The organism is Roseovarius sp. B-10 (genome assembly GCF_056859295.1).
Genome location: NZ_JBSXOE010000035.1, coordinates 55,220 through 108,779, shown reverse-complemented (window position 1 = coordinate 108,779; position 53,560 = coordinate 55,220). Strand labels below are relative to the sequence as shown.

Genomic DNA, 53,560 nt, shown 5'->3' with positions numbered 1-53,560 from the left:
GGGCCGCACGGATCTGCGCGACCTGCCGCTCATCACCATCGATCCGTCGGACGCGCGCGACCATGACGACGCCGTCCACGCCCATGCCGATGATGACCCGAAAAACCCCGACGGCCACGTCATCTGGGTCGCCATCGCCGATGTCGCCCACTACGTGCGCCCCGGCTCCGCGCTCGACAACGAGGCGAAAAAACGAGGCAATTCCAGCTACTTCCCCGATCGGGTGGTGCCCATGCTGCCGGACCGCCTCTCCGCGGACCTGTGCAGCCTGCACGAGGGTGTCCCGCGCCCCTGCATCGCCGTGCGGATGCAGATCGACGCAGCAGGCGAAAAGATCGGCCATCGCTTCGTGCGCGGACTGATGTGCTCTGCGGCGTCACTCTCCTATGCCCAAGTGCAGGCGGCGATGGACGGCGCGCCCGATGACAAGACTGAACCCCTGCTGGAGGACGTGATCCGCCCGCTCTACGCCGCCCACGCCGCGCTCGCCAAGGCGCGCCACCGGCGGCAGCCGCTCGACCTCGATCTGCCTGAGCGCAAGGTCGAGCTGAGCGACGAGGGCAAGGTCACTTCGGTGCGTTTCGCCGAACGGCTCGAGGCGCACCGGCTCATTGAGGAGTGCATGGTGCTCGCCAATGTCGCCGCCGCCGAGGCGCTGACCACCCGCAAGAGCCCGCTCTTGTTCCGCGTCCACGAGGAGCCACCGGCTGAAAAGCTCGACACGCTGCGCGAGGTGGCCGAGACTGCGGGGCTGGTGCTGGCCAAGGGGCAGGTGCTGCGTACCGCGCATCTCAACGCGCTCCTGCACGCCGCGCGCGATACGGACCATGCCGAGGTCATCAACATGTCCACCCTGCGCGCCATGACGCAAGCCTATTACGCGCCGCAGAATTTCGGGCATTTCGGGCTATCGCTGCGGGCCTATGCGCATTTTACCTCACCCATCCGGCGCTATGCCGACCTGATCGTGCATCGCGCGCTCATCTCGGCGCATGGCTGGGGCAAGGACGGGCTGAGCGGCCCCGAGATCGAAGGACTCGACGCCACCGCACAGCATATCTCGGATACGGAGCGCCGCTCGATGGTGGCGGAGCGTGACACCAATGATCGCTACCTCGCCGCCTTTCTCTCCGAGCGTTTGGGCGAGGAATTCACTGGCAAGATCAGCGGCATCGCCCGATTCGGCGTGTTCGTGAAGCTGGACGAGACCGGAGCGGACGGGCTCGTCCCGATGCGCGCACTGGGCCGCGAATATTTTCATTTCGACCCCGAGCGCGGCACCCTGATGGGGGCCGATACCGGGCGCATTATCGCACTGGGGCAGCGGGTCACCGTGCGCCTTGCCGAGGCGGCGCCGGTCTCGGGCGGGCTGGCTTTTGATCTCCTCGATATCGAGGGGTCACAGGTGCCCAAGGGTGAGGGCACAGCGCGTGGCAAGCCCCCGCGCCGCAAGATCGGCGCGGCGCGGCGCAAGTCGGCCAAGCTAAAGCGCAAGGCGGAGCGCAAGCGCGGCTGAGATCGGCGGCCACCCGCGCGGCACCGCCGGGATCGCTTTCGGAACGGAAACAATCGCGCTATGATCGACCAATAATCCGGGCAGGCGGAGACAGGCGATGCGGGCAGGACTGGTGTTGGTAACGGGGTTGGCGCTCCTTTTCGGGGGGGCAGTCGCGGCGTCGGTGACGGAATCCCCGCGCCCGCAATTGCGGCCGGGGTCCGGCGCGGTGAGTGCGGCGGTGGTGATCTCGGTGGACGTGCCGGTGCGCAGCCTGCGCCCGCGCGCCCGGCCCGATGTGGCTGACGGTGCCCGCGTCGCACTGGCAAGCGGCAATACGGGCTTTGACCGCTGGATCGCCGGGTTCCGGGCGCGAGCGGCCTCGGCGGGTATCCGTGGCGACGTGTTCGACCGCGCCTTTCAGGGCGTGCGCTATGACCCGGAGGTGGTGGCAAAGGACCGCAACCAATCCGAGTTCAAGCGCGAGATATGGGATTATCTCGACGCGGCGACCTCGCCGAAACGGGTCGAGGACGGGCGGGCCGCGCTGCGCCGCCATCGCCGCGTGCTGAATCGGATTGAGGCGCATTACGGCGTGGAAAAGGAGATTGTCACGGCGGTCTGGGGTATGGAGAGCACCTATGGCACGCGGCTCGGTGATCTGCCGCTGGTGCAATCGCTGGCGACTCTGGCCTATGACGGGCGGCGCGGCGCATTCTTCGAGAAACAGTTGATTGCCGCGATGCAGATCCTGCAATCGGGCGACGTGAACCCGCGCGATATGAAGGGCTCTTGGGCGGGCGCGATGGGGCACACGCAGTTCATCCCGACCTCCTATCTTGCCTATGCGGTAGATTTCACCGGTGACGGTCGGCGCGACGTGTGGTCAGACGATCCCACCGATGCGCTGGCCTCGACGGCGGCGTATCTCAAGCGGTTCGGCTGGCGCAAGGGGATGCCTTGGGGTGTGGAGGTACGCGTGCCGCGCGGGGCGTCCTTTGGCAACACCAGCCGGATGCCTTCGGACTGGGCGTCGCGCGGCGTGGTGGGGACAGACGGGCGCGCGGTGCGCGATTACGGCTCGGCGCGCATCCTGCAACCGGCGGGTCCGGCGGGGGCGTCGTTCATGGTGTTCGCCAATTTCGACGTCATCAAGCGCTACAACAACGCCGATGCCTATGCGCTCGGGGTGGGACATCTTGCCGACCGGATCGCGGGCGGCCCGCCCATCCAGGCGAGTTGGCCGCGCGGCTATGACCCGCTGAGCTTCGACGAGCGCAAGGAAATGCAGCGCCGATTGAAGCGCAAGGGATTCGCGGTGGAGAAGATCGACGGGATCGTGGGGCCCAATACGGTGGCTGCAATCCGGGCGTTCCAGCGATCGGTCGGGGCCGAGGCGGATGGTCTGCCCTCGCAACAGCTTCTCAGTCTTTTGCGACGCTCCTGAGCGCGGCGGTCATTCGAGATCGCGCCAGTCATCCTCGTGATGTGCCGCACCGATGGCAATCCAGCGTACCCGCACGCGGGCGATGCGCGTGTCGCCCCAGGTTCGAAAGACGATGTCGAACCCGCCCGCGGCAATGTTGTCGGCGCTCACCTCCATGCGGGCGTTGGTCCTGCAATCGGTATCCCACAGCGACAGGCCGACGTGGACGCTCGGCGCGGCCCGGAAGGGCGGGTCGAAGACCACCCGCTTGCGCCGTTCGCGCGTGCCCTCGGCGGTCCACATCTCGCCGCCATCCGCGAAATCGGAAAAGAGGGACTCGTCGCCCTGTGCGATCCCTATCGCCTCTCTCAACAAGACCTGCATGGCATTTCCGTCGATTTGATCCAGAAAGGTAACTGGTCCCGCCGAGGGGCGCGCAAGTCAAGCCCTCATCACTCTCGCCCCACGCCGCGGGAGCACCATGCTCCTGTCTTATGTCAGGTCGGGCCTATGTGTCCCGCCCCATTGATGCGCTGCGTCCATGACCGGGCCCAGGGCCTTGCGCGTACCATTTCCCGTGACGGACTTGAACGATCGGGATCAGGCGCGGGCGAAGTCCACGATGGCGGCGGTCAGGCAATCGAGGCTGTCGGTATGTTGTCGGTATTGCGTCGGTAATGCATCGGACATCAGCGAGAGTTCGGTGCAGGCGATCAGCAGGTGGTCGGCTCCTTGCGCGATGAGGGCCTCGGCCTCGGTGCGCAGGCGGGGACGGAGCGCGGAAAGCGCTTCGCCCGCCTTGACCGCGCGGATGACCGACAGGAGGGCCGCGTCGTCCTCGAGAAAGACAGGTGTGAGGCCATGAGCGGCGAAGGGCGCGTCGAACACTCCCGCGAGCCGGGTTGCGGGCGAGGCGAGCATGCCGATGCGCCGCGCGCCCGCCCTTGCCAGATGCGCGGCGGTCAGATCCAGCATGTCGAGAAACGGCAGCGCCGTCGCCTCGCGAACCGCCGGGGCGTAGTGATGCGCGGTGTTGCACGGCATGGCGAGCGCCTGCGCGCCGCCTGCCTCGAGGTCGCGGGCCATGCGCGCGAGGGTGGGGCCGGGGTCTTCTCCGGTGCCCTCGATCAGCGCCTTGATGCGGCTGGGCACCTGCGGGTTCTGGTGCACGAGGAGTGGCACGTGGTCGGAATCGTCGCGCGCGGGCACTGCCGCCATCACCTTTTGCATCAGGAGGATGGTGGCCTCTGGCCCCATCCCCCCGAGAATGCCCACGGTTTTCATCGGTCGCTCTACCCCGTCGAGGTGAGGGCACGGTCCTCCGCGCCCATGCGGATATCGGCGCTGCGCGCGTGCCCCTCCATCCCCTCCGCCCGGCTGAGCCGCGCCGTCACCCCGGCCAGATCGCCGAGCGCCTGGCGTTCGACCCTTTGCCAGGTAACCGTCTTGAGGAACTTGTGCACCGACAGCCCCCCCGTGTAGCGCGCGGCCCCGGAGGTGGGCAAGACATGGTTGGGCCCCGCCGCCTTGTCGCCGAAGGCCACGGTCGTTCGTTCGCCCAGAAACAGCGAGCCATAGGCGGTGAGCCGACCCAACCACCAGTCGAGATCGCGGGCCTGCACATGCAGGTGCTCGGGCGCGCGGTCGTCGGCATGGGCGGCCATTTCCTCGGCGCTGTCGCATAGCACCACCTCGCCCAGGTCGCGCCACGCGGTCGCGGCGGCGGTACGGTTTGGTTCGGGCAGGGCGGCGATGAGCGCGGGCACGCGCGCCATGACCGTCTCGGCCAGCGCGCGCGAGGTGGTCGCGAGCCACACCGGCGAGGTGGCGCCGTGCTCGGCCTGTCCCACGAGGTCGGCGGCGACGGTCTCGGGATCGGTGCTGTCATCGGCGAGCACGAGGCTGTCGGTGGGGCCTGCGAACATGTCGATGCCGACGGGGCCGAAAAGCTGGCGCTTGGCCTCGGCCACGTAGGCGTTGCCGGGACCGACGAGGATATCCGCCGCCGGGGCACCGAACAGGCCGAAGGCCATCGCCGCGACGCCCTGCACCCCACCAAGGCACAGGATGCGCGTGGCCCCGGCCAGATGCATCGTGTGCACCAGCGCATCGGGGATGCCGCCCGGCCCGGAGGGCGGCGAGCAGGCGGTGATGTCGCCCACGCCGGCCTCTCGCGCGGTGGCGATGGACATTAGCGCTGAGGCGATGTGGCTGTAGCGCCCGCCGGGGACGTAACATCCTGCCGCACGCACCGGGATCTGCTTCTGCCCGGCGATCAGGCCGGGGCGCAGCTCGATTTCCATGTCCTGCGCGGTGGCGCGCTGGGCGGCGGCAAAGCGCGAGATGTTATGATGCGCCCAGGCGATATCGTCCTTGAGCGCCTGCGGCACGCGGCCTGAGGCGGCTGCGATCTCGGCCTCGCCGAGCGTCACCGGCCCGTCCCAGCCATCGAGGTCGCGAGCGTATTCCAGCGCCACCTGCGCGCCGCCCGCCCGCAGCCGCGCGAGCATGACCTGCACCGTGTCGGCGATATCGGCAGCGGCCTGTGGCAGCTCTGCGTGGGCGGTCTTGAGGTATGTCAGCGGCATGGTGCGGGTCTCCTTCCCCTCTTGGAATGGGGCGCGGCGCCGTGACGGGCAAGCGATTTGCCGGGGATGTGACGGGGTTTTTCCAGCACGTGAAAGCCGGTTTCGGACTTTCCGAACGGGCGCGCGGATCAGAGCCGCGCGGCGAGACCCCGCGCGCAGCTCTCGATCAGGTCGAGCACACCGTCGAAATCGCGCGTGTAATAGGGGTCGGGGACGTGATCGGCACGCGCCTCGGGCGCGTAATCGGTGAGCAGGGTGACCGGCGTGGCGCAGTGCGCTGGCCGCAGCGCCTCGATCGCGCGGCGATTCTTGTCGTCCATCGCGACGATCAGGTCGAAGCGCTCGAAATCTGCCGCCTCGAATTGCCGCGCGCGCAGGTCCGAGATGTCGAGGCCGCGTGCCTGTGCCGCGTGCTGCATCGGGCCATAGGGCGGCTCGCCCACATGCCAATCGCTCGTGCCCGCGCTGTCGGTTTGGGCGCCCGGCAACAGCGCGCGAACCGCGCCCTCGGCGGCGGGTGAGCGGCAGATATTGCCAAGGCAGACAAAGAGAATCCGGGTGGTCATGGGGCCTCCGATCCGGCAGATATAGACGGGGAGGTCGCGATGGAAAAGATCGTCATTCTCACCGGCGCGGGGATTTCCGCGGAAAGCGGGCTCGCGACCTTTCGCGACGCGGGCGGCCTGTGGGCCAAGCACCGGATCGAGGACGTGGCCACGCCCGAGGCATTTATCCGCGACGCGGGCCGCGTGCACCGTTTCTACAACGCCCGCCGTGCGCAGGCCGCCGGCGTCCGGCCCAATGCCGCGCACGCGGCGCTTGCGCGGCTGCAGGCGTCGCACCCCGGCGAGGTGGTCATCGTCACGCAGAACGTGGACGCCCTTCACGAGGCGGCGGGGAGCCGGGGAGTGATCCACATGCACGGAGAGTTGGGGCGCGCGCTCTGTGCCGCTTGTGGCCACCGGTGGGACGCGCCACCGGAGATGTCACGCGCCGATGCCTGCCCGGCCTGCGGTGCGTGCGCCTGCCGCCCCGACGTGGTCTGGTTCGGCGAGATGCCCTACCGGATGGAGGAGATTCTGGACCATCTGGCCGGTGCCGACCTATTTGCGGCCATCGGCACATCGGGGCAGGTCTGGCCTGCGGCTGGATTTGCGCAGGAGGCGGCAGGCGCGGGCGCGCATTGCGTCGAGATCAATCTGGAGGCGTCTGCGGTGGCAAGCGATTTCCACGAGGCGCGGCAGGGCCGCGCCTCGCGTGTCGTGCCCGAGTGGGTGGCGGGCCTTATCGGAGAGGCGGGCGTTCAGTCGCCGTGACCTTGCCCGGCCTTGCGCGCGAGATCGACCGGCACCTCGATCTCTATCTCGCCGGATTTCTCAAAGACGAGGGTGAGCGAGATGGTCTTGCCCTGCTCGAACGGCTCGGCCAGGCCCATGAGCATGACGTGGTTGCCGCCGCGCTGGAGGAAAATGGTCTCGCCCGCCGGGATGGCAAAGCCCTCCTCGACATGGACCATCTTCATCACGCCGTCTTTTTCGCGATGGGTGTGAAGCTGCGCCAGCTTGGCGGCGGGAGAAGTGACGCCGATCAGCCGATCATCCGCGTCGCCGATATTCTCGATCAGCATGAAGGCCGCACCGGTCCGGGCCATCGGGCTGGCGCTGCGGGCGTAGGGGTCGAGCACGTGGATTTCCTGCGCCATGGCGGGCGCGGCGAGGGTGAGGGCGGCAAGCGCCGTGAAGGCGGTGGATCTGAGGGACATGGCGTCGCTCCTGTGGGTCTGGTTGCGGGAAAGTGTGAACTCAGACCCGGAGCGGCGGCGCGCGCGCCAGCATCGCCGGGCGCGCGGGCGCGGCGGCGTGGCTCGCCTCGGCGAAGGGCGTGCGCGCGGTTGTGCAGGCGGCGCGCGGGGCGGGCAGGGGATCGCGCAGCGGGCTGGCGTGGAAGGCGAGCAGGCAGTCGGGGCAGATATGCGGTGGCGCCACCGGCTGTCCGTCGGCATCGACGGCCAGTCGTTGCATCCCCTCGCCGGTGCAGATCACCATCACCCCCACCGGCCCCGGCGCGCCGCGCGCCACCGCGAGGGTGACGCTGGTCAGCGCCAGAAACAGGCAGAGCCCGAGAGTGGTTATGCCGCGCGAGGCTGTCATCGCCCGAAGGTATAGGCGGGTCCGGGCGCGCGCGGCAAGCGACAAAACGAAACAGCCCCGCCGCGGCGCGACGGGGCTGGTCTGTCGGATCGGGCCGGGCTCAGGCGGTGGCGGCCTGTGCGCGGGCGATCTCTTTCTTGACCTTCAGCGCGGCGGCCGAAAGCTCTTCGTCCTTGGCCTTGGCGAGAAAGGCGTCGAGCCCTCCGCGATGATCGACGCTGCGCAGGGCGTGTGCCGAGATGCGCAGCTTGATGCCGCGGTTCAGCGTCTGCGATTGCAGCGTCACGTCGTTGAGGTTCGGCAGGTACCGGCGCTTGGTCTTGTTGTTGGCGTGGCTCGAGTTGTTGCCGACCATCGGGCCTTTTCCGGTCAGTTCGCAGCGGCGCGACATGGGGTCATCCTCGTCTCTGGGTGAGGGCATCGAGGCCCTGTCTCAATACAAACGGGCACCGCCACAGGCAGCGCCCCGAATTCCGTGAACGGTGCTTAAGCGCAAAGCCACGGGCCGTCAAGAGAGTCGCCGGGGAAAAAGCGGCGTTGCATCATGCGGTGCGCGGCGTAGGATCGGGAGCGAAACAAGGGAGTGGCCAATGGAAATCATCAGGACAGATACACGCGCGAGCCGTCCCGCCGATCCCGAGTATTTCACCGGCACGGTCTGGCACGAGCCGGTGATCGGCGAGGGGGCCGGGACCGATGTCCGCGCGCTGCGCGTCACCTTCGCGCCCGGCGCGCGCACCGCGTGGCACACGCATCCGCGCGGGCAGACGTTGCATGTGCTGTCGGGCGTGGGCCGCGTCGCCACCCGCGGCGGCGCGGTGGAGGTGATCCGCGAAGGCGACACGGTCTGGATTCCACCCGGCGAGGAGCATTGGCACGGTGCGGCACCGGACCGCGTGATGTGTCACCTTGCCATCCAGGAATCGGTGGACGGGCGCACGGCGGACTGGCTCGACCATGTCAGCGATTCGGATTACGCGGGCTGAGGGCGTGGCGGTCGCCGCGTGGCATGGGGACATTGGATGGACGCAGGGTATCGGGCACGGCGTCGGCCGCCTTGAGGGTAACGGTGGAATGAGGGATGGGGCCCAGAGTGACACTGCTGCCTTTGCGATGGAGTGCTGAACCCGTATATTCAGACACTTTACTGTCGCGGAAGGCTATCATGACAGAAGACGACAAGAACGATGATTTGGAACGCTATGTTCGGATTATGAACAAGGGTCATGGCTACGCTGGTGTATTCAATTACGATAACAGCGACGACAAGCGCATTGTGGAAAAAAGGACCATCGAAGAATGGCGTGCGTCTATCGAAGCGGAGTTTGGCATTGAAATGGATACGCCACAGCCCAACCCGAATGATCCGCCTGATTTCTTCGTTTCGATCAGAGGTCAACGGTTCACGGTTGAACTCGTGCAACTCGTTGAGCAAGAACACAAAAGAAGGGCCACAAAGGATGAAATGCCATTCGCGGGGCAGTTGTTCTTGGATATGCAATGGTCGCGAGAACGGTTAATCTCGAAGTTGCACGAGCTGATCTTCAAGAAAGGAGAAAAGTACAAGAAGGCTGAGCTAGAAATTGATGTACTACTCATTCACACAGCTGAGACTTGGCTAACTTCGACCGAAGCGCGATCGTGGCTCGAAGATGTAAGCATCAAGACCCACCCCAGCATCCGCACTGTTTCCCTTCTCTTTGACTATGAGCCTGGCAGGCGCGTAGATCATTGGCCATTACTTCCTGTCTACGGTGAGCTAGCTTAGCAGCCCAACGGCGGCTGAGTCCGCATACCCGCCCCTCAGACCTTCGTCCGAGCTACCGAGGGCCCAGAGGCAACTACCCCGCCGCCATCTCCAGAAACCGGTCGATCTCGTCCTCGCCCACCGACCAGTCGCAGACGAATCGGGCCATCAGCGGCTCTTCGTCCGGGCCTGCGTCCAGCGGCCCCTCGTAGAGCGCGTAGGCCGCGCCCGCCGCCCTGAGCCGCCGGTGGGTGGCCCGCGGCAGCCGGGCGAAGATCATGTTGACCTCGCGGTTGTGCACCATCTCGGCCCCCGGCACGGTCCGCAGGCCCTCGGCCAGCCTGGCGGCGTGGGCATTGGCGATCTGCGCTGCGTCGCGCCAAGCATCCGCCGTGACATAGCCCAGCATCTGCGCCGAGAGATACCGGTGCTTGGAGAAGAGATGCGCCGAGCGCTTGCGCCGCAGCTCGAATTCCCAGGCGTTCTCGGGGTTGAAGAAGATCACCGCCTCGACGCCGAGACATCCGTTCTTGGTGCCGCCGAAGCTGACGGCGTCGATGCCCGCACGCCACGTCATCTCGGCAGGGGTGCAGCCGAGCGCCGCCGCCGCGTTGGCAAAGCGCGCGCCGTCCATGTAGGTGGGCAGGCCGTGATCGCGCGCCACGCCGCAGAGCGCGGCGATTTCCTCGCAGGTATAGATGCGGCCGCGTTCGGTGGCCTGCGTCAGCGACACCGGTCCGTGCTGCGGGTTGTGGACGTCGCCCGCGAGCCAGCCGCCGATGGCGCGCTCCAGTTCATCCGGCGTCATCTTGTCGCCCGTGCCCACGAGGCTGAGCTTGGCGCCGCCGGTAAAGAACTCGGGTGCGTTGCATTCGTCGGTGTGGACATGCGCGAGCGGCGTGCAGAACACGGTCTGCCACGGCTCCGACAGGGTGGCGAGCGCCAGCGCGTTGGCCGCCGTGCCGGTGGCCACGAGGTAGACGCTCGCCTGCGGGGCTTCGAACAGGTCGCGCAGCCGGTCGCGGACCTCTTCCATCAGCGCCTCGGCGCCGTAGGAGGGGGCGTGCCCCGCGTTGGCGGCGATCATCGCCTCCATCACCTGTGGCAGGGCGGGACCGGCATTGTCGGAGGCGAAGTGCATCAGGTGGGCTCCTCTATGATGTGATCTTCCCACTCCTCTTCCGGCACGTCGAATTCCGGCAAGGTCCTGTGCTGAACCGAGACGCCCGCCGCGTGCACGCTCTCGGGCGTGCCCGAGATGAGCGGGTGCCAGTCGAAGAGCGGCCTGCCCTCGTGGAGCAGCTTGTACGCACAGGTTTCGGGCAGCCAGTAGGCATGGCGCTCGATCGTGTGGGGCTTGAGCGAGATACATTCCGGCACGAATTGATGCCGGATCGGATATTGCGCGCAGCGGCAGGTGGTGTCGTCGAAGAGCCGGCAGGCGACGCGGGTCAGCGCCACCTCGCCGGTCTCGTCATCCTCCAGCTTGTTGAGGCAGCACTTGCCACAGCCGTCGCAGAGCGCCTCCCATTCCGCCTGCGTCATGCGGTCGAGGGGTGTTGTCTCCCAGAAGCGGGGGCGCAGGCCGCTGCGGTCGATGGGATCGTCGGCGTCACTCATGTCGCGGCCAGGATGTCGCGGGCGCGGGCACAATCGGCATCCATCTGCGCGATGAAGGCGTCGAGGCCGTCGAATGTCTCTTCGGGGCGGAGGTAGTCGACGAGGCCGACCGAGAGATGCGCGCCGTAGAGGTCGCCGGAGAAATCGAACAGGAAGGTTTCGAGATTGGGCACCCGGCCCTGAAACATGGGCCGCAGCCCGAGCGAGGCGGCACCGTGATACTGCCCCGCATGCGGGCCGTCGAGGACGTCCACGAGCACTGCGTAGATGCCGAAGCGCGGCGGGTGCAGCCCGGCGATGGACATGTTGGCCGTCGGGTATCCAAGCGTGCGTCCGCGCTGCTCGCCGCCCACCACCGGCCCTTCGATCCGGTGCCAGTGGCCCAGCATTTCCGCGGCATCGCGCGGGCGGCCTTCCGAGAGTGCCTGCCGGATCGCGGTCGACGATACTTGTCCGTCCGAGCCTTCGAGCAGGTCGGCGATGGTCACGCCGAAGCCCATTTCCGCACCGAAAGCCTGCAGGTCGGCGGCGTCGCCCGCGCGCCCCTTGCCGAAGCAGAAATCCGCGCCGACCACCACGTGGCGCAGTCCCAGCCCACCGGCCAGCACCTCGCTGGCAAAGGCGCGCGGGCTGAGCCCCGCGAGGGCCGCGTTGAAGGGCAGTTCGTACAGCCGCTCGACCCCGATTTTTTCCAGCCTGTGGGTACGCGCCTCGGCGCTCATCAGCCGGAAGGGGGGGGCGTCGGGGGCAAAGAATTCGCGCGGGTGCGGCTCGAAGGTCAACACGCCCAGAGGTGCACCGATCCGCGCGCCTGCGTCGCGGGCGATGTCGATCACGTGGCGATGACCGATGTGGACGCCGTCGAAATTGCCGATGGCGACGGACGCGCCCCGGTCGGCCTCGGTGGCAAAGCTATGGTCGCGCACGATCCGCATGGCGCAGGCGTAGCGCCGGATCAGGGACGGCGCAAGCCGCTTTGGCGGCGCCTGCACGTCGCCACCATCGCCCCGATCCAGATCAGTGAGAGCAGTATTGCCGCCCCGCCCGCCTGCAACACCAGCGCCGCCTGCATCGGTGCGAGCGGCACGAGCCCCGCAAGCGGCGCGGGCAGTGCGCCGGTGGCCAGCACCCAGCCTACCGTTGCCGCGAACCACGCCGCCAGCGCAGCACCTGTGCCCCGCATCAGTGCCGCCAGGCCGCCACGCCGCGCCCGCCAGCCGCGCGCCAGCGCCGTGAAAGGCCGCCCCAGGTCGCGCCCGATGGCCAGAAGTGCGGGTACGAGGATCAACACCAGCACCATGCCGAAGCCGAGGCCATAGACCAGGGTGATGACCGTCGGCTTGAGAAACTGCGCCTGTGTCGAGCGCTCGAACAGCAGCGGCGCGAGCCCCATTACCGTGGTGAGCGTGGTCAGCACCACGGCGCGCAGCCGGTCCGCCGTGCCCTCGATGATGGCGGGGATCAGCCCGCGCCCCCGCGCGTGCCCGTCGATCGCGGTCACCAGCACGATGGAGTCGTTGATGATGATGCCGGTCATGCCCAGAAGCCCCACCACCGAGAACATCGACAGCGGCACGTCCCAATGTGCATGCCCCCAGATCGCGCCGACAAGGCCGAAGGGGATCACGGCCATCACCGCAAGCGGCCGCGCCCAGCTTGCAAACACCAGCGCCAGCACGAGGTAGATGCCCAGCAGCGTCAGCATCAGCCCCAGCCGCGCATCGGCGAGGAAATCGTCCTCCTGCTCGGCTAGACCGCCCATGCGGTATTCCACCCGGTGCTCGCCCGCGATGCGCGGCAGGATCTCGGTCTCCAGAGCGCGGGTGATTTCGGCGGCGCGGGCGGGGTCGTCGCCGGAGATGTCGCCCGTAACCGTCACCAGCCGCAGCCCGTTCTCGCGCCGCACGGTGGCAAAGCCGGTGCGCGTGGTGACTGTGACGATATCGGCCACCGGCACGTATTGGCCGGTGGCGCTGCGCACCATCGTGGTGTCGAGGAAGTCCGCCGACATGTCCGCCTCGGGCAGTTCCACCCGCACCGTGGCAGAGCGCGGCCCGTCGGGATATGTCGCCGCCTCGATGCCGCTCACCCTGTTGCGCAGCGTGCGCCCCAGCGCGTCGATGTCGAAACCCAGCGCCTGCCCGTGGGGCGTCAGTTCCAGCACCAGTTCGGCCTTGTCCCAGGCCAGCGTGTCCTCCAGCGCCGAGACCTCGGGCTCTTGTGCCAGGCGCGTCTTGAGCGCCTCGGCGGCGACCTTGAGCGTTTCTGCCGTGGCCCCGTAGAGGGCGATGTCGATGGCGTCCCCGCCGGGGCCCGAGCGCGACCCGCGAAAGCTCAGCGCCTCGGTCATCGGCAGGCGCGGCGCGCGTTCCTGCAGGTCCGCAAGGAAAGCGAAGCTGGAATAGGGGCGCAGGTCGGCGTCGATCAATTCGATGGAAATGCCGCCCTTGAGGTCGTCCTCGCGCGTCTCGGACCCGGCCATGCCGCGCCCGGCATGGTCGCCCACCTGCGCGAGCACATGCTGCACGGGGTTCTGCCCGTGGCGCGCGGCGTATTCTTTGCCCAGATCCTCCACCGCCTGTTGCAGCGCGCGCATTTGCGCCAGTGCGTCGGCGCGCGTGGCACCCGGCGCCATCGCGAAATTGCCTGTAACGCTGCCGCGCTCGGGCGCGTTGAAGAACCGCCACGTCACGTCGCCGCGCACCACGCTCGCGACCTGCACGGCCAGCAGCAGCACCGCCGCCGCCAGCACCGCGTAGCGCGCCCGGATCACCAGCCCCACGAGTGGCCGGAAGGCACGGTCGCGAAAGGCCGTGAAGCCGCGGTTCGTCACCCGGCTCGGAATGTCGTACCACCGCTCGCGTGCCGAACGCGCCAGCGCGTGGGCCATGTGGTTGGGCAGGATCAGGAAACATTCCAGCAGGCTCGCCGTCAGCACGGCGATGACGGTGAAGGGGATGTCGTAGATGAGGTTGCCGAACCGCCCGCCTATGATCGCGAGCCCGAAGAACGCGATCAGTGTCGTTAGCGTCGCGGAAAAGACCGGCAGCGCCATGCGCCCGGCGGCGCGTTCGGCGGCGATGGGGGGCGGTTCGCCATAGCGGCGGTGGCGGGCGTCGGCGTGCTCGCCCACCACGATGGCGTCGTCCACCACGATCCCCAGCGTGATGATGATCGCGAAAAGCGAGATCATGTTGAGCGTGAGCCCCGCGGCATACATCAGCGCCAGCGCCGCCAGCATCGCCACCGGGATACCCGCCGCCACCCAGAAGGCCGTGCGCGCGTTGAGGAAAAGGAACAGCAGCCCTACCACCAGCGCCAGCCCGGTGGCTGCATTGTCGAGAAGCATCGTCAGGCGGCTTGAAATGGCCTCGGACCGGGTACGCACGAGCTCGATCGCTACGCCCTCGGGCAGGCGGCGCAGCATCTCGCCCGCAATCTGTTCCACCTTTGCCTGCACGTCGAGCGCGTCGCCCTCGGCGGGGCGGTCCACCCGGACGGTGACGGCGGGGGCGTCGCCCACGTAATAGGCCAGCCCGCGGTCGCTGCCGCCCGCGCGCACCGTCGCCACGTCGCCGATCGTCAGCGCCGTGCCGTCGGGCCGCAGACGCAGCGGGATGGCGGCGATCTCGGTAGGGCTGCGTCGCTCGGTGCCGGTGCGCAGCCGCGCGTTGGCCCCGGTCACGTCGCCCGCCGGGGCGGCATCGACGCGCGCGGCGATGGCGGCGGCGATCCCGGCCATGCTCAGGTCATGGGCGACGAGCGCGTGCGCGGGCACCTCGACCCGCGTTTCGGGCACCGCCACCCCCGAAACGGTCGCCCGTGTTACCCCGGCGGCGAACAGCCGGGCGACGAATTCGTCGGCGATACGGGCCAGTTGCTCCGCCCCGACCGGCCCGGTGATGACCACGTCGGTCACGCGGTCGCGCCACGCGCCACGGCGGACCACCGGTTCCTCGGCATCCTCGGGCAGGTCGGTTATCTGTCCCAGCGCGGACTCGACCTCGTTGGCGGCGCGCCCCATGTCCCAGCCGGGCTCGAATTCGAGGGTCATCGCGGCGCTGCCCTCGCGGCTCGTGGCGCGCGCCTCGGTTACCCCCTCGACCGCCAGCAGCGCGGGTTCGACAAGCTGCACGATCCCTGCGTCCACGTCCTCGGCGCTCGCCCCCTCCCAGGCGACCGTAACGGAGACATTGTCCACCACCACGTCGGGAAAGAACTGCGCACGCATGTTCGGCGCGGCCATCAGCCCGAGCGCCACCATCAGGATCAGCAACAGGTTGGCCGCCGTTCGGTGCCGGGTGAAGAAAGGGATGATTCCGCCCACGGGGGTTATCCGCCGACTCTGGCTTCGATCCGAGCCACGGTGCGCGCGGGCACGCGCGGTCGGGCGAGATCGGCCAGCAGGCGGCGGCGTTCGTGTTCGGGGAGCGCGGTGTCGGCCTCGACCTGAGCGCGCAGCCGCGCGCGCCGCTCGGAACTCAGAGACACGGTGTCCGCCTCTTCCCTGCCGATGCGCCGCACCTTGAGGCCGGGGCCGAGCGCCGGGCTGCGCTCGGTCACGATCTCGCGCCCGGCCACGCCGGGGGCCGAGAGCAGCACGTCGTTGACCTGCCGCCGCAACAGCGTGACCGGCAGCACCTCGAGCCGATCCCCGTCGCCCACCGCGAGTACCGTGCCATCCCCGCCCAGCGCCGATGCCGGTAGCCGCACGACCCCGTCGAGGGGCAGTTCCTCGACGCTGACGTGCACGAAGTCTCCGGGTTTGAGCGCTGGTGCGCCGCCCAGCGCGGCAAAGATCATGCGACCGCTTTCGCCTTCGGCGACGGCGGCGGCCTCGCGCGCGATATGGCCTGTCGCGCGGACCGAAGTGTCGCCGCTGTCGAGCGTGGCGGTAACGGGCAGGGGCATCAGTGCGCCATCCGCGTCCAGAAGCCGTGTGTATTGCGCCGTCGAGACGCGAAATGCCGCCTCGAGCGCGCGCCCGTCAACCAGCCGAGCCATTTGTTCGCCCACCGCGACGATCCCGCCCTCGACCGCGCTCACCTCGTTCAGCCGTCCAGAGAACCCGGCGGTGATCCGCGTCTCGGCCAGCCGCCGTCCGGCCTCTGTCAGCGCCAGTTCGGCGCGTGAGACCGATGTCGCGGCCTGATCGACGCGCGCCTCGGCGACGGCCAGTGCCTGACGGCTCGCGAGTATCGCCTGCCGCGCCTGCATGACGTTGTATTCGGCGCTCTCGATCGCGGTGAGGGTGCCTACGCCGCGCGATTCGAGGTCGCGTTGCCGCGCCAGCGCGCGGGACTGAAGTGCCGTCTGATCCTCGCGCGCCGCGAGATCGTCCCGCGCGAGGATCAGCGCGCGATCGGCCTCACGCGCCTCGGCGCGGGCATCGGCGAGGTCGATCCGCGCGCGTTCGCGGGCGTCCTCTGCCTGCGCCGGGTCGATCCGCACGAGGAACTGCCCCGCCTCGACGGTGCCACCCTCGACGAAACCCTCGGCAAGCTCGACAATTTCACCGGCGACCTGCGCCCGGATATCGAGGGTGCGGCGGCTCTCGATCCGGCCGAACGCCGCGAGCTGTGGTGTGACGGTTTCGGATTCGGGCGTGACGGTGCGCACCGCGAACACGCGCTCCCGCCTCTCGGGGGCTTTCGTTTCATGCGCCATTCGCGCCTCGACGGCGTCCCGGATCACTTGCCCGGCATAGCCAAGCAGTCCCGCCGTCAGTGACAGGATGAAGAGGCCCAGTAATCCCTGGCGCAGAAACCGCATGGCGCGCACCCTCGTGCAACCGGTCCGGCTGGCGTGCGGACAGTGTTGAATCTAGCCATTGCCGGGCAAATGCCAAGCCGTGAGGCCCTTTACACGCGCGCCGTGCTCATTTCCGGCGCTGATGTTCGTCGAGCCGCGGCATGATTTCCACGAAATTACAGGGCAGGTGCCGGTAATCGAACTGGTGGCACAGGATTTCGTCCCAGGCGTCGCGACAGGCACCGGGGCTGCCGGGCAGGGCAAAGAGGTAGGTCCCGCCCGCGACGCCGCCGGTGGCGCGGCTCTGCACGGCGGAGGTGCCGATCTTTTGCATCGAAACAATGGTAAAAACCGTGCCGAATGCGTCGATCTCTTTTTCGTAGACGTCGCGATGCGCCTCGACGGTGACATCGCGACCGGTGAGCCCGGTGCCGCCGGTGGAAATGACCACGTCGATATCGGCGCTGGCGATCCATTCGCGCAATTGCTCGACGATCTGGTCGCGTTCGTCGCGCACCACCATGCGATCGGCCAGCGCGTGGCCCGCCGCCTCGATCCGCTCGGCCAGCACGTCGCCCGAGCGGTCCTGCGTCAGGTCGCGCGTGTCCGACACTGTCAGCAGCGCGATGCGCACCGGGATGAACTCCTTGGTTTCGTCGAGACGCGGCATAGGGCGTCAGCTCCTTTGCATGAGGGCGAGGCGGGCAGCGAGGGCGGTAAAGATCCCTGCCGAGACGAGCCCGACCCCGCGCGCGAGCCGGGGCGAAGTCGCGAGACGGCGGCCGAGCCCCCCGGCGAAGACCCCGACCGCGCCGTTGATAATGAGGCCGCCCAGCGCCAGAACGAGGCCGTAGACGAGGAATTGCGGCAGGATCGCGTGGGCCGGGTCCACGAATTGCGGGATAAAGGCAAGCACGAAGAGGATCACCTTGGGATTGAGAAGGTTGACGACCATTCCCTCGCGAAAGGCGCGGGCTGCGCCCATCGCACGGGCTTGTGCCCGAACCGGCCCTTGCCGCAGCGCGCCCCAGGCCAGCCATAGCAGGTAGCCCACGCCCAACCATCGGATCACGTCGAGCGCCAGCGGAAACGCTGCGATGGCGGCGGCAAGGCCCAGCCCGGCAAGCGTGACATGCACCATGCCGCCCGCCGAAATGCCCGCGCTCGCGGCGATGGCCGGGCGCGGGCCCGCCCGCAGGCCGAGCCCGAGGCAGAACATCATGTCCGCCCCCGGCGTGAGGTTGAGCGCCAGCGCGGCGGGGATGAAGGCCAGCAGCGTGAGCGGCTCGACGATCATGCGCTGCCCCCCTCCAGCCGCGCCTTGAGTGCCAGAAGATCGGCCCATGCCTCGCGCTTGGCCGACGGGTTGCGCAACAGGTATGCGGGATGGAACATCGGCAGGGCGGGCTTGCCGTATGCTTGCGCCCACTGCCCCCGCAGGCGCGTGATGCCCCGCCGCCCCAGACCCGCGTCGCAGCTAACGTTGCCCATCAGCACCACGAGATCGGGCGCGACCAGCGCCACGTGCCGCGCCATGAATGGGCGCAGCATGGCGATTTCCTCGGCGCTGGGGTCACGGTTCTGCGGCGGACGCCAGGGCGAGATATTGGTGATGTAGAGCGCGGTCTCGGGGTTCGCGTCGCCGCGTGACAGCCCGATCGCGGCGAACATCCGGTCGAGAAGCTGGCCGGCGCGACCCACGAAGGGGCGACCCTGCAGGTCCTCGTCGCGCCCCGGTGCCTCGCCGATGATCATCACCCGCGCCGCCGGGTCGCCATCCGCAAAGACGAGATTGCGCGCGCCGCGCTTCAGGTTGCAATGCGGGTAGGTGCCGAGTGCCGCGCGCAGCGCGTCGAGCGTGGTGGCGGTGGCGGCTGCGGCCTGCGCGTCGGCCACGGGATCGCCGTCCGCGGGCGGGGTCGTCGCGGGTGCCGCGATTTCATGAGTGGTGGCGGGTTGTGCCGGGGGCCTTGCCGCCGGTTGGGCCGTCTTGTCCGGCAGGTCGTAGCGATTGACCGGCGCATCCCCGATCGCCTCGGTCGCGCCAAGTTCGATCTGCCAGGCGAGGCTTGCGAGGGCAGTCTCGGATGTGAGGGGCGATTCCATGCTGACACGCTATCGCGCGGCATCGGCAGGGGAAAGAGGGCAGGCCGTCGCGCCGCGATCGTGTGAAGAGAGTATTCATGGAAAGATGAAGCCCGGTGCCGCGGCTTGCCCCTGCGACATCGCCTTTCTATAAGCGGGGGAAACCGCATCGGAGGCGGCATGACCTACCCGCACGCGCATCTTCTCGGGATCGAACCGCTCAGCCCCGGCGATATCACCGGAATCCTCGACCTGGCCGAGGAATACGTGGCGCTCAATCGCAGCGAGGCCAAGCACCGTGACGTGCTGAGCGGGCTGACGCAGATCAACATGTTCTTTGAGGCATCGACCCGCACGCAGGCGAGCTTTGAGCTGGCTGGCAAGCGGCTTGGGGCGGACGTGATGAACATGGCGATGCAGGCCTCTAGCCTCAAGAAGGGAGAGACGCTGATCGACACCGCGCTCACCCTCAACGCCATGCATCCCGACCTTCTGGTGGTGCGCCATCCGCATTCCGGCGCGGTGGACCTGCTTGCGCAGAAGGTGCGCTGTGCCGTGCTCAACGCCGGCGACGGTCGGCACGAGCATCCGACGCAGGCGCTGCTGGACGCGCTCACCATCCGCCGCGCCAAGGGGCGGCTGCACCGGCTCAACATCGCCATTTGCGGAGACATCGCGCACAGCCGCGTGGCGCGCTCCAACATCCTGCTGCTGGGCAAGATGGAGAACCGCGTGCGCCTCGTCGGCCCGCCGACGCTCATGCCCGCGGGCATCGCCGAGTTCGGGGTCGAGGTGTTCGACGACATGAAGGCGGGGCTGGAGGGCGTGGACGTGGTGATGATGCTGCGGTTGCAGCGCGAGCGGATGGATGGCGGATTTATCCCCAGCGAGCGCGAGTATTACCACCGCTTCGGCCTCGACGCCGAGAAGCTGGCCTATGCCAAACCGGACGCCATCGTGATGCACCCCGGGCCGATGAACCGGGGGGTCGAGATCGACGGCGAGATCGCCGACGACATCAACCGCTCGGTGATACAGGACCAGGTGGAGATGGGTGTGGCGGTGCGCATGGCGGCGATGGAGCTGCTGGCGCAGGGCCTGCGGGCGCGCCGCGCGGCATGAGCACCGTGCTCCATGTCCCCGCGTACGAGGCGCATGTGGTGCGCGTCTTTTCCGTGCTGGAGGACGCGGGCGCGCCGCTCGATGACGCGGCGGTGATGGACGCGCTGGGGGCCGATGGCGCGTTGAACGGCCAAGAGATCGAGCTGTTCGATCTTGGCGATCTCGGTGCCATGCCGCTGTCCGAATATCTGGTCGAGGGCCATGGGATTGCGAAGGCGGACATCGCGGAAATGCGCCCGCAGATCGACGGGCTGACGGGCCGGGTGCTGATCCTGCCGTCGCGCGCCTTTGGCGGTCGCGCGACGGTGCTGCGCCCCGGGCGCGGTCTGCGCCTCGTGTCCCGATTCGAGGAGGATGTGCCAGAGGTGCGTTTCGAGCGGCTGCCCGCGGGCGGTGCGGCGGGCAGCCTGGCCCCGTCTGCGGGCCCCGGCCATTCGCGCCGCGCGGCACGGCTTGCGGCGGTGGTGTTCTTTGCTGGGCTGGCGGTGCTCGTGGCGCTGGTGATCTGGCTGGTGGTAACGCCATGAGCGAGGGGCCGATCCATTCCATGACCCCCACCACCGCACTCGCCGAGGGCGAGCGCGTGATCGAGAGCTTTCACCCCGACCGCGCGACCTATTGGCGCGATCACGCGTGGCTCGCGGCGGGAGCGATGGCGCTCGGGATGGCGGTGCTCTGGGCCGCTGGCAATCCCCATGTCTGGACCGGTGCGGTGGGCGGGCTTGCGGCGGTGGCCGTGCGCGCTTTTTACGTGGCCTCCGACGAGCTGCAGGCGCGCTGGGACTTGACCGACCGGCGGCTTCTCGGGCCGCTCACGCGGGCGGTGCGGCTGGCGGAGATCCGGACGGTGCGGGGGCTGGGCAGCGCGGTGCAGGTGGTGACGGCCTCGGGCGACAAGCACCTGATCAAATACCAGGCGGACCGTGGGGCGACCGAGGCCCGTATCCGCGCCGCCGCCGGCCTGAGGGAGGGTTGAGCGATGCAGGAGCCGAAAGACCCGCGCATGTCCGGCAAGATCGCGATGGTGGCGCTGGCGGTGATCGCGGCGCTGACGGTGGTAATGGTATGGGTGGCGGGATGAGCGAAACAAGAGGCAAGGACGGGACGGCATGACCACCACACTCTTTACAAACGCCCGCCTGATCGACCCCGAGGCGGGGACGGACGGCCCCGGCTGGCTGCTGATCGACGGCGGTGTGATCGCCGGGCGCGGCAGCGGCGAGGACAGGCCGCAGGCCGAGGCGGTGGTCGATTGCGGCGGGCAGTGTCTCGCCCCCGGGATCGTCGATATCGGTGTGAAGGTCTGCGAGCCGGGCGAGCGGCACAAGGAAAGCTATCGCTCCGCCGGGCTGTCGGCGGCCGCGGGGGGGGTCACCACCATGGCCACGCGGCCCGACACGCTGCCTGCCATCGACAGCCCCGAGGTGCTGGAATTCGTGGAGCGCCGCGCCAACGAGGCGGCGCCCGTGAACGTGCTGCCGATGGCCGCGCTGACCAAGGGGCGCGAGGGGCGCGAGATGGTCGAGATCGGGTTCCTGATGGATGCGGGGGCCGTGGCCTTTACCGATTGCGACCACGTGGTGCGCGACACCAAGGTGCTGGCCCGGGCGCTGAGCTATGCGCGCAGCCTGGGTGCGCTGGTGATCGGCCATCCGCAGGATCCCGGGCTGAGCGCGGGGGCGGCGGCCACGAGTGGAAAATTCGCCTCGCTGCGAGGCCTGCCTGCCGTCTCGCCGATGGCCGAGCGGATGGGGCTCGATCGCGACATTGCCCTGCTGGAAATGACGCAGGCGCGCTATCACGCTGACCAGATCACCACCGCCCGCGCGTTACCTGCCCTGCACCGGGCAAAGCGTAACGGTCTGGATATCACGGCGGGCACGAGCATCCATCACCTGACGCTCAACGAGCTCGACGTGTCGGACTATCGCACCTTCTTCAAGGTCAAGCCGCCGCTCCGGTCCGAGGAGGACCGGCAGGCGGTGACGGAGGCGGTGCGCGAAGGGCTGATCGATATCATCAGCTCAATGCACACCCCGCAGGACGAGGAGAGCAAGCGCCAACCATTCGAGGCGGCGGCGAGCGGGGCGGTCGCGCTGGAGACCCTGCTCCCGGCGGCGCTGAGGCTCTACCATGCCGAGGCGCTTGACCTGCCGACGCTGTTTCGTGCGCTGTCGCTAAACCCGGCGAAGCGGCTGGGGCTATCTGCCGGGCGGCTTGTGCAGGGGGCGCCTGCGGACCTCGTACTGTTCGACCCTGGCAAGCCGTTCATCCTCGATCGGTTCGCGCTGCGTTCGAAATCCAAGAATACGCCGTTTGACGGGGCGCGGCTTCAGGGTAGGGTGAGCGCCACCTATGTCGCCGGTTGCTGTGTTTACGAGGCTTCCTGATGCCCCCTGTCGAGAGCGCCGCCAGCATCCTGATCCTGTGGGCCGTGGCGGGCTACCTGCTGGGCTCTATCCCGTTCGGCATGGTGCTGGCGCGGGTGATGGGGCTGGGCAACCTGCGCGAGATCGGGTCGGGCAATATCGGGGCTACCAACGTGCTGCGCACGGGCAACAAGGTGGCCGCCGCGCTCACGCTGCTGCTGGACGGCGGCAAGGGGGCGCTGGCGGTGCTGCTGGCGCGGGCGATTGCGGGCGAGGGCGCGGCGCAGCTCGCGGGGCTAGCGGCCTTTGCCGGGCATTGTTACCCGGTCTGGCTGGGCTTTCGCGGGGGCAAGGGTGTGGCCACGTTCCTTGGCCTGCTGCTGGCGCTCGCGTGGCCCGTGGGGATCGCGGCGTGCCTGACATGGCTGGCCACGGCGGTGGTGGCGCGCATCTCGTCGTTGGCGGCGCTGGTGGCGGCGGTGCTGGCTCCGGTCTGGGCGCTGGTGTTGGGCCACGGCGCGGCGGTGGCGCTGGCGACCTGCCTCGCAGCGCTGATCCTGTGGCGGCACCGCGGCAACATCGCGCGGCTGCGCACCGGAACCGAGCCGCGCATCGGTCAAAAGGACAAGTGACAAAGGCAAGGAGTTTCGGACCATGGATTTCATGACGGCGGTCAGGACGGTTCTCACCGATAATTACGCCAATTTCAGCGGACGCGCTGCACGCTCCGAATTCTGGTGGTTCGCGCTTTTCGTCCTGGTGGTGAGCCTCGTGCTGCAATTGATCCTCGGCGATATCGTCAGCGCGATCTTTTCGCTGGCCGTGCTCTTGCCAAGCATCGCCGTTGCCGTGCGCCGCCTGCATGATGTGGACCGCTCGGGCTGGTGGTATCTGCTGGTTCTGATCCCGGTGATCGGGGGGCTGATCCTGATCTTTGCGTTCTTCATCCATCGCGGTACGGCGGGTGACAACCGCTTCGGCCCCGATCCGCTGGCCAATCAGGGCTGACCCGGGGCAGGGGACGCTGCCCCCGTCGCGCATCCGCGCGGCTCCCGCACAGGTATCTGGACCAGGAAGAAACCGGGGCGCGCGGGTGGTTGACAGCGCGCGCGCTGGGTATATAAGCGCGGCTTCATTGGTGTTGGTGGCCCTCGCAAGGGGATGCCTGTCGGGAGCAATCCAGAGGACAACGCCCTTCGACATTAAAAGAAGGAGATCAGCCGTGACCAAACGCACGTCTGCCAAGTACAAAATCGACCGCCGCATGGGCGAGAACATCTGGGGCCGCCCCAAGTCGCCGGTCAACCGCCGCGAATACGGCCCCGGTCAGCACGGTCAGCGCCGCAAGCAGAAGATCTCCGACTTCGGCCTGCAACTGCGCGCCAAGCAGAAGCTCAAGGGCTATTACGGCGATCTCACCGAGAAGCAGTTCCGCCGCATCTATGCCGAGGCAGAGCGTGTCCGGGGCGATACCGGCGAGCTGCTCATCGGCCTGCTGGAGCGCCGCCTCGACGCGGTGGTCTACCGCGCCAAGTTCGTGCCCACCGTCTTTGCCGCGCGGCAATTCGTCAATCACGGCCACGTGCTGGTGAACGGCAAGCGCGTCAACATCCCCTCCTACCGCGTGAAGGAAGGCGACGTGATCGAGGTGCGCGAGAAGTCCAAGCAGCTTGTCTCCGTGCTCGAGGCCGTGCAACTGGCTGAGCGTGACGTGCCCGATTACATCGAGGCCGACCATTCCAAGATGACCGCGACCTTTGTGCGCACGCCGGCGCTGGGCGATGTGCCCTACCCGGTGATGATGGAGCCCAACCTCGTCATCGAATACTACGCGCAGAACTAAGCGTTCTGACCAGATGCGAAGAGGCCGCGACGGGGAACCGCCGCGGCCTTTTTCTTTTGTTGCTGGTCAAGCCGGGGCACCAAAGCTAGAACCACCTGCGAGACACGAGGGATGAAATGACCAGGATCACGCCGCAGCCGGGCATCATGGAAATCGCGCTCTACAAGAGTGGCGAGGCAGTGATCGAGGGCAAATCCGAGATATTGAAACTCTCGGCCAATGAGAGCCCTTATGGCCCGTCGGACAAGGCCAAGATGGCCTTTGCCCGCTCTGCCGCGACGCTGCACCGCTATCCCGGCACCGACCATGCCGAGTTGCGCGCCGCGATTGCCGAGGTGCACGGTCTGGACCCCGAGCGGGTGATCTGTGGCGTGGGTTCGGATGAGGTGTTGCAATTCGTGGCGCAGGCCTATGCCGGAGCGGGCGACGAGGTGATCCACACCGAGCATGGCTTTGCCATGTATCCCATTCTGGCGCATGCAGTTGGCGCCACGCCGGTCTGTGTGGCCGAGCGGGAGCGCGTGGTGGATGTGGACGCGATCCTGAATGCCTGCACGGCGCGGACGCGGATCGTCTTTATCGCAAATCCCGGCAATCCGACCGGCACCATCCTGCCCGAGGCAGAGTTGGTGCGGTTGGCGGACGGTATACCCGAAGGCGCTATTCTGGTGCTGGACGGCGCCTATACCGAGTTTGCCGCAGGCTATGACGGCGGTGTCGCGCTGGTCGAGGCGCGCGACAATGTCGTCATGACGCGCACCTTTTCCAAGGCTTATGGCCTGGGCGGGCTGCGGATCGGCTGGGGCTATGCGCAAACCGCGATGATCGAGGTGCTGAACCGTATTCGCCAGCCCTTCAACCTCTCGCCCACGCAACTCGTCACCGCCGAGGCGGCGGTGCGGGATCGGGAGTGGCTGACACGCGTGGTCACTGACACGGTGCGCAATCGCGCATGGTTGACCGAGGCGCTGCGCGAGAGCGGCGTGACGGTGGACGAGAGCCACGCCAATTTCGTGCTGGCGCGGTTCGCGTCAGAGGACGAGGCGGCGGCCTGTGATGCCGCGTTGCGTGCCGATGGGATCATTGTGCGCCGGGTGGGCGGCTACGGTTTTCCCCAAGGGTTGCGCATCACCGTGGGCGACGAGGCCGCCTGCCGCCGCGTGGCCCATGCCGTTGGGCAGTTCCGGGCGGGCGCGAGATGAGCGTGATCTACGATCGCGTGGCGCTCATCGGGCTAGGGCTCATCGCCTCGTCGATGTTTCATGCCATCCGTCGCGGCGGGCTCGCGCGGGAGGTGACAGGCCATGCACGCAGCCCCGAGACCCGCGCCATCGCGCGCGAGATTGGCCTGTGCGACCGCGTCTGCGAGACCGCCGCCGAGGCCGCCGACGGGGCCGACCTGGTGGTGCTCTGCATCCCGGTGGGGGCTATGGGGGCCGTGGCCGAGGAGATCGCCCCCGTGCTCAAGCCCGGCGCGACGCTGAGCGACGTGGGATCGGTCAAGAAAGCGGTGATCGAGGCGGTCGCGCCGCACCTGCCCGAAGGGGTGCACTTCGTCCCCGCCCACCCCTTGGCGGGTACCGAGCATTCCGGCCCCCGTTCGGGCTTTGCCGAGTTGTTCGACAACCGCTGGTGCCTGATCGTACCGCAGCCGGGCAGTGACCGCGCGGCGGTGGAGCGGCTGGAGCGGTTCTGGCAGGCGCTGGGCAGCCATACCGACGAGATGGATGCCGAGCATCACGATCTCGTCCTAGCCGTTACCTCCCATGCGCCGCATCTCATCGCCTACACGATGGTGGGCGTGGCCGACGACCTGCGCCGCGTCACCGACAGCGAGGTCATCAAGTATTCCGCCGCCGGTTTCCGCGATTTCACCCGCATCGCGGCGTCTGACCCGACGATGTGGCGCGACGTGTTTCTCAACAATCGCGAGGCGACGCTGGAAATCCTCGGGCGTTTCACCGAGGAGCTGTTTGCGCTTCAGCGCGCCATCCGCACCGGTGACGGCGATCACCTGCACGCTTATTTCACCCGCACCCGCGCTATCCGCCGCGGCATCATCGAAGCGGGGCAGGACGTTGACGCGCCTGATTTTGGACGGGGGAAGAAGGTATGAGCCGCGCGGTCTTCCTCGCCGTATTGTGCCTGAGCGTGCTGGCGACGGGGTGCGGGCGCGGGGATGAAGCGGTGACGCGAGGCGGCGGGCTTTGTGGCGATCCGGGGCTGGTGGGCACGGTCTCGGGCGCCCTGCCCGGTCGGATCGCGGGCTGCGGGGTGAAGCGTGCCGTGCGACTCGAATCAGTGCATGGTGTGCGCCTGAGCCAGTCTGCCGCGCTTGATTGTCGTACCGCGCGGACGCTCGGGGCATGGGTCGATCAGAGCGCCAGGCCCGAGGTTGGTCGCATGGGCGGGGGCCTCACCGGTCTGCGTGTTGCGGCGCATTATGCTTGCCGGACCCGCAATAGCCAAAGCGGTGCAGAGATTTCCGAGCATGGCAAGGGCCGCGCCATTGACATTGCCGCGCTGCAATTGCGCGACGGTTCCGAGATTTCGGTGCGCGACGATTGGGGACAGGGGCGAAAGGGCCGGGTGCTGCGCCGCGTCCATCGGCAGGCCTGCGGCCCGTTCGGCACGGTGCTGGGTCCGGAATCTGACCAGTTCCACCAAGACCACTTTCATTTCGACACGGCTCGGCATCGTGGTGGACCCTATTGCCGCTGAAATTCCGCTGACTCGTGCTGCGACGAATCCGCCCGGGGTCGGTGCTGTCGACCGCGAAACCGCGCATTTTCATAGGTCTGGACCGGCGATATCCCGCACGGGGCCCGGACAGGTCCGGATCGGCCCTTGTAATCTTATGGCAAGGGCGTAGCTTTGTTGTAGCAGAAACGGAGGTCGACCATGCCCAAGCTCATCAAGCTCTACATCACGCAGGTCGCCATCGGCTTCGGCATCGCGGGCGTGTTCGTCGCGCTCCTGCTGTGGTTCGATATCGCCAACCTGTGGCACCTTGTCACCCATAGCAGCGACGGGCCGCTTGCGGTCCTGATCCTCTGGCTGGCAAATGGCATCGTCTTTGCCGGGGTGCAATTCGCCATCGCGGTGATGCGAATGAAGGATGACGATGACGACGATCACCACGGCGGGCTGCGGCAGCATGTCATGCGCCGCGACTATGCCACGATCCCCGCCCGCGTCGATGATACGCGCCGGACGTTTCGACCAAGGGGTTGAGCCGCGCCAGCCGGAGCACTGACCAAAGGCCCCCACGGGGGCCTTTTCGCGTTTATTGGGTTTCACGCCTGCGAATCGGGAAAAGGAGAGAGAGGTGTGACGGGCCCGCACGCAGCCGTGTGGTTCTCTCATTCCCGAGGACCTGTGTATACAGGTGGGCGCCGGGTAACCGGACCACGATCCGGACAGAGCCAGCTCCCTCGGAATTGCTTAAGGCCACCGGAATGCAACCGCTCACGAGAAGGGCAGCACCCGCCACACCCCACAGCTAAGCGCTTGTACGCCCCGCGGCAAGGGGTTGCGTGCGTTCCTTATTTGTTCAAAATGTCGATATGGCATTCCCGCATGATCCGTCCCTGCGTCCCGGACAGGCGCTCGCTCGTGGCGTTTGCCGCCACCTGGCCAGCCATGATTTCGCCGTCCTGACGGAATTCGTGCCCGAGCGCGGCAAGCGCGTGGACGTCATGGCGCTGGGCCCGAAGGGCGATATCTGGGTGATCGAGTGCAAATCGGGCCGCGCCGATTTCGCCTCGGACGCCAAGTGGACAGGCTATCTCGACTGGTGTGACCGTTATTTCTGGGCGGTGGATGCGGGGTTTCCCACGGAACTGCTGCCCGACGATACCGGCCTCATCATCGCCGACGGCTACGATGCCGATATCATCCGCATGGCCCCGGAGACGCGGCTTGCGGCCGCGCGACGCGCTGCACTCATCCGCCGCATCGCCCGCGACGCCGCGCGCCGCCTGCACCGGCTCACCGATCCGCCGCTATGATCCACGCACCCGGGCGGCGGCTGCAGCGGCGCGGATTTCCTCGGCGATTTCCTCGGCCTCGTCGGGGTCGAAATCCATCGGAACCTCGATGCCCTGCGACTCGATGAACAGCCGTACCATGCCGTTATCCGTCGGCCCGATCTGGAGATTGGCCTCGATCTCGCGTTCGTCGTTGATGCCCATGACCGCCTCCTGAAACTTGCGATCTGCTACGCTGTTCCCGCTTGATTGGCAAGTCTGCGCGCGCTTTGATGGCCAGCATGACCGAGGCCGCAATCCGCCCCTTCCGTCCCGACGACGCGCCTTGGCTGGTCGAGCGTCATGCTGCGCTCTACGCGCGCGACGAGGGCTTTGACGAGACATTTGGCGCGCTGGTCGCGGAGATTCTCGACGCGTTTATCGCCGATCACGACCCGAGCTGCGAGGCGGGCTGGATCGCTCATGTCGGGGATCGGCGGCTTGGTTCGATCTTCTGCGTGCGCCAGTCCGAGGGACTCGCCAAGCTGCGGCTGTTCCTCCTGGTGCCCGAGGCTCGCGGGCAGGGGCTCGGGCAGCGGCTTCTGGATACCTGCACCGGCTTTGCCCGCGCGCGCGGGTATACCGGCATGGCGCTCTGGACGCATGAGAGCCACCGCGCCGCCTGCGCGCTCTACGCCCGCAACGGGTGGCGCCTCATTGCCTCGAAACCGGTGCGCTCCTTTGGCTGCGACCTTGTCGAACAAAGCTGGGAAATCGCTTTTCGTTAGGCTTGCAATCGGCAGGCGGCAAAGGTAAATCCCCCGTCAGTGCCGCCTTAGCTCAGTTGGTTAGAGCGCTGGATTGTGGATCCAGAGGTCCCCTGTTCAAGCCAGGGAGGCGGTACCACCGCGGTCATTCTCCCGTCACCAGCCGATAGACCTGCTACACCCGCCATTTCGCGCGCGGCCCGGGTCGGGGCCACCCCGGAGCCGCATATGCCAGCCATGAGCGTGCGGCTTTGACATAAGGTGCCATCCCGTTTCGTCCACTGGCAGGTCTACGCGCGCATCGCCCCGCAGGGCCACACTCTTGAAGATCGCGGCCGTCCGCGATCTGGTTTCGGAGCAGTCCTGCGCCGCGGCGGTGAGCGGCGGCAGGGTGAAAAGCAGCGCCGCGCTGCGGTTAATCATCGGTTTGGGGCACCGGCTGTGCCGGGGCGCTCACCGGGCGGTCGGGGTCGGGCACGTATTCGGTGGGCCCGGGCTTGTTCATGTTGGCGAACACGATGACGCCCACGGTGAGGACGAACAGCGTCAACGCAAGCAGTGCAGGCATCCGTGCGAGCCATCGCTGCCAGCGTATGGTGAGCTTGCTGCCCATCCACCACACCACGACCGCGACCGCGCCCGCGGCAACCTGGTACTGAAAGAACATGGTCAGGCGATTGAGCCCGCGGGTGAAGCCGTCGCCCGTGGGCCCGGTGTGGTAAGGCACGAGGAACGATGCCGCATAGAGCGCCGCCCACACGCCGCACAGGATGAAAATGCCGCTCAGCCGCGCCATGCGTCCACACCTTTCAAGCCGCTTGTTCCTCCGGACCCGCAGATGCATCCCGGCACTGACCCGCTTGGCACAGACACGAGACAGGGGTGAAGCCCCCGTTTTCATGAGAAACCAAGTTGGCTTTCCCGGAACGATGAACAGGTCTTGCAACCCTACGAAAGGTAGGCGATCTGCAAAGCGCGGCAGGCCAATCCCCCGTGCCTTTACCTGGCGCTGTTGCCGGAATGTGACAAGAAGACCCTAGTCGCGGATATCCACCTCCTGCCGCAGCGCGCCGTTCTCTCGATCATAAATCAGGATGCGCCCGTCATCGGTCACCACCGCGTACCAGCCCTCACCTTGCGTGAAGGCGGTGGTGCGCGCGCCCTCGGGCAGGGTGATGGCCTCGGGCAGCGGGGGCAGGGCGGGCCGTTCGGGTTCGGACCAGAAGCGGGTGACAAGCAGCCCGACGATCACTAGAAGCCCGAGGATCATCGTGGCGGTCAGAACCGTGACCAGCCGCGCGAGGAATTTCAGCGTGGCCGGGCTTACCGGCTGAGGGCTTTCGGACATGGCGCAGGACCTGCTCGGCTTTGTCATCGGGGCGGCACCGCCCCCCCGCCTTGATAAGGCGCTGGCGCGCGATGTGCCAGAGGCGGCGGCGCTTTCGCGCACGCGGCTCATGCGGCTGATCGAAGAGGGCGCGGTGCGCGTCAACGGTGACGTGGTCCACGACGCCAAGGCGCGCGTGGCCGAAGGTGACCGCATCGACATCGCCTTGCCCGAGCCGCGCGAGAGTCACATGGAGGCAGAGGCGATCGCGCTCGACATCGCGTTCGAGGATGACGACCTCATCGTGATCGACAAGCCTGCGGGGCTTGTCGTCCACCCGGCCCCTGGCACGCCATCGGGCACGCTGGTCAACGCGCTCCTGCACCATTGCGGCGACCGGCTCTCGGGGGTCGGCGGCGCCCGTCGCCCGGGCATCGTGCACCGCATCGACAAGGACACCAGCGGTCTTCTGGTTGTGGCCAAGACCGACGCCGCCCATCAGGGGCTTGCTGCACAGTTTGCCGCCCACTCGGTCGAGCGCGCCTATCTCGCCATGGTTCACGGTGTCCCCGGTCCGGGTGACCCGCGTCTCGCGGGGTTGGCAGGCGTGCGATTCGAGGCCGATGGCACGCTTGTCATCCGCACCCAGCTTGCCCGCCATCGCACTGACCGGCAGCGGCAGGCGGTGGTGACCAGCGGCGGGCGCCATGCGGTCACGCGCGTGCGGCTGCGCGAGTCGTTCGGCCGGCCACCGGCGGCGTCACTGGTGGAATGCCGGCTGGAGACCGGGCGTACACACCAGATCCGCGTGCACATGGCCCATGTCGGCCTCGGGTTGATCGGCGATCCGGTCTATGGCGGCGCGCGTCGCCTTTCCGTGCGCGCCCTGCCCGAGGGCGCCGCCGAGGCGGCGCGCCACTTCTCCCGGCAGGCCCTGCACGCGGCCAGCCTTGGCTTTCTCCACCCCCTCAGCGGTGCGGCCCTGCGCTTCTCTTCGCCGCTGCCCGACGACATGGCGGCGCTTCTGGACAGCTTGCGCGGAACGGACGATAGCAGGACAGAATGACGTGATCTGTCGACATATTCGCCGGATTTCGCCGGAAAACCCCGGCTGATGCGTTAAGATGAAGTGTGTATCAACTTGATCTCGCGGGCCGATAGCCTAGATCAATGTTAACACCTTATACATGAGGAGGGACACCCGCATGGGCAATTACGCAAATCTCCCGGCCCCGACCCCGGAAGGCGGGCTCAATCGCTATATGCAGGAGATTCGCAAGTTCCCGCTGCTTGAGCCGGAAGAGGAATACATGCTGGCCAAGCGCTGGGTCGAGGAACAGGACACCGAGGCCGCACATCGCATGGTCACCAGTCACCTGCGGCTGGCGGCCAAGATCGCGATGGGCTATCGCGGCTACGGCCTGCCACAGGCGGAGGTGATATCGGAGGCCAATGTCGGTCTCATGCAGGCGGTCAAGCGCTTTGACCCCGAGAAGGGCTTTCGTCTCGCCACCTACGCGATGTGGTGGATCCGTGCCTCGATCCAGGAATACATCCTGCGGTCGTGGAGCCTGGTGAAACTCGGCACTACCTCGGCACAGAAGAAACTGTTCTTCAACCTGCGCAAGGCGAAGGCGCGTATTGGCGCGCTGGAAGAGGGCGATCTGCGCCCCGACACCGTCAAGAAGATCGCCCACGATCTCGGTGTGACCGAGGACGAGGTGATCTCGATGAACCGCCGCATGGCCGGGTCAGACGCCTCGCTCAACGCCACCGTCGGTTCCGAGGGCGAGGGCACGATGCAATGGCAGGACTGGCTTGAGGACGAAGATGCTGACCAGGCCGGCGCCTACGAGGAACAGGATGAATTGCAGGCCCGACGAGAGCTGCTCGCACGGGCGATGGACGTCCTCAACGAGCGCGAGCGCGACATTCTCACGCAACGCCGCCTCAACGAGGAAACGATCACGCTGGAGGATCTCAGCGCGCAATATGATGTCAGCCGCGAGCGGATTCGCCAGATCGAGGTGCGTGCCTTCGAGAAGCTGCAAAAGCGGATGCGCAGCCTCGCGCAGGAAAAGGGTATGTTGACCCCGGCCTGATCCTCTTGGCGCGGGGCGCAACATCACCTATGTGTCGTCTTTGGACGAGGGCGAGTGATGATTGCGATGCGTCGGACGGCAACGACCTATTTTGATCGGTTGGCCCGTATCGCGCTTGCCGGTGTGGTCTTGGTGTTGCTGGCCGCCTGCGCGCCCCGCGTCACCGCAGAACGCGCGGCCCCGCACCCGCAGGCCCGGATCCAGCCGGTCTTCGTGGCGACGGGCCGCGATCTCGACCGGACCGGACCGGTCTTCGGGCAGGAACGGCCCGAGACAATCCGCTATTTCCGCGTCGATATCTCGATCCCGCCGACCCATGAGACCGGCCGCATCGAATGGCCGGAGGGGCCACCCGATGCGGCCACCGACTTCGTCGTCACCGGGACGCAGGTGCATGACGGGCCGCGCACGCTCATCCGCGACATGCGCGCGCGCACAGAGGGGCGCGAGACGCTGCTCTTCGTGCATGGCTACAACAACACCCTGTCCGAGGCGATGTACCGGCTGGCGCAGATCCAGTCGGATTTCAACGTGCCGATGCCGGGGCTGCTGTTTGCCTGGCCCTCGGCGGGCGATCCGCGCGGCTATGTCTACGACCGCGACAGCGTGCTCTATGCGCGCGACGATCTCGAGACGCTGCTGCATGATCTGACGGCGCGCCCGGGCGAGAAGGTCTTTATCCTTGCCCATTCCATGGGCTCGCAACTGGTGATGGAGGCACTGCGCCAGATCGCCCTGCGTGGCGACCGGCAGGTGTTGAGCCGGATCAGCGGCGTGGTGTTGATGTCGCCCGATATCGACCCCGATGTCTTTGACCGGCAGGCGGCGGCGATCAGGCAGCTTCCGCAGCCGTTTCTCATCTTCATCACCAAGGCGGACCGGGTGCTCACGCTCTCGGGTCTCGTCACCGGGCGCAAGCCGCGCCTCGGGGTGATCGACGCCGCCGAAAAGGTGCAGCGCGGCGATGTGCAGGTCGTGGATGTCACCGAACTCTCGGATGGCGAGGGCTATAACCATTTCGTGCCGGTCACGTCGCCCGCCGCGATTCGCATGCTCAACGGCATCATCGCGCAGGCGAGGGGCGTGAACAGCGCGTTCCTGCGCGACATGGCGCTGCCTCTGCCCGCCGCCAAATATGTGGAACCCTGAGTGCGATTTGACCCCGACGGCAGGACGGGCCTAAACTGGATACTGCAAGCAAGGAGACGGCCATGGCCGGCGGATGGGCGCGCGATGGCGCGGTAAGTGAACAGATCGAAGCCTCGATTTCAGATGAGCTGGCGCGGCTCAAGGCCCGGGCGCAGCCGCAGGGCGAGAGCCGGACCCATTGTGCGGATTGCGACGAGCCGATCCCCGAGGCCCGCCGCACCGCCATCCCGGGCGTCAAGCTGTGCATCGACTGCGCCTCCGATCTGCAGGCGCAGAACCAGCCCCGCGGCGGCATCAATCGGCGCGGGTCGAAGGACAGCCAGTTGAAGTGAGATTGGCCGCGTCGAGGTAGGCGCGAACCGCCGTTTGCACATGGCGGAACCGGTCACCGCCCAGATGCTTTCCGCCATACCAGCGGGTCACGATGACGAGGTGGCCGCGGATTTCATCGCGCTCTAGCATGCGCAGGATCACGTTGCCCGCGCCGCTTTCGCCATCGTCATTCTTGACCGGGCCGGAGCCGAGCAGAAGGCCCCATGTATTATGCGTTGCCTTGGCGAATTTCTTTTGTTTCTTCAGGGTTTTGAGGAGGATTTTGGCCTCTTCCTCCGACGCGCAGGGCGCGCCGGAGACGGCATATTTGGAACCGCGATCAGTAAGGATATTGTCCAGCGTCAGCATTGCGGCGTTGTGCGGGGTTTCTGCGGCTTTCACAATCCCCGCGACGGGTATGCATGTCAGCCCTCCATCGACTCCAACTCGTCGATCATGCCCTCGATCATCGACAGGCCCTTGTTCCAGAACGCCGGGTCCGAGGCATCGAGGCCGAAGGGCGCGAGCAGGTCCTTGTGGTGTTTCGAGCCGCCTGCGCGCAGCATCTCGAAATACCTGTCCTCGAACCCGGCGGGATCTTCCTCGTAGACGGCGTAGAGCGCGTTCACCAGCCCGTCGCCGAAGGCATAGGCATAGACGTAGAAGGGCGAGTGCACGAAATGCGGGATATAGGCCCAGAACGTCTCGTATCCGTCCATGAAATCGAAGGCCGGCCCGAGGCTCTCTGCCTGCACGCTCATCCACAGCGCGCCGATGTCGTCGGGTGTAAGCTCGCCCTCGCGGCGCGCGGCGTGCAGCTTGCACTCGAAATCGTAGAACGCGATCTGGCGTACCAAGGTGTTGATCATGTCCTCGACCTTACCCGCGAGCAGCACCTTGCGCTCGGCGTCGGTCTGCGCCCCGTCGAGCATCCGGCGGAAGGTCAGCATCTCGCCGAAGACGCTGGCCGTCTCGGCAAGCGTCAGCGGAGTCGAGGCCAGAAGCTCGCCCTGTTCCGCGGCGAGCCGCTGATGCACGCCGTGGCCCAGCTCATGGGCGAGGGTCATCACGTCGCGCGGCTTGCCGAGGTAGTTGAGCATCACGTAGGGGTGCGCGTCGGTCACGGTGGGGTGGGCGAAGGCGCCCGGCGCCTTGCCGGGCTTCACGCCCGCGTCGATCCAGCCCTTCTCGAAGAACGGCTCTGCCAGTTCGGCCATGCGCGGATCGAACCCTGCATAGGCCGCCGTCACCGTCTCGCGCGCCTCGTCCCACGGGATGGTGCGCGGCGCTTCGAGCGGCAGCGGCGCGTTGCGGTCCCAGACCTGCATCCGATCGAGCCCCAGCCACTTGCGCTTGAGCTCGTAATAGCGGTGGGACAGGCGCGGGTAGGCGCCCACCACCGCGGCGCGCAGCGCCTCGACCACCTCCGGCTCCACATCGTTCGAGAGGTGCCGCCCGGTCTGTGCCGTGGGCATCCCGCGCCAGCGGTCGAGCACCTCCTTTTCCTTGGTGGTGGTGTTGTGGACGCGGGCGAAGGTGCGCAGGTTCTCGCCCAGCACGCGCGCCAGTTCACGCGCCGCCGCCTCGCGTTTTGCGCGGTCGTGATCGGTAAGCAGGGTGAGCGTGGCCTCGATCCCCATTTCCTCGCCCTCGACGGTGAAGGTGAGCCCCGCGATGGTCTCGTCAAAGAGCCGCTCCCACGCGTCGCCCACCACGCCCAGGTCGTGGAGGAATTTCTCCAGCTCGTCGGAAAGCTGGTAGGGCTTCATCGCGCGGATGCGGCGCAGCACCGGCGCGTAGCGTGCAAGCTCGGCGTTCTTGTCATACATCGCCTTCAGCGCGTCCTCGTCGAGCCGGTTGAGCTCGAGCGAGAAGAACACCAGCGGCGTGGTGAAGCGGGTGATCTTTTCCTGGCAGTCGGAGAGGAATTTCGCCCGCGCGGAATCGGTCGTCTGCTGGTAGTAGCGCAGCCCGGCGAAGGACATGACGCGCCCCGCTACCCGGCTGATCGCCTCGTCGCGGCGGATGCACTCGAGCAGGCCGTCAGCATCGAGGTTGGCCAGCTTGCCCTCGTAGTCGGCGGCGAAGCTTGCGCATTCTGTCTCTAGCCAGTCGAGATCGCGGGCCAGTTCGGGCGCGTCCGCGCCGCTATAGAGATCGCTCAGGTCCCATTCCGGCAGGCGGCCCAGATCCTTGCCCCCGGCGGTGGTGTTGGCATCGTGGACGGGAAAGGGAAGCGTGCGCATGGGGGAAACCTCGACTGTTGATGGAACCCAGACATATGCGGGGCCTCGGTGCGGCTCAACCCCGCTTCGCGCGCTCAGCCGTACTGCACCAGCCGGCGCCGCATCACCCGCGCGGCCAGATCGGTGGCGAGACAGGCCCCGTGCCCGCCGCGCAATAGAGACCTTGAGCCGTGACACGCAAGACCATGCCGCGAAGATAGGCCGTGTCATGCCCTTGCACAGCCCCGCCCGCCGTCTATTCTGCACGCGACTGCGCAACAGGAGGGATGACATGCGGTTTGCACGCTTTGGGGATCGGGGTCAGGAGCGCCCCGCCGTGCTCGATGCCGAGGGACGGCTGAGGGACCTGTCGGGCGTGGTGCCCGATCTCGCGGGCGAGGTGCTCGGGTCGCTGCCGCGGCTCAACCCCGAGGCGCTGCCGCTTGTGCCGGGCGCGCCCCGACTGGGGCCGCCGGTGAGTGGCATCGGCAAGATCGTGGGCATCGGGCTAAATTACAGCGACCACGCCGCAGAGCTCGGTGCCGAGCCGCCGGCCGAGCCGGTGGTGTTCCTCAAGGCGCTGACCGCACTTGGCGGCCCCTACGACCCGGTGGTGATGCCACGCGGCTCGGCCAAGACCGATTGGGAGGTGGAACTCGGCATCGTCATCGGCCGGCGGGCGAAATACGTGGATCAGGCCCGGGCGCTCGGGCATGTCGCGGGCTACACCATCGTCAATGACGTGTCAGAACGCGCGCTGCAACTCGAGGGGTCGGGGCAGTGGACCAAGGGTAAGAGCTGCGACACGTTCGCGCCAGTCGGGCCGTGGCTCGTCACCCCCGACGAACTGGACGATGTGCAGGGGCTCGATCTTGCCACCGAGGTGAATGGCGAGCGGATGCAGACCGGCAACACGTCGCGGATGATCTTCGGCGTGGCCGAGATCGTGTCCTACCTCAGCGCGATCATGACGCTCGAGCCCGGTGACGTGATCGCCACCGGCACGCCGCCGGGCGTGGGTGTGGGCCACAAGCCGCCGCGCTTCCTGTCCGCGGGCGACGAGATGGTGCTGCGCATCACAGGACTGGGCGAGCAGCGGGTAACGGTGCAGGCCGAGGGGTAGCGGGCAGGATACATGGCGGACATGAGGGCGCTTGTGGGCGAAGTTGGCCTTGAGCGGGCCCTCACAGCTTGGTGCCAATGCGCGGCTCCTCGACCGTTGTATGGAATGACAGGAACAGGCCCCGCGCGCTTTTCTCGCAGACGGTGGTGCCTTCTGCGCCTCACGCCGCCGCTGCGCCGTTCCCTGGCCTGTCGTAAAAGTCGCAGATCATCTCGAACAGCCGCGCCTGCACGGCGGGCGTGTCCATCAGCGTTTCGTGCCGCCCGCCCGGAACAATCTCCAGTCGCCCGCCGGGCCAGCGCGCCATGCGGTCGTGGATACGGCCCACATCCACGATTTCCTCGTCGCTGCCCACAATCGTCAGGCAGGGCAGCGCGGGCGAGGGACGCGCCGCCAGCGTCCGCATTTCACGCAGCGCCTCGTGCAGCCAGCGCAGGCTCGGGCCGCCGATACCCAGCTCGGGGTGCGCCTCGATCTGCCGGGCCATGTAATCCCACATTTCGCGGTCATTGGTGAGCTTGTTGGTCTCGAACGGCTCGCTCAACACGTAATGCTCGCCCGCGGTGCTTGGCGCGTAGACATGGCCAAGACCAAGCCGCCGCAACCCCCAGGCCAGCGACCACGCGAAGGGGCGCAGCGCAGAACCCATGTGAATCCCCCACATCGGTCCGGAAAAGACAACGCTCCGCACGTCCAGCCCATCCATCACCGCGCGCAGCCCGATGCACCCACCCATCGAATGCGCCAGCAGGTGCCAGGGGCGCGGCAGGTCGAGCGCGCGCGCCGCCCCGACCATCGCCTCCACGTCTTGCTGGTAGTCCGAGAAATGCAGCACGTGTCCGGCCATCGCATCGCCAGTGAGCCGGTCCGCCAGTCCCTGCCCGCGCCAGTCCACCGCCAGCGTGGCTAATCCTCGTGATGCGAAGTGCTGCGCCGCGCGCCCGTATTTCTCGACATATTCGGTGCGCCCCGGAAACAGCAAAACCGTCCCCGCCGCCGCCTCGCGGTGCCACAGCCCCACGCGGATGCGCACGCCATCCCGCGCCTGAAGCCACCACGCGGCCCCGTTATCGGGGCCGTCGGCAACCTGCGCGAAGAGCGGCGCTACCTCCATCAGGCGAGGACGCTGCCGAGCTTCATCGCCATGCCCATGTCGCCATCCACCGAAAGCCGCCCGGACATGAACGCGGCGGTGGGATCGAGATCGCCTGCGAGGATCGATTCGAACGTGTCGGCGTCGGCGCTGAGCGTCACGTCGGTGTCCTCATCGGCGGCGCGCGCGCCATCGCTGTCCATCACGATGCTGCCCTCGCCCTCGATCACGAACTTGGCCGATCCGTCGAACCCGTCGCTGCCCATCTTCTCGTTAAGAGCCTTGACCGCGGCTTCAATCACGTCGCTCATCTGGTTCATCCTTTCACGATTGCGATGACGGGGCTTTCGCTCCCGGCATTCCGCGCTACACTGACCCCGTTATGAGAGACAGGCTTCGATATCTCAACCATACCGTTGCGGCACTGCTTGCGCTGGTCATGTTTTCCATACCCGCGACGGCCGCCGAGACCCGCCTCGACACGCTGTTTTCGCAGCTTGAGGGTGCCGCGCCCGAAGAGGCGCGCCGCATCGCCTCCGAGATCGAGCTGGAATGGGCTAAATCAGGTTCGCCCGCGATGGACCTGCTCTTGCGGCGCGGCAAGGACGCGCTCGAGGCCGACGACATGGAAATGGCAGTCGAGCATTTGAGCGCCGCGATCGACCACGCGCCGGGCTTTGCGGAGGCATGGCACTTGCGCTCGGTCGCGTTCTTTCGGCAGGAGCACTATGGTCTGGCCCTCAACGATCTCGCGCAGGTGCTCGCGCTCGAGCCGCGCCACTTCAACGCGCTCTTCGGCATGGGCCGGGTGTTCGAGGAGACCGGGCGTGCGGCGCTCGCGCACGAAGCTTTCGAGCGGTCGCAGGCTATACATCCGCATCACGAGGCCGTAAGCGAGGCGCTGGAAAGGGTGTCGCGCGAAATGGGTGGCACCGACCTCTGAACGGCAATCCAGGGCGAGAGAACGGGGGGCGCATGTCCGAGCAGTCGAGAACCGTCGCGGTTCTGGGCCCCACCAATACCGGAAAGACCCATTACGCGATCGAGCGGATGCTGGGCTACCGCACCGGCATCATCGGCCTGCCGCTGCGCCTGCTGGCGCGCGAGGTCTATGACCGGATCGTGGCGGTGCGCGGCCCGTCTGTGGTGGCGCTCGTCACCGGCGAGGAGCGCATCGTTCCGCCGCGGGCGCAATACTGGGTTTGCACGGTCGAGGCGATGCCCGAAGGGATGGGGACCGATTTCGTCGCTGTGGACGAGATCCAGCTGTGCGCCGATCCCGAGCGCGGCCACGTCTTTACCGACCGGCTGCTCAGGATGCGTGGCCTGCGTGAGACGCAGTTCCTAGGCAGCCACACCATGCGCCACGTCATTGCCGAGCTTGTGCCGGGGGTGGAGTTTCTCAGCCGCGCGCGTATGTCGCAGCTTGTCTATACCGGGCCGCGCAAGGTCTCGCGCCTGCCAGCGCGCAGCGCCATCGTCGGGTTCTCGGTGGAAAACGTCTATGCCATCGCCGAGTTGATCCGGCGGCAGAAGGGCGGTGCGGCGGTGGTGATGGGCGCGCTCAGCCCCCGCACCCGCAATGCGCAGGTCGAACTCTACCAGAACGGCGACGTGGATTACCTCGTGGCCACCGACGCCATCGGCATGGGGCTCAACCTCGATATTGACCACGTCGCCTTTTCCGCGCTGTCAAAATTCGACGGGCGGCGGATGCGCGCGTTGTTCCCTCACGAGCTTGGCCAGATCGCCGGACGTGCGGGACGGGGGATGCTCGACGGCAGCTTCGGTGTCACCGGCGAAGCGCCCGACCTAGAGCCGGCGCTTGCGGAGGCGATCACCGATCACCGCTTCGCCCCGGTGCGCCGTCTCGAATGGCGCAACGCGCGGTTGGCTTTTGGCTCACCCGAGGTTCTTATCGACTCGCTCGAGGCGCGCCCGGAACACACCCTGCTTTCTCGCGGGCGCGAGGCAGATGATCTTGCCGCCCTCCGCTCGCTTTCGGAGGTGCCGGACGTGCGTGCCCGCGCCAGCGATGCGCCCGCCGTGCGGCTGTTGTGGGATGTCTGTCGCATCCCCGACTTTCGCGGCATCAGTGCCACCGAGCACGCCAGCCTGCTGGAGCGCATATTTTGCGACCTGCACGAGCTTGGCCGCGTGCCCGACGACTGGCTGGCCACGCAGATCCGGCGAATCGACCGCACCGATGGCGATATCGACACGCTGTCAAAGCGGCTCGCGCATATCCGTACTTGGACCTATGTGGCGCAGCGCAAGGGCTGGGTTGATGACGAAACCCATTGGCGCGAGGCGACACGCGCGGTAGAAGACCGCCTGTCAGACGCGCTTCACGGCGCGCTGACCCAGAGATTCGTGGACCGGCGCACATCCGTTTTGATGCGGCGGCTCAAGCAGAAGGAGGCCATGGTGGCCGAAGTGAACGATCAGGGCGCGGTCAGCGTCGAGGGCGAATTCGTAGGGCGGCTCGAAGGGTTCCGCTTCATCCGCGACAAGGCTGCTGCCGGGCAGGAAGCGCGCACGCTGCAACAGGCGAGCCTCGCTGCGCTCGCCCCCCATTTCCACCTCAAGGCGGACCAGTTCTACAACGCGCCCGATACCATGATCGATTTCACCGAGCAGGGCGGGCTGATGTGGGGAAACGAGGCGGTTGGCAAGCTCACTGTCGGCTCCGATCCGCTCAGGCCGCAGGCTGTGGCGTTCGTCGATGACGAGGCGGGTGCAGAGGTTGCGGCCAAGGTGCAGCGCCGCTTGCAACATTTCATCGACCGCAAGGTCGCCACCCTGTTCGAGCCGCTGATGGCCATGAGTCGCGACGAGGCTCTCACGGGCCTTTCGCGCGGCTTCGGCTTCCGGCTGGTCGAGGCGATGGGCGTGCTTCCGCGCGGCGATGTGGCCGAGGAGGTCAAGGCGCTCGACCAGGAGGCGCGCGGGCTCTTGCGCAAGCACGGGGTGCGCTTCGGCCAGTTCACCGTGTTCCTGCCCGCGCTGCTAAAGCCCGCACCAACGCGGCTGCGGCTGGTGCTGTGGTCGCTCAGCAATGGGCTCGACACCTTCCCCGAGGCGCCGCCGCCGGGGCTGGTGACGGTGCCTGCCGATACGACCGCGCCGCAGGGCTATTTCGCGATGGCGGGCTACCGCGCCGCGGGCGAACGGGCGATTCGCATCGACATGCTGGAGCGGCTCGCCGACATGCTGCGCAGCGCCGATGGGCGCGCCGGGTTCGAGGCAACGGCGGATATGCTGTCCATCACCGGCATGACGCTGGAGCAATTCGCCGGGCTGATGCAGGGGCTGGGCTACCGCGCGGAGCGCGGCGAGCGCGAAAAGGTCAAGCCGGTGGATCAGGCCATGGCCGAGGCCCCCGCCGATGCCGCAATCGCCGCCGAAGAGACCCCGGCAGAGTCCGTCGCCGATGCCGTCGAGCAGATCGCGGATGAGGGCGAGGCTCCCGTTGCCGCCGAACCGCCGCAGCCTGAGCCCGAAGGCCCCCCCGAGATCGCGGAGACGCCCGAGGAAGAGGTCGTCCCGGGCGAAACGCCCGAGGTGGCAGAGCCGGAGATCGAGGTCTATTACACTTTCACCTGGGCCCCGCGCGGCAATCGCCCTGCAAAGGGCGCGCGTAGCAAGCCGCAGGGTAAACCCAAGGGCAAGGGTGGTCCCAAGGGAAAACCGCGCGACGAGCGCGCAAAGTCCTTCAGCGCCAAGCCCGAAAAGAAGGATCGAATCGACCCCGACAACCCCTTTGCCGCGGCTCTGATGGGGCTCAAGGACAAGAGCTGAGCGTGGCCCCAAGCGCCGACCGGTCCCGCCTCGACAAGTGGCTCTGGCATGCGCGTTTTTTCAAGACGCGCGGGCTTGCCGCCGGGCAGGTCTCTGGCGGGCATGTCCGTGTCAACGGCACCCGCGCCGCCAAGCCTGCACAGCAGGTGGGCCCCGGCGATGTGCTCACCTTTGCGCAGGGCACGCAGGTGCGCGTGGTGCGCATCATCGCGTCCGGCACGCGCCGCGGCCCCGCCGCCGAGGCGCGCACGCTCTACGAGGACATCACCCCACCCGCGCCGAAGGACGCTGACCCTCCCAACCCGCGCTACGAGGGAAAGGGACGCCCCACCAAGCGCGACCGCCGCAAACTCTTCCCAGATGGGTCCGGCCCGCTTGAATGATCCCGCGCTCTGGACTAGGTCACACCCGAAACGCCGCACACCCGGCAAGAACGTGAGACACCCATGACCTATATCGTCACCGACAACTGCATCGCCTGCAAATACACGGACTGTGTCGAGGTCTGCCCCGTGGACTGTTTCTATGAGGGCGAGAACATGCTGGTGATCCATCCCGATGAATGCATCGACTGCGGTGTGTGCGAGCCCGAGTGCCCCGCCGACGCGATCCGCCCCGATACCGAGCCGGAAATGGAGCCGTGGGTCGAGTTCAACCGCAAGTATTCCGAGCAATGGCCGGTCATTGTCACCAAGAAAGACCCGCTGCCCGAGGCCGAGGAGCGCGACGGTGAGACCGGCAAGTTGGACAAGTATTTCTCCGAAAGCCCGGGTGAGGGCGGCTGAACGGGGCGATTCGCAACGCCATGCGCGGCGGTGCCCTCCGTACTGTCGCGTCATGTTCACCAAGCGTTTGACGAATAACGTCAAAACCACGCCAATCGGCGCACGCTCTTTCATGAGAGCGGTTTTTGTGTTATGTTCTGAGTTCGTAAAACAAGATGTGCTTGAAACCGGCTCCACCTCACCTGCTGCCGGGGTGGAAAATCTATGACAAAGGACACATAAACCCGATCCTGGAAGGGTCGCGGCTTGTGCCCTTTTCTGTGTCGGACGGCGCGCTGCAAGGAAAGAACCGTATGTCGAAAGCCAGGAAGACCGAGTTTCGCCCCGATGACTACGTCGTATACCCCGCGCACGGCGTGGGCCAGATCATCTCGATCGAGGAACAGGACGTTGCGGGCCTCACGCTCGAGCTGTTCGTGATTTCCTTCGAGAAGGACAAGATGACGCTGCGTGTGCCCACCAACAAGGCCACCGAGATCGGGATGCGCAGCCTGTCGAGCCCCGATGTCATCTCCAAGGCGATGACCACGCTCAAGGGCAAGGCGCGGGTCAAGCGGGCGATGTGGTCGCGCCGCGCGCAGGAGTATGAGCAGAAGATCAATTCCGGCGATCTCATCGCCATTGCCGAGGTCGTGCGCGACCTGCACCGCAGCGACGATCAGCGCGAGCAGAGCTATTCCGAGCGCCAGCTCTACGAGGCTGCGCTCGAGCGGCTGACCCGCGAGGTCGCGGCGGCGTCCGGCGGCGACGAGGTGCAGGCCGCTCGCCAGGTGGACGAGGTGCTCATCTCGCGCGCCGCCTGAGTGGCATCGCATCAGGTAATTGGCCGCGTCCGTGAGGGCGCGGCCTTTTTCATGGTGGGGTGCGCAATCTTAGGGTAGCAGGCACATGAGCGCGGCGATCTCGGCAATCTGTTGCGCCGCGCCAAGGATGTCGCCGGTCTGCCCGCCGATCCTTGCCCGTGCCAGCCGCGCCACCACCAGCGCCGCCAGCGCAGCCGCCGCCACCGCCGCGACACCCGCCATGCCCTCGAAAGCCACCGCCGTCACGCTCGCCATCGCCGCCGCCAGCAGCACCGTGGTCCGGGACGGGCGGCCCTGCGCCTGCGCCAGTCCGTCCGCGCGGGCGTGGGGCAGGGTGGCCATCACTCCAGCCATCGCCGCGCGCGACACCATCGCAGCGACGATCAGCGCTGCGGTCGCCGCTAGTGCCCCGCCGGCGAAGATTAGCGCCAGTGTCACGGCCCGCAGGCCGAGGCTCAGCACCAGGGCGATCACCCCGTAGCTGCCGATCCGGCTGTCGCGCATGATCTCCAGCCGCCTCTGCTGTGTCCAGCCACCCCAGAGCCCGTCGGCGGTATCGGCAAGCCCGTCCTCGTGCAGCCCGCCGCTCAGCATGACCAGTGCCCCGAGTGCCGCCAGCGCTGCCACCGGCGCGGGCAGGCCCAGTGCCAGCGCCGCGCCCCCTGCGAGCGCTGAAAGCCCGCCCAGCACCGCCCCGGCCAGCGGCCACGCCCACGCTGCGCGCGAGCCGCGAGATGTGTCGCCTGCCGGCACCGGCAGCCGCGTGAGCAGCCCGACGGAGAGTGCGAGATCGGACGGGTGGAGGAGCATACTCTCGCGGTCGGTCTCTGACATGGTCGCGGCCTTTTCGGGCTGTGGTCGGGGCGCCTTTCGCGATACAGAAGGGCGCGATCACTTGCAACGAGGCCGCCATGTCCGCCCCCTTCGCCACGCTCTCAGACCTTGCCGCCCTGCTACGCGATCTGCCCGGTCCCGACGCGGAGGCCATCGTCGCGGCGCGGGCGCGCGACGCGACGCTCACCAAGCCCCCCGGCGCCCTTGGACGACTCGAGGAGTTGGCGGCGTGGTATTGCGGCTGGCGGGGCGATCCGCGTGCGCGGGTGCAGCGCCCGCAGGTGGTGGTCTTTGCCGGCAATCACGGGGTGGTGGCGCAGGGCGTCTCGGCCTTTCCGGCCGAGGTGACCGCGCAGATGGTCGCCAATTTCGAGGCGGGCGGCGCGGCGGTGAACCAGTTGGCCGGGGTGGTCGGTGCGCGGCTCGACGTGCGCGCGCTCGATCTTGACCGGCCCACCGGCGATATCGCGACCGGACCGGCCATGTCCGAGGCCGAGTGCGTCGCGGCGCTGGCGGTGGGCTGGGACGCTGTCGATCCGCTGACCGACCTGTTTGTCGCGGGCGAGATGGGCATCGGCAACACCACCCCCGCCGCCGCCATCGCGCTGGCGCTTTATGGCGGCACGGCGGCGGATTGGACGGGGCGCGGTACCGGGCTCGACGATGCGGGGCTCGCGCATAAGGCGCGCGTGGTCGCGCGTGCAGTGGCGGCCAACCCGATGCGCGGCGGGCTCGCCGTGCTGGCCGCGCTCGGGGGGCGGGAACTGGCGGCGATGGCCGGGGCGATCGCGCGGGCACGGACGCTGCGTATCCCGGTGCTGCTCGACGGTTTCATCTGCACCGCCGCCGCCGCCTGCCTCGAGACCGAGGCGCGCGGCGCGCTCGACCACGCGCTCGCCGCCCATGTCAGCGCCGAGCCGGGCCACGCGCTATTGCTCGACCGCCTGGGCAAGGCACCGCTGCTGTCGCTGGGCCTGCGGCTGGGCGAGGGCTCGGGAGCGGTGCTGGGCATGGGCGTGGTACAGGCGGCGCTGGCCTGCCATTCCGACATGGCGAGTTTCGCCGAGGCCGGGATTGACGGCGCACCTGACCCCGACGCTTGAGCGAGCGGGACCGGGCGGGTGACCTGTGAGTGAAGGCGCCCGTGATGCCTCAGCTCCCGCCGTCCCCCTCGATCAGCGCCGCGATAATCGCCTTGGCGCTCTTCGAATCCCAATGGGCGTCGCCTTGCAGGCGGGCGATCTCACGGCCCTGCGGATCCAGGATCACCGTGATGGGCAGGCCGAAGATGCCCATTTGACGCGCAAGCGCGCTCTTGGGGTCGCGGTGGAGGGGGAGGTTGTCCACCCCGATCTCGTCGAAGAACGCCTTCATCGCCGGGGGTGGGTTGCGTCCCGTCGCGATGGTGACGACCTCGAAGTCGTCGCTGCCCATCTCGGCCTGCAAGTTCGACAGCATCGGCATTTCCACCCGGCAGGGTGCGCACCACGTGGCCCAGAAATTGACCACGACATGGCGGCCCTGGTAATCGGCGAGCGTGGCCGAGGAGCCGTCTTCGCGCTCGAATTCGACTTGCGGGGCGGGTTTGGGGGCAGAATGGAGCATGAGTTTCTTCATGTCCCCCTCGCGCAGCGCCTCGAGTGCTGCGGTATCGGCCATCGCGGCATTTGCACCGAGCGCGAGGCCCATATAAAGGACGATCCCGAGAAGACGTTTCATAATTCCCTCCAAAGGGCCGAAAAAAATGACCGACACGACCTCGAACCAGATGTGGGGCGGCCGCTTTGCCGACGGGCCGGACGCGATCATGGAGGCAATTAATGCCTCGATCTCGTTCGACAAGCGGCTCGCGGCGCAGGACATCGCCGGATCGCGTGCCCATGCCGCCATGCTGGCCGCCACGGGTATCGTCAGTGATAGGGATGCAAGCGCGATGAGGGAAGGGCTCCTCACGGTCTTGTCAGAGATCGAGGCCGGGGATTTCACCTTCTCCACCGCGCTGGAGGATATCCACATGAACGTGGAGGCGCGACTCAAGGACCTGGTTGGCCCTGCCGCCGGGCGGCTGCACACGGGGCGCAGCCGCAACGATCAGGTGGCGACCGATTTCCGCCTCTGGGTGCGCGATCAGCTCGACGCCGCCGATGGCGCGCTGGTCCGGCTCATGCGCGCGCTGGTCGCACAGGCCGAGGCGGGGGCTGACTGGGTGATGCCGGGGTTTACCCATCTGCAAACCGCGCAGCCGGTGACATGGGGCCATCACATGATGGCCTATGTCGAGATGTTCGGGCGTGACCTGGGTCGCGTGCGGGATGCCCGTGCGCGGATGAACGAATGCCCCTTGGGCGCGGCGGCGCTGGCGGGGACGTCCTTTCCGATCGACCGGCAGATGACGGCAAAAGAGCTGGGCTTCGACCGTCCCTGCGCCAACTCGCTCGACGCTGTGAGCGATCGGGATTTCGCGCTGGAGTTCCTGGGCGTGGCAAGCATCTGCGCCATGCACCTGAGCCGCTTTGCCGAGGAACTGGTGATCTGGTCAAGCGCGCAGTTCCGGTTTGTCGCGCTCAGCGACCGGTTCTCGACCGGCTCCTCGATCATGCCGCAGAAGAAAAACCCCGACGCCGCTGAATTGCTCCGCGCCAAGGTGGGGCGGATTTTCGGCGCCAACGTGGCGTTGATGATGGTGATGAAGGGGCTGCCCTTGGCCTATTCCAAGGACATGCAGGAGGACAAGGAACAGGTGTTCGACGCCGCCGACAACCTGATGCTGGCGCTCGCGGCGATGGAGGGGATGGTGCGCGACATGGCGGCGCAGAAGGATAACCTGGAGGCCGCTGCCGGGTCGGGCTTTTCTACCGCCACGGACCTCGCCGACTGGCTGGTGCGGGTGCTGGACATGCCGTTCCGCGAGGCGCATCACGTGACGGGAAGCCTTGTCGCCCGCGCCGAGGCGAAGGGATGCGACCTGCCCGATCTCAGTCTAGAAGAGATGCAGGCGGTGCATGGCGAAATCACCGCGTCGGTCTATGATGTCCTTGGCGTGCACAACTCGGTGGCGTCAAGGACGAGCTATGGCGGCACCGCCCCCGACCAGGTGCGCGCGCAGGTGGCACGGTGGAAGGAGCGTTTGGCATGAGGCGGATCGTGGCGTTTCTGATGGCTTTTTCCATCCTGGGGGCCTGCGGCGCAGAGGGGCCGCCGGTGCGCCCGACGCTCAGTACGACGGTCAGCGCGGGTTCGGGCGGAGTGTACGGCGGCGTGCGCACCGGGCTGCGCGTGGGCGGCGTCGACCTGGGTGTCGGGGTTGGGCTGTGAGATGGCTGTGGCTCGCGCTGGCGCTGTGGGGCGCGGTGCACCCGATGTCGTGGTTCCTGGTGTGGTTCAACGCCAATGGCTACGACCTGATGGCGATGGTGGACGCCTGGTACGCCAACGCGGCGACGAGCGGGTTGGTCTGGGATCTGACCATCGCCGCCGTGGCGTTGACCATCTGGGCCGTGGTCGAGAGCGTAGCCGAGCGGCGCTGGCTTGGACTTCTGGCGATCCCGGCCACTTTCGGGATCGGGGTGAGTTGCGGACTGCCGCTCTACCTCTTCCTGCGCAGCCAGCGACAGGCGTGAGGATTCTGGATATTTCTGGCAAGATGAAGCGGGGCTAGGTGTGGATCATTTTCTCTACCGTGGCGGCGTGCTTCACGCCGAGGACGTGCCGCTGCCGGAGATCGCCGAGGCGGTGGGAACGCCGTTCTATTGCTATTCCACCGCGACGCTCACCCGGCATTTCCGTCTGTTCGACGAGGCGCTCGACGGGGTGGATCATCTCGTGTGCTATGCCATGAAGGCGGCGAGCAATCAGGCGATCCTCAAGACGCTTGCGGGCCTCGGTGCGGGGATGGATGTGGTCTCTGGCGGGGAGTACGCGCGCGCCCGCGCGGCGGGCGTGCCGGGCGAGCGGATCGTGTTTTCCGGTGTCGGCAAGACGCGGGACGAGATGCGCCTGGCGCTGGAAGGCGGCGTCCGGCAGGTCAATGTCGAGAGCGAGCCGGAGTTGCACGCGCTGAGCGAGGTGGCGACGGGCCTCGGGCTGAGCGTGCCGATTGCGGTGCGCGTGAACCCGGACGTGGACGCCAAGACACACGCCAAGATCGCCACCGGCAAGAGTGAGAACAAGTTTGGCATTCCGATTGCCCGCGCCCGCGAAGTTTATGCCGAGGCCGCAGCCCTGCCGGGAATCGAGGTGGTGGGGATCGACGTGCACATCGGCAGCCAACTCACCGATCTGGAGCCGTTCCGGCTGGCCTATCGCAAGGTCGCGGAACTGACGGATGTCTTGCGCGCTGATGGCCACGACATCCGCCGGCTCGACCTGGGCGGCGGTCTTGGCATCCCCTACACTCGCTCTAACGAGGCGCCGCCCCTGCCGGTGGAATACGGGGCGATGATCCGCGAGGAGCTGGGCCATCTTGGCTGCGAGATCGAGATCGAACCGGGGCGGCTCATCGTCGGCAACGCGGGGATATTGGTGAGCCGGGTCATCTACCTGAAATCCGGCGAGGGGCGCGATTTCCTCATCCTCGACGCGGCGATGAATGATCTCATTCGCCCTGCCATGTATGATGCGCATCACGATATCGTGCCTGTGATCGAGCCCGCGCCGGGCGTAGGACAAGCGCCTTATGACGTGGTCGGGCCGGTCTGCGAGTCGGGCGATACCTTCGCGCGGGGCCGGATGCTGCCGCCGCTGACCGAGGGCGATCTCGTGGCGTTCCGCAGCGCGGGGGCATATGGCGCGGTCATGTCCAGCGAATACAACACGCGGCCGCTCATCCCGGAAATTCTGGTCAATGAGCGTGACTTTGCCGTGATCCGTGCGCGGCCGACCTTTGACGAAATGATAAATCGCGATACCATCCCCGAATGGCTCTGACGCGGCGGTCGCGCCGGGCCTGAAAGGAACGGTTTCGCGGATGTCCCGACCGAGCGATCCTCTGGCAACGGCGATGGCGCGGCTGCGTCTGCCGCTCGGCCTCACTTGGGCCGGGTTGCTGGCCGAACGGGTTGCGCGGGCCTTCTGGCCGCTGCTGAGCCTGTTGGCCGTGGTGGCGGGCGGGGTGTTCCTCGGTCTGTACGAGCATGCGTCTCCCATCGTATTTCAGGTCGGTGCCGCGACGTTCGCGCTCGCCGCGCTGGCGCTCGGGCTTCGCGGGTTCGTACGGCTGCGCTGGCCGCGACGGGCCGAGGCGGTGGCCCGGCTCGACGCATCGCTCGATGGGCGACCCCTGGCCGCGCTCGGGGATGCGCAGGCGATCGGCAGCGACGATGCCGCCTCTGCCGCCCTGTGGCGGGCACACCAGGCGCGCATGGCCACGCGCGCGGCAGGTGCGCGGCACGTCCCGCCCGATCTGCGGCTGGCGCGGTTCGATCCCTATGGCCTGCGTCATATTGCGCTGCTGGTGCTGGTGATCGGCCTTGTCTTCGGCTCGGTCTGGCGCGCGGGTACGGTGGCGCAACTGGGCCCCGCTGGCGGGAGCGGCGCGGCGCTGGCGCAGGGACCGGCGTGGGAGGGCTGGATCGAGCCGCCGCGCCATACTGGCATGCCGAGCCTCTATCTTGCCGATCAGAAGGACGTGATCCATGCGCCGGTGGGCAGCGAGGTAACGCTGCGGTTCTACGGCGCGGAGGGTGCGCTCAGCCTGCACGAGACCGCCTCTGGCGGGGACGAGGATACGGGGCCGAAGACGGGCTCCGAGCAGAGCTTCGAGATCGCGCAGGACGGTGTCCTGCGCATCGACGGCCCGGGCGGGCGCGGCTGGCAGGTGGAGGCCGTCGCCGACGCCGCACCACAGGTGGCGGTGCTCGACTCGGAGGCGCGGACGAGCTTTGAAGGGCAGATGAGCCAGCCTTTCGAGGCGCGCGACGATTACGGTGTGACCGGTGGCCAAGCGGTGATCGCGCTCGACATGGAGCGCGTCGCGCGCCGTCACGGCCTTGCCGTCGAGCCCGAGCCGCGCGCGCCCATCCGGCTCGACTTGCCGCTGCCGATGATGGGCGACGGGGCCGAGTTTACCGAGACCCTGATCGCCAACCTTTCCCAGCATCCCTGGGCGCATCTGCCGGTGACGTTGCGGATGACGGTGACGGATGCGATCGGGCAGGAAGGGCAGTCCGACCCGACGGAGATGACTCTCCCGGCGCGGCGCTTCTTTGATCCGCTCGCGGCCGCGGTGATCGAGCAGCGGCGCGATCTGCTGTGGAGCCGGGACAACGCCACGCGGGTGGCGCAAGTGCTGCGCGCGATTTCCTACGAGCCGACCGACGGGCTCTTCCGATCGAGCGGAACCTACCTGCAACTGCGCGTGATCCTGCGGCGGCTCGAGGCGATGGCGGCGGCGGGCGGACCGGACACGGCCGGGCGCGACGAGATTGCGCAGGCGCTATGGGATCTCGGGGTGCTGATCGAGGATGGCGATGTCGGCGACGCGCTCGAGCGGATGCGCGCGGCGCAGGAGCGGCTGAGCGAGGCGATGAAGAACGGCGCGAGCGAGGACGAGATCGCCCGCCTCATGCAGGAATTGCGCGACGCCACCCAGGATTACCTGCGCCAGAAGATGCAGCAGGCCCAGCGCGAGGACGAGAACGGCGGCGATCAGCAGAGCGCCGAGAACTCCATGCGCATGTCCCAGCAGGATTTGCAGGACATGATGGATCGCATTCAGGAGCTGATGGAGCAGGGCCGCTTTGCCGAGGCGCGGCAGGCGCTGGAGGAATTCCAGCGCATGATGGAGAACATGCAGGTCACGCAGGGGCGGCAGGGCGGCTCGGAGGGCCAACAGGCGATGGAAGGGCTTTCCGAGACGCTGCGCGAACAGCAGGGCCTTTCGGATCAGGCGTTCCGCGACCTGCAGGAACAGTTCAACCCCGACGCGCGAAGCGGCCAGTCGCAGCAGAACGAGGGCCGCTCGGGCGGCGAGGGCCGCGGGCAGAGCCATGACGGCCAGCAGGGTCAGGGCGACGGCGGCGCGCGCTCGGGCGGCGAGGGCGCGGATGGGCGTGAGCAGGCCGGAGAGGGCGAGGGCGGATCGCTCGCTGACCGGCAGGAAGCATTGCGCCGGGAGCTTGAACGGCAGCGCGGTGGGCTTCCGCAACTCGGCGGCGAAGCGGGTGATGCGGCGCGCGAGTCGCTTGAGCGTGCGGAGCGGTCGATGGAAGGGGCCGAAGAGGCACTACGCAACAACGACCTCGCCGGTGCGCTCGAGGACCAGGCGGACGCGATGGAGGCGCTGCGCGAGGGAATGCGCAGCATGGGTGAGGCGATGGCACGCAACACGAACCCCGGCGGCCCGAGCGACGGACGTGGCGACCCCGGTCGCGCGCAGGCCGACCCGCTCGGGCGCGAGGCCGGTCAGGGTCGCCACGCGGGCACCCAGGACAGCCTGCTGCAGGGCGAGGACGTCTACCGCCGCGCGCGCGACCTGCTCGACGAGATTCGCCGCCGCTCGGGCGAAGGCGAGCGCCCGGATATCGAGCTCGATTACCTGCGCCGTCTTCTCGATCGGTTCTGAGCGGCGTCAGAGACGTGCCAGAAGGTCGGCGACCGTCGCCGACAGCATAGCGCGCACCCCATCTACCACCTGCACGTATTGCGCAAGCGGGGCCTCGGCAGCGGGCCAGAGCCCGGCGATCCGCGGGGCCATCAGGTAGACCACCAGCGCCGCGACGCAGCCCACCACCGCCAGTCGGAACCCGGTGCGAAATCCGCCACCACGGCGGGCGGGCGGCGAGTCTTCCGACGTGGCCGGCGAGAGCGAGGCCGCGGAGTCCCCCGAGGCGCTCAGCGAGGAATTGATCTCGTCGATATCGGGAAAGAGGTTGCGGCGCGAACCAGGATCGAGGCCGTCATCCTCGTCGTCGTCAAACACGTCGCCGCTATCGTCATCGTCTGTGTCGGGGTCGCCGCGCGGCGGCGTTTCGGTATCTGCGGGCCGCCCCCCACGCAGCCGCTGCATCCGGTCGCGCGCCTGGCGTGCGCGTTTCGCGCGATCGGGTTCGGGCTCGCCAAGGCCGAGGTCGGGTTGCGTCTCGATCCGGTCATCGGCTTCGGCGGCGCGGGCGGCGCGCTCGCGGTCTGCCTCCTCGCGCAGGATATCGGCCACCGACGGATCAATCCGCCGTCCCGACGCCGCGCCTTGCTCCGGCTCGGGGCGTGCCTCCGGCTCGGCCGTTGGCTCGGATCCGGGCTCCTCGGGCTCGGTCGGTTCGTGATCGGGATGGTTCTGGAACCACGTTGTGCCGCAATTGGAGCATTGCACATCGCGTCCCGAAACCGGGATCACCGCGTCCGGCACCTCATACTGCGCCCCGCAGTTCGGACATGTCAGCCTCATGGTTTCACCCGCTGCCTGCTGCTTGCCGCCGTTATCCGGCTTTTGCGACCGTGGCGCGAGCATAGGCACTAATCCACGAAGCGAAAAGAGCAAAGCGAATCATGCGGGCAGTGATTGCACATGTGTGACCTCTGGGGCATGAAGGGGGCTGCGGAAGAAAAGGGCGCAAGCGGTGATCGAGCTCGAGGGCGTGGGGTATTCCTATGGCGGGGGGGAGTTGCTGAGCGACGTGTCGCTCTCGCTCGCGCCCGGGTCGTTTCACTTTCTCACCGGGCCCTCGGGCTCGGGCAAGACGACACTGCTCAAGCTGTGCTACGGCGCGCTCGCGCCCACGGCGGGGCAGGTGCGCCTGTTCGGGCAGGACCGGCGCGAGATGAGCCGCGACGATATCGCGATGGCGCGGCGGCGCATCGGCGTGGTCCACCAGGATTGCCAGTTTCTCGACCATCTCGACGTGGCGGCTAATATCGCCCTGCCGCTCTCGGTGTCGGCGCGCGATCTGCTGGCCGAGGAAGCCAACCTGCGTGAACTGATCGGCTGGGTGGGCTTGCGCGCTCGGGCGCACGCGCGACCGCCCGAGCTCTCGGGCGGCGAGCGGCAACGCGCCGCGCTGGCGCGTGCGGTCATCATGTCGCCCGACGCGGTGCTGGCCGACGAGCCCACAGGGAATATCGACTGGGAGATGTCTGAGC

The 53,560-nt window shown here is 67.6% G+C and carries 61 protein-coding genes and 1 tRNA gene (2 of these 62 cut by a window edge); 37 read left to right on the top strand and 25 right to left on the bottom strand.

What is annotated here, in order from left to right; all coding sequences use genetic code 11:
* Positions 1-1,516, top strand: partial view of a ribonuclease R gene (gene rnr, locus AC13D8_RS12655; protein WP_482969135.1) — the 3' portion only. Its footprint begins 740 nt before the window's first position; only the last 1,516 of its 2,256 coding nucleotides appear in the window; its start codon lies off the left edge, out of view; it ends in the stop codon at positions 1,514-1,516.
* 97 nt (positions 1,517-1,613) lie between these two features.
* Positions 1,614-2,942 carry a lytic murein transglycosylase gene (locus AC13D8_RS12650; protein ID WP_482969134.1) on the top strand — a complete coding sequence of 443 codons (1,329 nt, stop codon included), beginning with the start codon at positions 1,614-1,616 and terminating at the stop codon, positions 2,940-2,942.
* A 9-nt stretch (positions 2,943-2,951) separates the two neighbouring features.
* Here the strand turns inward: AC13D8_RS12650 and AC13D8_RS12645 are convergent, their stop codons facing one another.
* The 4 genes from AC13D8_RS12645 to AC13D8_RS12630 all read right to left on the bottom strand — a co-directional run bounded on the left by AC13D8_RS12645 (position 2,952) and on the right by AC13D8_RS12630 (position 6,075).
* Positions 2,952-3,305 carry an H-type lectin domain-containing protein gene (locus AC13D8_RS12645; RefSeq protein ID WP_104019614.1) on the bottom strand — a complete coding sequence of 118 codons (354 nt, stop codon included), beginning with the start codon at positions 3,303-3,305 and terminating at the stop codon, positions 2,952-2,954.
* A 216-nt stretch (positions 3,306-3,521) separates the two neighbouring features.
* Entirely contained in the window at positions 3,522-4,205 is a 684-nt protein-coding gene (gene cuyB, locus AC13D8_RS12640) for a cysteate racemase (protein ID WP_482969133.1), read from the bottom strand.
* Positions 4,206-4,213: 8 nt separating this feature from the next.
* Positions 4,214-5,509 (bottom strand): histidinol dehydrogenase, encoded by a 1,296-nt coding sequence (hisD, locus tag AC13D8_RS12635; RefSeq protein ID WP_482969132.1) that lies wholly within the window; start codon positions 5,507-5,509, stop codon positions 4,214-4,216.
* 128 nt (positions 5,510-5,637) lie between these two features.
* Positions 5,638-6,075: a low molecular weight protein-tyrosine-phosphatase gene (locus tag AC13D8_RS12630; RefSeq protein ID WP_482969131.1), complete on the bottom strand. Its 438-nt coding sequence runs from the start codon at positions 6,073-6,075 to the stop codon at positions 5,638-5,640.
* 39 nt (positions 6,076-6,114) lie between these two features.
* Between AC13D8_RS12630 and AC13D8_RS12625 the strand changes: the two genes are divergently transcribed.
* Positions 6,115-6,825, top strand: coding sequence for an NAD-dependent deacylase (locus AC13D8_RS12625; RefSeq protein ID WP_482969130.1), 711 nt, complete (start codon positions 6,115-6,117; stop codon positions 6,823-6,825).
* On the opposite strand, the gene AC13D8_RS12620 is transcribed toward AC13D8_RS12625, so the two are convergent.
* The 3 genes from AC13D8_RS12620 to rpmB all read right to left on the bottom strand — a co-directional run bounded on the left by AC13D8_RS12620 (position 6,813) and on the right by rpmB (position 8,050).
* Positions 6,813-7,271: a copper chaperone PCu(A)C gene (locus AC13D8_RS12620; RefSeq protein ID WP_482969129.1), complete on the bottom strand. Its 459-nt coding sequence runs from the start codon at positions 7,269-7,271 to the stop codon at positions 6,813-6,815. The two genes, AC13D8_RS12625 and AC13D8_RS12620, sit on opposite strands and share 13 nt — an antisense overlap.
* Positions 7,272-7,311: 40 nt before the next feature.
* Positions 7,312-7,659, bottom strand: a complete 348-nt coding sequence (locus AC13D8_RS12615) for a hypothetical protein (RefSeq protein WP_482969128.1) — start codon at positions 7,657-7,659, stop codon at positions 7,312-7,314.
* A gap of 100 nt (positions 7,660-7,759) precedes the next feature.
* Entirely contained in the window at positions 7,760-8,050 is a 291-nt protein-coding gene (gene rpmB / locus AC13D8_RS12610; protein WP_104019607.1) for a 50S ribosomal protein L28, read from the bottom strand.
* A gap of 199 nt (positions 8,051-8,249) precedes the next feature.
* On the opposite strand from rpmB, the gene AC13D8_RS12605 reads away from it, so the two are divergent.
* Positions 8,250-8,645, top strand: a complete 396-nt coding sequence (locus tag AC13D8_RS12605) for a (R)-mandelonitrile lyase (RefSeq protein WP_482969127.1) — start codon at positions 8,250-8,252, stop codon at positions 8,643-8,645.
* Positions 8,646-8,824: 179 nt separating this feature from the next.
* Entirely contained in the window at positions 8,825-9,427 is a 603-nt protein-coding gene (locus AC13D8_RS12600) for a hypothetical protein (protein WP_482969126.1), read from the top strand.
* A 73-nt stretch (positions 9,428-9,500) separates the two neighbouring features.
* Here the strand turns inward: AC13D8_RS12600 and AC13D8_RS12595 are convergent, their stop codons facing one another.
* From AC13D8_RS12595 to AC13D8_RS12560, 8 genes are all read right to left on the bottom strand, one after another.
* Complete coding sequence (locus AC13D8_RS12595) at positions 9,501-10,547, bottom strand: threonine aldolase family protein (RefSeq protein WP_482969125.1); 1,047 nt, start codon at positions 10,545-10,547, stop codon at positions 9,501-9,503.
* Positions 10,547-11,026, bottom strand: coding sequence for a YcgN family cysteine cluster protein (locus AC13D8_RS12590; protein ID WP_129434340.1), 480 nt, complete (start codon positions 11,024-11,026; stop codon positions 10,547-10,549). The genes AC13D8_RS12595 and AC13D8_RS12590 overlap by 1 nt, the downstream gene beginning before the upstream one ends.
* Positions 11,023-11,961, bottom strand: coding sequence for a bifunctional riboflavin kinase/FAD synthetase (locus AC13D8_RS12585; RefSeq protein ID WP_482969229.1), 939 nt, complete (start codon positions 11,959-11,961; stop codon positions 11,023-11,025). Before AC13D8_RS12585 ends, AC13D8_RS12590 begins: the two co-directional genes overlap by 4 nt.
* A gap of 20 nt (positions 11,962-11,981) precedes the next feature.
* Positions 11,982-15,353, bottom strand: coding sequence for an efflux RND transporter permease subunit (locus AC13D8_RS12580; protein WP_482969124.1), 3,372 nt, complete (start codon positions 15,351-15,353; stop codon positions 11,982-11,984).
* Between the two features lie 5 nt (positions 15,354-15,358).
* A complete protein-coding gene (locus tag AC13D8_RS12575) occupies positions 15,359-16,798 on the bottom strand; it encodes an efflux RND transporter periplasmic adaptor subunit (protein WP_482969123.1) in 1,440 nt (479 codons plus the stop codon).
* Between the two features lie 106 nt (positions 16,799-16,904).
* Positions 16,905-17,447 carry a molybdenum cofactor biosynthesis protein B gene (moaB, locus tag AC13D8_RS12570; RefSeq protein ID WP_482969122.1) on the bottom strand — a complete coding sequence of 181 codons (543 nt, stop codon included), beginning with the start codon at positions 17,445-17,447 and terminating at the stop codon, positions 16,905-16,907.
* 6 nt (positions 17,448-17,453) lie between these two features.
* Positions 17,454-18,074: a LysE family translocator gene (locus AC13D8_RS12565; protein ID WP_482969121.1), complete on the bottom strand. Its 621-nt coding sequence runs from the start codon at positions 18,072-18,074 to the stop codon at positions 17,454-17,456.
* The gene (locus AC13D8_RS12560; protein WP_482969120.1) at positions 18,071-18,883 is read right to left on the bottom strand and encodes a uracil-DNA glycosylase; all 813 of its coding nucleotides are present in this window, start codon (positions 18,881-18,883) and stop codon (positions 18,071-18,073) included. The genes AC13D8_RS12565 and AC13D8_RS12560 overlap by 4 nt, the downstream gene beginning before the upstream one ends.
* Before the next feature lie 159 nt (positions 18,884-19,042).
* On the opposite strand from AC13D8_RS12560, the gene AC13D8_RS12555 reads away from it, so the two are divergent.
* The 12 genes from AC13D8_RS12555 to AC13D8_RS12500 all read left to right on the top strand — a co-directional run bounded on the left by AC13D8_RS12555 (position 19,043) and on the right by AC13D8_RS12500 (position 28,206).
* Positions 19,043-19,984 carry an aspartate carbamoyltransferase catalytic subunit gene (locus AC13D8_RS12555; protein ID WP_482969119.1) on the top strand — a complete coding sequence of 314 codons (942 nt, stop codon included), beginning with the start codon at positions 19,043-19,045 and terminating at the stop codon, positions 19,982-19,984.
* Positions 19,981-20,511, top strand: coding sequence for a hypothetical protein (locus AC13D8_RS12550; protein WP_446248574.1), 531 nt, complete (start codon positions 19,981-19,983; stop codon positions 20,509-20,511). Before AC13D8_RS12555 ends, AC13D8_RS12550 begins: the two co-directional genes overlap by 4 nt.
* A 20-nt stretch (positions 20,512-20,531) precedes the next feature.
* Complete coding sequence (locus AC13D8_RS12545) at positions 20,532-20,960, top strand: hypothetical protein (protein ID WP_482969118.1); 429 nt, start codon at positions 20,532-20,534, stop codon at positions 20,958-20,960.
* Between the two features lie 133 nt (positions 20,961-21,093).
* Positions 21,094-22,374: a dihydroorotase gene (gene pyrC, locus AC13D8_RS12540; protein WP_482969117.1), complete on the top strand. Its 1,281-nt coding sequence runs from the start codon at positions 21,094-21,096 to the stop codon at positions 22,372-22,374.
* Complete coding sequence (plsY, locus tag AC13D8_RS12535; RefSeq protein ID WP_482969116.1) at positions 22,374-22,985, top strand: glycerol-3-phosphate 1-O-acyltransferase PlsY; 612 nt, start codon at positions 22,374-22,376, stop codon at positions 22,983-22,985. The genes pyrC and plsY overlap by 1 nt, the downstream gene beginning before the upstream one ends.
* A 22-nt stretch (positions 22,986-23,007) precedes the next feature.
* Positions 23,008-23,361: a DUF805 domain-containing protein gene (locus tag AC13D8_RS12530; protein ID WP_482969115.1), complete on the top strand. Its 354-nt coding sequence runs from the start codon at positions 23,008-23,010 to the stop codon at positions 23,359-23,361.
* Between the two features lie 214 nt (positions 23,362-23,575).
* Positions 23,576-24,196 (top strand): 30S ribosomal protein S4, encoded by a 621-nt coding sequence (rpsD, locus tag AC13D8_RS12525; protein WP_129432650.1) that lies wholly within the window; start codon positions 23,576-23,578, stop codon positions 24,194-24,196.
* A 116-nt stretch (positions 24,197-24,312) separates the two neighbouring features.
* Entirely contained in the window at positions 24,313-25,398 is a 1,086-nt protein-coding gene (hisC, locus tag AC13D8_RS12520) for a histidinol-phosphate transaminase (RefSeq protein ID WP_482969114.1), read from the top strand.
* Complete coding sequence (locus AC13D8_RS12515; RefSeq protein ID WP_482969113.1) at positions 25,395-26,312, top strand: prephenate/arogenate dehydrogenase family protein; 918 nt, start codon at positions 25,395-25,397, stop codon at positions 26,310-26,312. Before hisC ends, AC13D8_RS12515 begins: the two co-directional genes overlap by 4 nt.
* The gene (locus AC13D8_RS12510; RefSeq protein ID WP_482969112.1) at positions 26,309-26,917 is read left to right on the top strand and encodes an extensin-like domain-containing protein; all 609 of its coding nucleotides are present in this window, start codon (positions 26,309-26,311) and stop codon (positions 26,915-26,917) included. Before AC13D8_RS12515 ends, AC13D8_RS12510 begins: the two co-directional genes overlap by 4 nt.
* Positions 26,918-27,097: 180 nt before the next feature.
* On the top strand, positions 27,098-27,430 hold the full coding sequence (locus AC13D8_RS12505) for a hypothetical protein (protein WP_104019588.1): 333 nt from the start codon (positions 27,098-27,100) through the stop codon (positions 27,428-27,430).
* Positions 27,431-27,762: 332 nt separating this feature from the next.
* Positions 27,763-28,206: an MmcB family DNA repair protein gene (locus AC13D8_RS12500; protein ID WP_482969111.1), complete on the top strand. Its 444-nt coding sequence runs from the start codon at positions 27,763-27,765 to the stop codon at positions 28,204-28,206.
* Here AC13D8_RS12500 and AC13D8_RS12495 read toward each other — a convergent pair.
* Entirely contained in the window at positions 28,201-28,389 is a 189-nt protein-coding gene (locus AC13D8_RS12495) for a DUF6324 family protein (protein WP_482969110.1), read from the bottom strand. The two genes, AC13D8_RS12500 and AC13D8_RS12495, sit on opposite strands and share 6 nt — an antisense overlap.
* Positions 28,390-28,466: 77 nt before the next feature.
* Between AC13D8_RS12495 and AC13D8_RS12490 the strand changes: the two genes are divergently transcribed.
* A complete protein-coding gene (locus AC13D8_RS12490) occupies positions 28,467-28,952 on the top strand; it encodes a GNAT family N-acetyltransferase (protein ID WP_482969109.1) in 486 nt (161 codons plus the stop codon).
* Positions 28,953-28,993: 41 nt separating this feature from the next.
* Positions 28,994-29,070, top strand: a tRNA-His gene (locus AC13D8_RS12485).
* A gap of 276 nt (positions 29,071-29,346) precedes the next feature.
* Here AC13D8_RS12485 and AC13D8_RS12480 read toward each other — a convergent pair.
* Together AC13D8_RS12480 and AC13D8_RS12475 are read right to left on the bottom strand one after the other, a co-directional pair.
* Entirely contained in the window at positions 29,347-29,727 is a 381-nt protein-coding gene (locus tag AC13D8_RS12480; RefSeq protein WP_129432644.1) for a hypothetical protein, read from the bottom strand.
* Positions 29,728-29,967: 240 nt separating this feature from the next.
* Positions 29,968-30,279 (bottom strand): DUF6476 family protein, encoded by a 312-nt coding sequence (locus tag AC13D8_RS12475; protein WP_482969108.1) that lies wholly within the window; start codon positions 30,277-30,279, stop codon positions 29,968-29,970.
* Between AC13D8_RS12475 and AC13D8_RS12470 the strand changes: the two genes are divergently transcribed.
* The 4 genes from AC13D8_RS12470 (at position 30,278) to AC13D8_RS12455 (ending at position 33,841) form a co-directional block, all read left to right on the top strand.
* Positions 30,278-31,324 (top strand): RluA family pseudouridine synthase, encoded by a 1,047-nt coding sequence (locus AC13D8_RS12470; RefSeq protein ID WP_482969107.1) that lies wholly within the window; start codon positions 30,278-30,280, stop codon positions 31,322-31,324. The genes AC13D8_RS12475 and AC13D8_RS12470 overlap by 2 nt on opposite strands.
* A 139-nt stretch (positions 31,325-31,463) precedes the next feature.
* Positions 31,464-32,360 (top strand): RNA polymerase sigma factor RpoH, encoded by an 897-nt coding sequence (gene rpoH / locus AC13D8_RS12465; RefSeq protein WP_129432641.1) that lies wholly within the window; start codon positions 31,464-31,466, stop codon positions 32,358-32,360.
* 66 nt (positions 32,361-32,426) lie between these two features.
* Positions 32,427-33,509 (top strand): alpha/beta hydrolase, encoded by a 1,083-nt coding sequence (locus AC13D8_RS12460; RefSeq protein WP_482969106.1) that lies wholly within the window; start codon positions 32,427-32,429, stop codon positions 33,507-33,509.
* Between the two features lie 62 nt (positions 33,510-33,571).
* Positions 33,572-33,841: a DksA/TraR family C4-type zinc finger protein gene (locus AC13D8_RS12455; protein WP_104019581.1), complete on the top strand. Its 270-nt coding sequence runs from the start codon at positions 33,572-33,574 to the stop codon at positions 33,839-33,841.
* On the opposite strand, the gene AC13D8_RS12450 is transcribed toward AC13D8_RS12455, so the two are convergent.
* Together AC13D8_RS12450 and AC13D8_RS12445 are read right to left on the bottom strand one after the other, a co-directional pair.
* A complete protein-coding gene (locus tag AC13D8_RS12450; RefSeq protein ID WP_482969105.1) occupies positions 33,804-34,190 on the bottom strand; it encodes a YigZ family protein in 387 nt (128 codons plus the stop codon). The genes AC13D8_RS12455 and AC13D8_RS12450 overlap by 38 nt on opposite strands.
* Before the next feature lie 56 nt (positions 34,191-34,246).
* Entirely contained in the window at positions 34,247-36,067 is a 1,821-nt protein-coding gene (locus AC13D8_RS12445) for a M3 family oligoendopeptidase (RefSeq protein ID WP_482969104.1), read from the bottom strand.
* A gap of 271 nt (positions 36,068-36,338) precedes the next feature.
* Here AC13D8_RS12445 and AC13D8_RS12440 point away from each other — a divergent pair, with 271 nt between their 5' ends.
* Positions 36,339-37,169 carry a fumarylacetoacetate hydrolase family protein gene (locus tag AC13D8_RS12440; RefSeq protein WP_104019578.1) on the top strand — a complete coding sequence of 277 codons (831 nt, stop codon included), beginning with the start codon at positions 36,339-36,341 and terminating at the stop codon, positions 37,167-37,169.
* Between the two features lie 160 nt (positions 37,170-37,329).
* Here the strand turns inward: AC13D8_RS12440 and AC13D8_RS12435 are convergent, their stop codons facing one another.
* The gene (locus AC13D8_RS12435; RefSeq protein ID WP_482969103.1) at positions 37,330-38,283 is read right to left on the bottom strand and encodes an alpha/beta fold hydrolase; all 954 of its coding nucleotides are present in this window, start codon (positions 38,281-38,283) and stop codon (positions 37,330-37,332) included.
* Positions 38,283-38,573: an SCP2 sterol-binding domain-containing protein gene (locus AC13D8_RS12430; RefSeq protein ID WP_482969102.1), complete on the bottom strand. Its 291-nt coding sequence runs from the start codon at positions 38,571-38,573 to the stop codon at positions 38,283-38,285. Before AC13D8_RS12430 ends, AC13D8_RS12435 begins: the two co-directional genes overlap by 1 nt.
* Positions 38,574-38,644: 71 nt before the next feature.
* On the opposite strand from AC13D8_RS12430, the gene AC13D8_RS12425 reads away from it, so the two are divergent.
* The 6 genes from AC13D8_RS12425 to AC13D8_RS12400 all read left to right on the top strand — a co-directional run bounded on the left by AC13D8_RS12425 (position 38,645) and on the right by AC13D8_RS12400 (position 43,651).
* The gene (locus tag AC13D8_RS12425; protein ID WP_482969101.1) at positions 38,645-39,205 is read left to right on the top strand and encodes a tetratricopeptide repeat protein; all 561 of its coding nucleotides are present in this window, start codon (positions 38,645-38,647) and stop codon (positions 39,203-39,205) included.
* A 32-nt stretch (positions 39,206-39,237) separates the two neighbouring features.
* A complete protein-coding gene (locus tag AC13D8_RS12420; protein WP_482969100.1) occupies positions 39,238-42,063 on the top strand; it encodes a helicase-related protein in 2,826 nt (941 codons plus the stop codon).
* Between the two features lie 2 nt (positions 42,064-42,065).
* On the top strand, positions 42,066-42,446 hold the full coding sequence (locus tag AC13D8_RS12415) for an RNA-binding S4 domain-containing protein (protein WP_446249005.1): 381 nt from the start codon (positions 42,066-42,068) through the stop codon (positions 42,444-42,446).
* Positions 42,447-42,509: 63 nt separating this feature from the next.
* The gene (fdxA, locus tag AC13D8_RS12410) at positions 42,510-42,848 is read left to right on the top strand and encodes a ferredoxin FdxA (RefSeq protein ID WP_482969099.1); all 339 of its coding nucleotides are present in this window, start codon (positions 42,510-42,512) and stop codon (positions 42,846-42,848) included.
* Between the two features lie 52 nt (positions 42,849-42,900).
* On the top strand, positions 42,901-43,056 hold the full coding sequence (locus AC13D8_RS12405) for a hypothetical protein (RefSeq protein WP_482969098.1): 156 nt from the start codon (positions 42,901-42,903) through the stop codon (positions 43,054-43,056).
* Between the two features lie 85 nt (positions 43,057-43,141).
* Positions 43,142-43,651 (top strand): CarD family transcriptional regulator, encoded by a 510-nt coding sequence (locus AC13D8_RS12400; protein WP_104019571.1) that lies wholly within the window; start codon positions 43,142-43,144, stop codon positions 43,649-43,651.
* A 69-nt stretch (positions 43,652-43,720) separates the two neighbouring features.
* Here AC13D8_RS12400 and cobS read toward each other — a convergent pair whose 3' ends face one another.
* Positions 43,721-44,485, bottom strand: coding sequence for an adenosylcobinamide-GDP ribazoletransferase (cobS, locus tag AC13D8_RS12395; protein ID WP_482969097.1), 765 nt, complete (start codon positions 44,483-44,485; stop codon positions 43,721-43,723).
* Between the two features lie 77 nt (positions 44,486-44,562).
* On the opposite strand from cobS, the gene cobT reads away from it, so the two are divergent.
* On the top strand, positions 44,563-45,588 hold the full coding sequence (gene cobT / locus AC13D8_RS12390; protein WP_482969096.1) for a nicotinate-nucleotide--dimethylbenzimidazole phosphoribosyltransferase: 1,026 nt from the start codon (positions 44,563-44,565) through the stop codon (positions 45,586-45,588).
* Positions 45,589-45,637: 49 nt separating this feature from the next.
* Here cobT and AC13D8_RS12385 read toward each other — a convergent pair whose 3' ends face one another.
* Entirely contained in the window at positions 45,638-46,204 is a 567-nt protein-coding gene (locus AC13D8_RS12385; protein ID WP_482969095.1) for a TlpA family protein disulfide reductase, read from the bottom strand.
* Positions 46,205-46,229: 25 nt separating this feature from the next.
* On the opposite strand from AC13D8_RS12385, the gene argH reads away from it, so the two are divergent.
* The 5 genes from argH to AC13D8_RS12360 are packed head-to-tail and all read left to right on the top strand — an operon-like array spanning position 46,230 to position 52,046.
* Positions 46,230-47,621, top strand: a complete 1,392-nt coding sequence (argH, locus tag AC13D8_RS12380) for an argininosuccinate lyase (RefSeq protein WP_129432628.1) — start codon at positions 46,230-46,232, stop codon at positions 47,619-47,621.
* On the top strand, positions 47,618-47,800 hold the full coding sequence (locus tag AC13D8_RS12375) for an argininosuccinate lyase (RefSeq protein WP_240611683.1): 183 nt from the start codon (positions 47,618-47,620) through the stop codon (positions 47,798-47,800). The genes argH and AC13D8_RS12375 overlap by 4 nt, the downstream gene beginning before the upstream one ends.
* Complete coding sequence (locus tag AC13D8_RS12370; RefSeq protein ID WP_482969094.1) at positions 47,797-48,105, top strand: DUF2834 domain-containing protein; 309 nt, start codon at positions 47,797-47,799, stop codon at positions 48,103-48,105. Before AC13D8_RS12375 ends, AC13D8_RS12370 begins: the two co-directional genes overlap by 4 nt.
* A 40-nt stretch (positions 48,106-48,145) precedes the next feature.
* Positions 48,146-49,411, top strand: coding sequence for a diaminopimelate decarboxylase (lysA, locus tag AC13D8_RS12365; RefSeq protein ID WP_482969093.1), 1,266 nt, complete (start codon positions 48,146-48,148; stop codon positions 49,409-49,411).
* A 40-nt stretch (positions 49,412-49,451) separates the two neighbouring features.
* The gene (locus tag AC13D8_RS12360; RefSeq protein WP_482969092.1) at positions 49,452-52,046 is read left to right on the top strand and encodes a TIGR02302 family protein; all 2,595 of its coding nucleotides are present in this window, start codon (positions 49,452-49,454) and stop codon (positions 52,044-52,046) included.
* A gap of 6 nt (positions 52,047-52,052) precedes the next feature.
* On the opposite strand, the gene AC13D8_RS12355 is transcribed toward AC13D8_RS12360, so the two are convergent.
* On the bottom strand, positions 52,053-52,868 hold the full coding sequence (locus tag AC13D8_RS12355) for a zinc-ribbon domain-containing protein (protein ID WP_482969091.1): 816 nt from the start codon (positions 52,866-52,868) through the stop codon (positions 52,053-52,055).
* Positions 52,869-53,040: 172 nt separating this feature from the next.
* On the opposite strand from AC13D8_RS12355, the gene AC13D8_RS12350 reads away from it, so the two are divergent.
* Positions 53,041-53,560, top strand: the 5' portion of a protein-coding gene (locus tag AC13D8_RS12350; protein ID WP_104019564.1) for a cell division ATP-binding protein FtsE. 158 nt of this gene lie beyond the right edge of the window; 520 of the gene's 678 nt are visible here — the first part of the coding sequence; its start codon is at positions 53,041-53,043; the stop codon falls past the right edge of the window.

Bases quoted from the DNA above. Each gene is read 5' to 3' on its own strand.
- AC13D8_RS12650 (WP_482969134.1), top strand. From the start codon at position 1,614: ATGCGGGCAGGACTGGTGTTGGTAACGGGGTTGGCGCTCCTTTTCGGG.
- AC13D8_RS12645 (WP_104019614.1), bottom strand. From the start codon at position 3,305: ATGCAGGTCTTGTTGAGAGAGGCGATAGGGATCGCACAGGGCGACGAG.
- cuyB (WP_482969133.1), bottom strand. From the start codon at position 4,205: ATGAAAACCGTGGGCATTCTCGGGGGGATGGGGCCAGAGGCCACCATC.
- hisD (WP_482969132.1), bottom strand. From the start codon at position 5,509: ATGCCGCTGACATACCTCAAGACCGCCCACGCAGAGCTGCCACAGGCC.
- AC13D8_RS12630 (WP_482969131.1), bottom strand. From the start codon at position 6,075: ATGACCACCCGGATTCTCTTTGTCTGCCTTGGCAATATCTGCCGCTCA.
- AC13D8_RS12625 (WP_482969130.1), top strand. From the start codon at position 6,115: ATGGAAAAGATCGTCATTCTCACCGGCGCGGGGATTTCCGCGGAAAGC.
- AC13D8_RS12620 (WP_482969129.1), bottom strand. From the start codon at position 7,271: ATGTCCCTCAGATCCACCGCCTTCACGGCGCTTGCCGCCCTCACCCTC.
- AC13D8_RS12615 (WP_482969128.1), bottom strand. From the start codon at position 7,659: ATGACAGCCTCGCGCGGCATAACCACTCTCGGGCTCTGCCTGTTTCTG.
- rpmB (WP_104019607.1), bottom strand. From the start codon at position 8,050: ATGTCGCGCCGCTGCGAACTGACCGGAAAAGGCCCGATGGTCGGCAAC.
- AC13D8_RS12605 (WP_482969127.1), top strand. From the start codon at position 8,250: ATGGAAATCATCAGGACAGATACACGCGCGAGCCGTCCCGCCGATCCC.
- AC13D8_RS12600 (WP_482969126.1), top strand. From the start codon at position 8,825: ATGACAGAAGACGACAAGAACGATGATTTGGAACGCTATGTTCGGATT.
- AC13D8_RS12595 (WP_482969125.1), bottom strand. From the start codon at position 10,547: ATGCACTTCGCCTCCGACAATGCCGGTCCCGCCCTGCCACAGGTGATG.
- AC13D8_RS12590 (WP_129434340.1), bottom strand. From the start codon at position 11,026: ATGAGTGACGCCGACGATCCCATCGACCGCAGCGGCCTGCGCCCCCGC.
- AC13D8_RS12585 (WP_482969229.1), bottom strand. From the start codon at position 11,961: ATGCGGATCGTGCGCGACCATAGCTTTGCCACCGAGGCCGACCGGGGC.
- AC13D8_RS12575 (WP_482969123.1), bottom strand. From the start codon at position 16,798: ATGCGGTTTCTGCGCCAGGGATTACTGGGCCTCTTCATCCTGTCACTG.
- moaB (WP_482969122.1), bottom strand. From the start codon at position 17,447: ATGCCGCGTCTCGACGAAACCAAGGAGTTCATCCCGGTGCGCATCGCG.
- AC13D8_RS12565 (WP_482969121.1), bottom strand. From the start codon at position 18,074: ATGATCGTCGAGCCGCTCACGCTGCTGGCCTTCATCCCCGCCGCGCTG.
- AC13D8_RS12560 (WP_482969120.1), bottom strand. From the start codon at position 18,883: ATGGAATCGCCCCTCACATCCGAGACTGCCCTCGCAAGCCTCGCCTGG.
- AC13D8_RS12555 (WP_482969119.1), top strand. From the start codon at position 19,043: ATGACCTACCCGCACGCGCATCTTCTCGGGATCGAACCGCTCAGCCCC.
- AC13D8_RS12550 (WP_446248574.1), top strand. From the start codon at position 19,981: ATGAGCACCGTGCTCCATGTCCCCGCGTACGAGGCGCATGTGGTGCGC.
- AC13D8_RS12545 (WP_482969118.1), top strand. From the start codon at position 20,532: ATGACCCCCACCACCGCACTCGCCGAGGGCGAGCGCGTGATCGAGAGC.
- pyrC (WP_482969117.1), top strand. From the start codon at position 21,094: ATGACCACCACACTCTTTACAAACGCCCGCCTGATCGACCCCGAGGCG.
- plsY (WP_482969116.1), top strand. From the start codon at position 22,374: ATGCCCCCTGTCGAGAGCGCCGCCAGCATCCTGATCCTGTGGGCCGTG.
- AC13D8_RS12530 (WP_482969115.1), top strand. From the start codon at position 23,008: ATGGATTTCATGACGGCGGTCAGGACGGTTCTCACCGATAATTACGCC.
- hisC (WP_482969114.1), top strand. From the start codon at position 24,313: ATGACCAGGATCACGCCGCAGCCGGGCATCATGGAAATCGCGCTCTAC.
- AC13D8_RS12515 (WP_482969113.1), top strand. From the start codon at position 25,395: ATGAGCGTGATCTACGATCGCGTGGCGCTCATCGGGCTAGGGCTCATC.
- AC13D8_RS12510 (WP_482969112.1), top strand. From the start codon at position 26,309: ATGAGCCGCGCGGTCTTCCTCGCCGTATTGTGCCTGAGCGTGCTGGCG.
- AC13D8_RS12505 (WP_104019588.1), top strand. From the start codon at position 27,098: ATGCCCAAGCTCATCAAGCTCTACATCACGCAGGTCGCCATCGGCTTC.
- AC13D8_RS12500 (WP_482969111.1), top strand. From the start codon at position 27,763: ATGGCATTCCCGCATGATCCGTCCCTGCGTCCCGGACAGGCGCTCGCT.
- AC13D8_RS12495 (WP_482969110.1), bottom strand. From the start codon at position 28,389: ATGGGCATCAACGACGAACGCGAGATCGAGGCCAATCTCCAGATCGGG.
- AC13D8_RS12490 (WP_482969109.1), top strand. From the start codon at position 28,467: ATGACCGAGGCCGCAATCCGCCCCTTCCGTCCCGACGACGCGCCTTGG.
- AC13D8_RS12480 (WP_129432644.1), bottom strand. From the start codon at position 29,727: ATGGCGCGGCTGAGCGGCATTTTCATCCTGTGCGGCGTGTGGGCGGCG.
- AC13D8_RS12470 (WP_482969107.1), top strand. From the start codon at position 30,278: ATGGCGCAGGACCTGCTCGGCTTTGTCATCGGGGCGGCACCGCCCCCC.
- AC13D8_RS12475 (WP_482969108.1), bottom strand. From the start codon at position 30,279: ATGTCCGAAAGCCCTCAGCCGGTAAGCCCGGCCACGCTGAAATTCCTC.
- rpoH (WP_129432641.1), top strand. From the start codon at position 31,464: ATGGGCAATTACGCAAATCTCCCGGCCCCGACCCCGGAAGGCGGGCTC.
- AC13D8_RS12460 (WP_482969106.1), top strand. From the start codon at position 32,427: ATGCGTCGGACGGCAACGACCTATTTTGATCGGTTGGCCCGTATCGCG.
- AC13D8_RS12455 (WP_104019581.1), top strand. From the start codon at position 33,572: ATGGCCGGCGGATGGGCGCGCGATGGCGCGGTAAGTGAACAGATCGAA.
- AC13D8_RS12450 (WP_482969105.1), bottom strand. From the start codon at position 34,190: ATGCTGACGCTGGACAATATCCTTACTGATCGCGGTTCCAAATATGCC.
- AC13D8_RS12445 (WP_482969104.1), bottom strand. From the start codon at position 36,067: ATGCGCACGCTTCCCTTTCCCGTCCACGATGCCAACACCACCGCCGGG.
- AC13D8_RS12440 (WP_104019578.1), top strand. From the start codon at position 36,339: ATGCGGTTTGCACGCTTTGGGGATCGGGGTCAGGAGCGCCCCGCCGTG.
- AC13D8_RS12435 (WP_482969103.1), bottom strand. From the start codon at position 38,283: ATGGAGGTAGCGCCGCTCTTCGCGCAGGTTGCCGACGGCCCCGATAAC.
- AC13D8_RS12430 (WP_482969102.1), bottom strand. From the start codon at position 38,573: ATGAGCGACGTGATTGAAGCCGCGGTCAAGGCTCTTAACGAGAAGATG.
- AC13D8_RS12425 (WP_482969101.1), top strand. From the start codon at position 38,645: ATGAGAGACAGGCTTCGATATCTCAACCATACCGTTGCGGCACTGCTT.
- AC13D8_RS12420 (WP_482969100.1), top strand. From the start codon at position 39,238: ATGTCCGAGCAGTCGAGAACCGTCGCGGTTCTGGGCCCCACCAATACC.
- fdxA (WP_482969099.1), top strand. From the start codon at position 42,510: ATGACCTATATCGTCACCGACAACTGCATCGCCTGCAAATACACGGAC.
- AC13D8_RS12405 (WP_482969098.1), top strand. From the start codon at position 42,901: ATGTTCACCAAGCGTTTGACGAATAACGTCAAAACCACGCCAATCGGC.
- AC13D8_RS12400 (WP_104019571.1), top strand. From the start codon at position 43,142: ATGTCGAAAGCCAGGAAGACCGAGTTTCGCCCCGATGACTACGTCGTA.
- cobS (WP_482969097.1), bottom strand. From the start codon at position 44,485: ATGTCAGAGACCGACCGCGAGAGTATGCTCCTCCACCCGTCCGATCTC.
- cobT (WP_482969096.1), top strand. From the start codon at position 44,563: ATGTCCGCCCCCTTCGCCACGCTCTCAGACCTTGCCGCCCTGCTACGC.
- AC13D8_RS12385 (WP_482969095.1), bottom strand. From the start codon at position 46,204: ATGAAACGTCTTCTCGGGATCGTCCTTTATATGGGCCTCGCGCTCGGT.
- argH (WP_129432628.1), top strand. From the start codon at position 46,230: ATGACCGACACGACCTCGAACCAGATGTGGGGCGGCCGCTTTGCCGAC.
- AC13D8_RS12375 (WP_240611683.1), top strand. From the start codon at position 47,618: ATGAGGCGGATCGTGGCGTTTCTGATGGCTTTTTCCATCCTGGGGGCC.
- AC13D8_RS12360 (WP_482969092.1), top strand. From the start codon at position 49,452: ATGTCCCGACCGAGCGATCCTCTGGCAACGGCGATGGCGCGGCTGCGT.
- AC13D8_RS12355 (WP_482969091.1), bottom strand. From the start codon at position 52,868: ATGAGGCTGACATGTCCGAACTGCGGGGCGCAGTATGAGGTGCCGGAC.